This window comes from Psychrobacter luti (genome assembly GCF_014192115.1).
Lineage (GTDB): Bacteria > Pseudomonadota > Gammaproteobacteria > Pseudomonadales > Moraxellaceae > Psychrobacter > Psychrobacter luti.
The window spans coordinates 57,672-115,342 of the sequence record NZ_JACHXL010000004.1 but is presented as its reverse complement, the minus strand read 5'-3'; the positions used below and the strand labels follow the sequence as shown (position 1 = coordinate 115,342).

The window sequence follows — 57,671 nt, the reverse complement described above, 5'->3', positions numbered from 1 at the left end:
GTAGGTGATGCAAGTGTAGGACTGTCCGAGTATCAAACTGCGGTAAACAATCGCCGTACCGAGCTTTTAGACCAAGTTGATGATGCCAGTTTATTAAATGAAGATGTGCTACACGAGCAAGTCTTAAAGGGGCTGATTGATCGCACTTTACTAGAGCAGCAGGCTGGTAAGCTTGGTATGACGGTTTCTGATGACACCATCAATCGCTTGTTGCGCCAAGAAGAGATCTTTAAAGATGCGGAAGGTAACTTTTCTAACGATCAGTTTTCAAACTTTTTACGTCAGCGCAATATGACCAAAGACCAGCTGTTTGCAGAGTTCCGCAATCAGCTAAGCCTTGACCAGCTAAATGCCAGTATCGTAGGCACAGCGGTTTATCCAATGCAAGCCGTTAGTCAATTGATTGACTTGCAGTTAGAGTCGCGTAATATCTGGCTGCATCGTTTTAATTGGCAGGACTATGCTGAACAAGTAAAATTGAACAAGGGTGACATCCAAGCCTACTATGATGCCAATAAAGACAAGCTAAAAAGCGCTGCCATGGTTGATTTGGCTTATTTGCAACTAAGTCCGCAATTAATTGAGGTTAATGAGGTTAACAAAGAAGATGTGCAGCAGCAGTATGAAGCTTATAAGCAAGGTCTGGCTGTCGTTGACGAGCGTAAAATCAGCCAAATCTTGCTAACTGGTAAAGATGCCAAAGCGCGCGCTGACAAGGTTAAAGCCCGTCTTGCTAAAGGTGAGTCATTTGCTAAGCTGGCTAAAACAGAATCTGATGATCCATCAGGAGAAACAGGTGGCGATATCGGTAGCTTTAATCCATCAGTATTTGGTAATGATGCCCCAGCAGTTGAAAAAGCGCTTGAAGGCTTGAGCGTTGGTGATATAAGTGCGCCTGTAAAGACCAGCTTTGGCTATCAGATATTTACTGTGACCGAAGATAATGGTAGCAAAATACCAAGTCTAGACAGCATGCGTGCAGAGTTAACGGCTAAAGCCAAAGAATATAAGCGTCAGGAAATGTATGCTGATAAAGTGACGGCGATTAACGATTTGGCGGCAGATGGCTTTAGTATTGAAGATATTGCTCAGCAAGAAAACGTCGCATTAAAACGTATCAAAGATTATCGTAAAGAAAATAACCAATCTGCTTTGGCGCAGCCTGCAGTGATTAAGCAAGCGTTTGATGAGTTTACCATTCAAGACCAAGCAGTGACGGCAGGTATTGAGGTCGGTAATGGCACGGTATGGGTACAACCAAGTAACTATCGTCCAACGAAAACGCTATCTTTGACAGCAGCGACGCCAAGAATTATGCAGATATTGCGCCAACAAAAAGCGACGGCACTAGCACTAAAAGAGGCGAAGAAACTAGCCGCTAGGATTAAGACGCCTGCTGATATTGCAAAACAACCAGTTAAGCTACAAGCGTTAGGCGAAATAAACCGTCAGACCACGCAATTGACTGAAAAAGAGCGCGGCTTAGCCTTTAGTCAGCAAGCAGCAGCCAATGGTGTTGTGGCAGTAGCTAGCGAGACTGAAATGGGTGCGACGTTATTGGTCGGTGATCGCATCAAAACAGAACAACAATCGCCGTTATCTGATGCTCAAAGAGCACAAACCGCTGCCATTATTCGTGATAATTTAGGTCAAGATCAGCTGCAAGATTATCTGGATTATCTACGTATGGTATATAAAGTTGAGATTAATAAAGCCAATATGGCTAATGCGCAAGGACGTTAATCAATTTATAAGGTATTTGTTAAACCCTTTGTCTTAACTAGCTTTATCAAATCTTAAATATAAAAAAGCCACTATTGATAGTGGCTTTTTTTATGCAATACGGTTTTTATTTATTCTCAATGCTTTTGTCTTAACAGCATTATCTTAACTGCTGATTAATGGCGGAAATGACGCATACCAGTGAATACCATGGCGATACCATGCTCATTGGCGGCAGCAATTGTTTCATCATCACGCATAGAGCCACCCGGTTGAATAATAGCAGCAATACCGACTTCGGCAGCGTTATCGATACCATCACGGAACGGGAAGAAGGCATCTGATGCCATTACCGCGCCTTCAGTGGCAAGACCAGCGTGCTCAGCTTTGATAGCGGCGATACGTGCTGAGTTTACGCGGCTCATCTGACCTGCGCCAACACCGATAGTGCGTTGATTTTTGGCATAAACAATCGCATTTGATTTGACGTATTTAGCCACATTCCAGCTGAATAACAAATCAGCAATCTGCGCTTCCGTTGGCTGGACGTCAGTGACGATTTTTAAATCATTAGCGGTAATTAAACCCAAGTCTTGCTCTTGCACCAATAAGCCGCCATTAACGCGTTTATAATCAAGCTGGCTTTCGCGCTGCTCAGGTGTTGGTAATTCACCACAAACCAAGACGCGCACGTTTTTCTTGCTCGCAGTCGCCTCAAGAACGCCATCTTCGATACTTGGGGCAATGATAACTTCGACAAATTGATTGTCGATAATGGCTTTGGCAGCAGCGAGCGTTAGTGGGCGGTTAAAGGCGATAATACCACCAAAAGATGACTCAGGATCGGTACTAAAGGCTGTGCGATAAGCCGCTACTTGATCGCTATCTACGGCCACACCGCAAGGATTGGCGTGTTTCACGATCACACAAGCTGGTGCGCTAAAGGCTTTAACACATTCAAGCGCGGCATCGGTATCAGCGATATTGTTATAAGACAGCTCTTTACCTTGCAATTGCTGCGCGGTTGCAATAGACGCTTGCTTGCTTTTTAGCGCATGATTTTCGACATAAAAAGCGGCGTTTTGATGAGGGTTTTCACCGTAGCGAAGGTCTTGTACTTTTTCAAGTTGGACGTTAAAGGTACGGGAGAAATTCTCTGGCGTTTGAGTCTCATTCACTCGGCTGCCCAGGAAATTTGCAATCATACCGTCGTATTGCGCGGTATGCTCAAAGGCTTTAACCGCCAAATCGTAGCGTAGGGCATGGGTCAGTGTCGTACCTTCACCCAATGCTTCAAGTACGCGCGTATAATCAGCAGGATCAGTCACAATACCGACATGGGCGTGGTTTTTTGCTGCTGAACGCACCATGGTAGGGCCACCAATATCGATATTTTCGATCGCATCATTCATGGTCACGTCGTTACGCGCAATGGTTTCTGCAAACGGATAAAGGTTGACGACGACCAAATCAATGCGCTCAATAGCGTGCTCACTCATCACCGCATCATCAGTACCACGACGCCCTAAAATGCCGCCATGAATCTTAGGATGCAAGGTTTTAACACGGCCGTCCATCATTTCAGGAAAACCGGTGTAGTCTGATACTTCGGTCACAGCAACATTGTGCTCTGTCAGTAAGCGGTAAGTGCCGCCGGTTGATAGTAAGCTAAAACCTGCTTTTAGCAGACCTTGAGCGAATTCAACGATGTTAGATTTATCGGAGACCGAGAGTAGGGCAAGTGGGGTTGTACTCATAAAAAAAGTTCCATAAAAAAAAGCCTGACGTAAACGCCTGGCAAGGTAATAATGGCAAGTAGTGCAGAGTGTATCGTGATTGATAAGATCATAAACTCTAGCTTTGCCATAAATAATGACTGTAAAAAGTAGCTGTAAAAAATGATAATTAAAAGTGGCCGTTAAAAATTACTGAAAAATAGAGTTGGCGCGCATGGTTTTAGCATTATTAAGCAAAAGTATGGGTCATCTAAGCAAAATTAGAAGCATCAATGCTAAGCCGTCCTACATTAAACCATAGATTTTTAGCTTTTTGCGTAGCGTACCGCGATTAAGCCCCAAAATTTGCGCGCACTTGGTTTGATTGCCTCGGCTCTTTTCAAGTACCACAGACAACAGCGGCTGCTCAATCTCTTTTAAAATAAGATCATATAAGTCTGTTGGCATCTCATCATCTAACATCGCAAAATACTGCCGCACCACGCGTTCTACATGCACCCGCAAAGGTTCATGAAAATGAATGCTGTTGTCTAAAGAAGATTCTACCTCGTGAATTGAGCGATGGTAGTCCTCTTTATAGTAATCAGCAGGATTCTCAGCATTTTTGTCAAAACGATTGGCATTATACTGTGCATGTGGTGCCATAAGATAATGTCCTTGAGCGTAAAGAAAAACCATAAGGCGTTTGAATACTATTATAACAAAGTCATCGCCTATCGCAGCAATAGATTGGGCATTACGATAGCATTGAGGCTATTTATTTCTATTTAATAGACTGTTTTCGAGCGATTGGCTTTAAAGTTATTGGGTAGCATCGTATTTTTGATAAGCGATACATTTAATAAACCGGAGTGACACTCACTTTACTGATTTGAGCATTAGCAACCGGTACGGTGAACAAGAGCTGTTTGCGACTTTGCGCGCCTAATTGGCTTTGCGTACTCAATAAATAATCCTGTGGAGCCGCGATAAATTCTCCGATAAGCGCCTTGTTACCATGGACACTGACTTTTACATGAGGAAGTAATTGTGCTTGCGTGCTTTGATTGTTTAAAGTGATGCTGATATCGCTAAATGAGCTGGCAGTATTAATACGACTGGATTGATGCTTAATATCGCTTGTGCTCAAAGCCGCTAAATTAGCGCTGGGTAGGCTACAAGCCACAATGGCACATACTTTTTGTAAGCGCTCTGCATGAGCAGGATTTTTAACCAAGTTATCTAAATTAAAAATGACATACTGGGCAAATAGTAGTAGCGCTAATACCAGACAGCCAAGTGTCCATAATAACGAGGCAATCGACCGCCTAGCAGGCGTTGGTGAAAACTTTGCTTGGGTCTGCTGTTGTTTAAGACGTGCAGCCTTGCTATGGTCTTCCTCTTTGAGGGAGACGCCCATACTGGCAAGCAGCTCTGATAAATCAGTCTGGTCTTTTGGCGTATCTTCACTTTTATTTTGTTCTTTGAGTAGTTTTTCAAGCCATGATTCATCGGCACTGTCATCTATATTGGCATGAATGTCATTGGCTGCGGTTGAGCTGATGGCAACATGTGCGGCTGATGGTTGCTCTTTTAAAGCAGCGCTTCGTAAACTAGGGTTTACTATTGGATTAACTGAGGAATGCGTGCTTTTAGTCAATGATGTAGGCGTGTTTTTTGCATGTTGATTACCCATAATGGCGGCAGAGTTACTATTATTGCTATCTACTGCTTGAGTCAACCAGGCATCCATGCTATCTAATGAGTCATATTCTACATGTTCATTTTTATCTTTATCTTCAAAACCATCAATGTCCATGTCGTCATAAATCAAGCCGTCATGAATCACCTCATCCTCAATCATATCATCATGAATAAGAATATCTGCTTCTGCTGGCTCTGATGTGACGTTTGGCTTTGATTCTGTCTTTGATAAGACAGAAGGATTTTGCTTATGAATAGGGATATTAGGAGTAGCGACTGCGGCAGTTTTACGTTCACTTGCTATATCTTCACGCGTGCGTTCTGTGTCCGCGGTGACAATAAGATTATTATTGACCAAAAAACTGTGCTGACAATGTTCACAGCAGACATTTGCTGTTTTTTTATCTAACTGAGTTTTGTTGATATTAAGAATAGCATGACAATGAGGGCACTGGGTTTTTATTGGCGTAGTCATAGGGTCAGAATCCAAAAAGGTATAAGTATTAATACCGCATAGCCACTCACCAACCGCTGCCAATCATTCTAATGTCAATTTAGATATGCTAACCATCATAACCCACAGGCAACTATAGAGCAGCGTTAAATACACAACATTTAACTGCTCCTCTATCGTAACAGATGTAATTAAATGTTGCTAGCCTGTAAATGTACCAGATAAACGCTGCCAATGTTGATCTTCTTGCGCGGTAAAAGCGTGCTTAGGATCAAGGGCAAAGTAGGGCTGATACGCTTCGGTAACTTGCTCGGTTTGGGATTCAATCAAACCTGCTAATACGATACGACTTTTTGGTGCCATCAAGGTTGCAAAATAAGGCGCTAAGCCAATAAGCGGCTTGGCTAGAATATTGGCAACCATCACTTCTACGGGTTTAATATCATTTTGTTGCCAGTAGTTATTGAAGTCTTCTGGCAAAAATGCTTGCAGCCGATTATCAACCTGATTGCGCTCAGCATTTTGATTGGTCGCAAGCACGGCTTGTGGGTCAATATCAACGGCATAAACTTGGCGAGCGCCCAACAAAAGCGCGGCAATACCTAAAATGCCCGAACCACAGCCATAGTCGATGACGACTTTATCGGTCAGGTCTTGCTCTGTCAGCCAATCAAGGCATAAGCGGGTAGTGGCATGGTAGCCAGTACCAAAAGCCAAACCTGGATCCATAATAATATTAGTGGCTTCAGGATTTGGCGGTGTCAGCCAATTAGGCACAATCCATAGGTCATTAGCACATTCGATAGGCTGATAATTGGACATCCATTCACGTTCCCAATCCTTATCATCGACAGCACTGACCCACGTTCGGCTAGCTTGTACTTGTGCACCGATTTCATGACTTAGTTGCTCAATCGCTTGACGGCTTCCCGCATCGGTAGTGGCATCGAACAGCCCTGTGAGGATGACCTCGTCCCATAATGGTGATTCACCAGGAAGTGGTTCAAATAAAGGCTGGTCGCCGGCGTCATCTAAAGCAATTGATAGAGCGCCGGCCTCTAATAATAGTGCCTCAGCGAGATCGACGTTATCTTTTTCACATTGTAAGTGCAGTTGTTGCCATGCCATAAGGGTTACCTTAATGTTAAATTAAAAATGGATAATGAAAGGGGCGTAAGAAAGCAATCATTAAACGGGATAAAAAATTAACGACTAACTATATAAACCTATTTTAGCGCTTATATAGTCAGTCGTCATGGTAAATACGAGGGCGTGTGTTATTAGCGCAGTGCTTGTTTGGCTTCTTTTATTACACGGGCGTTGCCTTGAGCTTGTCCTGATTGCAAAATAATCTGCCACAGCGCGCGGCGGCGACTACTGTCTTGAGAGACCGTCAGACCACGGCGAGCCATTGCTTCAGCTTTACGTGGTTGGTTTTTCTTAAGGGCTACTTGTCCCAAATAAAAATAGACGGCTGATGACTTGGGTGCAAGTCGCTGCGCGCGCGTAAAGCTGCTTTCAGCACCATTTAAATTACCCGCTTTTAATTGCCCTGTACCTACTTGCATAAGGTTACGAAAGGCTGGCAAGTTACTGTTATTCGCTGTGCTTTGTTGACTGCGCTGCTGTGAGTTCTGCCGCGCCCGCTCCAATAGCTCATTATGAGAAGGTATCGATGGCTCAGATATCATGTAATCTTCACGAGAAGGCGTGAGGATTATGGCGTCATAGCTATCAGGCTGAGTGATTATCGGACTTTGCGCAGACGGTATGTAAACCGGGGTTGCTTCGGTTAATGGGTTTGTCGCTGTAGATTGTTCAGGCGGCGTATAAGGCTCGATAGGGTATTTATAACCCTCATCTTTATAGTCATTGCTTTCATAAGGGCTGGTTGCATTGTTGGCGCTTTCTTTAACAATAGGTGCTTGAGTCGCTACTGTTGGTTGCTTCGCCGTATTTTGCTTATTTATTGGTTGTGTGGTTGTTGATGGTAATGTTTGCACAGGAGAGGTTTTTATCATCGTTGGCGCCGTCTGGCAGGCACTTAAACTCAACATACCGATAAATGCGCTGACCGTAAAGATACTATTGATACGTTTCGTCTGTGTGGTAGCTTGGGCAGTGATAGTCTGCTTAGCGGCGACAGTTTGCTGTATAAATAATGCCATGTTAAAACCCTTTTTTAAGTTTTAAAAACTCTAGAACCATTCAACGGCACGATCATACCAAGTATCGGTACGATTGCTTGCCTCGCCTTCTTGCTCAGCATTGTTCTCATCGTTACCCGCATCAACAGCTTCGCCATTAGGTATGTCTAAGCCTTCACGGCGACGCTGCTGATTGATAGAGCCTTGCTGATTTTGCCACTGTGTCTGCTCGCGGGCACGATCTTGCTGATATAAGCTTAGCGCACAACTGCTGGCCTCTTCTGGTAGATGCGCTGACATAACGGGTAAGTAGCGTGCATCGGCACAGCGTTCATTAGACAGCTTGCCTGAGTTGTTCTCAAGCCACAACCATTCAATACCTTCAGGTTCTGGCAGGGCCACCGGTGTCAGTTTTAGGCGATTCATATAATCGACCCAGACTGGTAAAGCGCCACTACCGCCGCTCAAACCAATAGGTTTATTGTCATCACGACCGACCCAAACCACACTAACATAGTTGCCACTGTAGCCGGCAAACCAAGCATCACGGTAATCATTGGTGGTACCAGTTTTACCAGCAAGGTTCAAGTTGCTGCCAAGGGATTGCACGCGTTTAGCCGTGCCGTTTTTGACCACGTCTTGTAGCGCATAGTTAATCAGAAAATTGGTCTCAGGCGGGATACTACGCTGGGTATTTAGACCTGTACGCTGCAAGATACGCCCACGATCATCAATCACGCTACGAATACTATGGATAGGTGTGCGGAAACCGCCGGTAGCAAATACTTGGTAGACCCCAAGCATATCCATCGGGCTAAGATTGACCGAGCCTAATAAAGCCGAAGGATAAGGCGGAATTTTCTCTTTAATACCCATACGCTGCAATTGCTTGGCAAAAGTAGGAACGCCAAATTCCATGCCTAAACGTACCGCACTATGATTATAAGATTGCGACAAAGCGGTAGTAAATGGCACGTAACCATGATCACGGTTGTCGTAGTTTCTAGGATTCCACTCATTACCATCGCTGAGATTGACTGTAATCGGTGAATCATCAATCGAACTTGCCAAATTATAGCGCCCGCTTTCAAGCGCCGTCATATAGATAATCGGCTTTAATAATGAACCAACTTGGCGTTTGGCGTCGACAGCACGGTTGAAGCCCGTAAATTCACTGCCACTACCGACTACTGCCACCAGCTCGCCTGTTTCAGGGTTTGCACTGACTAAAGCGCCTTGTAAATCCTTGGTCTTACTACCTCGACGGCGCAGCTCACCAAGTTTTCTTTCAACCGCTTTATCGGCTGCTAACTGGGCAATAGGATCTAAGGTACTGATGATAATCAGACCTTCGTTTTTCAGATCATCTGAGTAATAAACTTTATTTAATTCACGCTTAACAATATCTAGAAAATCAGGGAACTGGCTTTTGCCTTCAACGGGTTTATCAACGACACCAAGTGGTTGCTCGATGGCTTTATCGTAATCTTCTTGACTGAGCGAGCCGACCGCCAACATATTGCTTAGTACTGTATTACGACGCGCTTTTGAATCGTTTGGATGGCGACGCGGATTATAAACGCTCGGTCCTTTTGCCATACCGACCAGCAGTGCTTGTTGGTCTAAACGCAGCTCTTTGAGTGGTTTATCAAAGTAAAATTGCGAGGCAAGGCCAAAACCATTGATAGAGCGGTTGCCGTTTTGACCCAAGTAAATCTCGTTTAAATACGTTTGTAGAATCTCATCTTTACTATAATGCAGCTCAAGTAGTACCGCCATCAAAGCTTCATTGGCTTTGCGTTTCATGGTACGGTCGGAATTTAGATAAAAGTTTTTAATTAACTGCTGGGTGATGGTCGAGCCGCCTTGCCGAGAACCACCGGTAAAGTTGTTTAATACGGCGCGGGCGATACCACGTATTGATACGCCTTTATGCTCATAAAATCCACGGTCTTCTGTAGCGATTAGAGCGTCAATCAGCGGTTGCGGTACTTGGTCTAGCGACACCACCATACGGTCTTCGTTGCTGTCTGGATAAATCCCGCCGATATTGACCGGCTCTAGACGAATAATGCCAGTTTTGGCCGGCTGGGTACTTTGTACCGATTCAATCTTATTGCCAGCAATGGTCATTTTGATGACTTGCTCTTTATCAACGTCATTGGCACTATAAGTAAAGCCGCGTGTATGGATAAAGTAGGTATTGCCAGATTTATGATACGTACCTGTACGATCATAAGACTTACTGCTTTGATAATTGAGCAGCTCAAGCCACTTTTTCATCGTGTCTGTATCGACGTTAGCGCCTTGATATAGCTCTAGCGGCTGCGAATAAACTTTAGCGGGAATATCCCAGCGTTTACCCTCAAACTTGTGAGTAATGGTGCGATCAAGTTTGACCAAATACAGCGCTAATAGCACCATTCCGGCGATAATCACAATTAATAAAATACTACTAAACACCATGCCGCGCTGCTGTGAAGGTAGCGTATTGATAGCAGGCTTAGAGGACTGTGGTTGCTTAGAATTAGATTTTTGCACTGATGACACACCATTCTGGGATAAAAAACTGCCTCATAATGACGCAAATTGACAATTTTTTCAATCTATCATCGTTAACGCGCGCATTCATTGGGCGTTCATTAGATATTCATTATACGTGGTTTTGATACATTGAGATGCGGCAATGAAGGGTTATGCTGCTTAGCGCACCTGCTTATAGTATAATAGTTATCTTAATACTTAATTGTATATTAATAGGTTTTTACGCAAGCTTTAGACTCTTTTAATAGAGCTTATTGATGCCATATAAATCTTATTACCAGTACTAACTAAGCCAGCAATTTACCATTTATGTTACTTATATCGTTTAAAGCAGTGGCATCATGCTTTTCCCACTATTTGTTTTATGATGCTTTTTATTAATGCTATTAATGCTGCCGAAGAGTCGTTATCGTTTTTGTTCGAGATTTTATTTATGCCAGTCATGCCAATATCTATGTAAAGCAGCTGTATCAAAACACAATGTTAAGAAGCAGTATTATTTAATCTAGCTATTTGAAATAAAGTTCATGCTAAGCAGCTTTTTTACATAGGGATTGATTCTAGTTAATCATGACAAGTTTACTAAAGGCCAGTCGGCTGTAAGTAAACTTGTCGAAAGGAAATAAGCGCGATTATGTCCAGTGTTCCTTCATCAATGCCATCAAGCAGCAACCGTCATTATCAAGATCGCTCGATTACTGAGGGTTTGGTGCTGCCGCTTGCTGGTCACTGTTTTCATTGCGGTGATCCTGTGCCGCAGCCGCCGTTTCATGCTGAAATATTAGGTCAGTCACGTGAGATGTGCTGTATGGGCTGCCAGTTGGCCGCGCAAAGTATTGTCGAAGCGGGACTTGAACAATATTACCTTGACCGCTCAGAGATTAACCGTACGGCAAGTTTGCCCACCCAGCTGACTCGCCTCGAAGCTTATGATCACGACGAGATAAAGGCACAGTTTGTCTATGCACAAGATGGCATGTCGGTAGCCGAACTGTCGGTCAATAATCTGCGCTGTGCTGCTTGTACTTGGCTGATTGAGTCGCGCTTACATGAGTTAGATGGCATCAGTCAATGTCAGGTGAATTTAACCAATCAGCGTATGCGGGTGATTTGGAACGAAGATAAGCTACCGATTAGTCGTATTCTTGCGGTTATCAACGAAATCGGCTACGAAGCCAAGCCTTATCGGCAAGATACGCACGAAGCCATGCTGGCACGTCATAACAGTCAGATGCTGTTGCGTCTAGGTATCGCTGCGCTCGGCTCGATGCAAGCGATGATGTATGCGGTCGCGATGTATTTTGGTGAATATAGCGACATGCTGATCTTCCAACGTGACTTTCTACGTTGGGTATCGTTGTTTGTGAGTACTCCGGTATTCTTTTATGCGGGCGTGCCGTTTTTTACTTCAGCTTGGTCAGCGATTCGTGCCCGTCAAGTTAATATGGATGTGCCCGTTAGTATTGCCTTAGTGGTGACGTTCTTTGCCAGTCTCTACGCCACTATTACTGGGCAAGGAGAGACATACTATGATTCGGTCAGTATGTTTATTTTCTTCTTATTGGCCGGGCGCTATATTGAGCATAATGCGCGCTTAAAAGCAGCCACCATGGCCAATGATTTGGTGGTAGTCGAGCCTGTCTTGGTAGAAAAAATTGCTGAAGATAAAAACGCAGCTGCGAGTATCTTGCAGCTTCTAGAGCATAATGCGCTTAATGAAACCCCTGATGATAATGACACTGAACAAGTTGCTAACCCAAATAACGATTTAGCGACTAATGACACAAGCGCTGTCGCAAAATCGATGCCCAACTTTATGCAAAGTATGGATGCCAATATCCAGCAGTTGACCTTGCGTATCGCTCAAGACTGGCAGCAGTCAACTCATACGCCCGCCAATCTCTCAAAAACCGAACATACGCCAAACAATAAGCAAAAAGACAAACAGATGGTAACCGCGCACAGTTTGCAAGTGGGTGACATCATTATGGTAGAGGCCGGTTCTGAGATTATTAGTGATGGTGTCTTGCTCAGCCCAACCGCCACGGTTTCTCAAAGCCTACTGACAGGCGAGGGCGATTTAATCATCAAAACCCAAGGCGATTATATCGTTGGCGGCGCACAAAACGACAGCCAACCGTTTGAGATGTTGGTCACAGCTTTACCAGAAGACAGCCAAATCGGGTTGATTGATAGGCTGATGAACCGGGCCATGAGTGAAAAGCCGAAAATTGCCCAGCAAGCAGATAAGCTGGCACGTTGGTTTGTGGCGCGGATTTTAGTATTGTCTGCTTTAGTATTTATCGGTTGGTATATCGTCGATCCAAGCCAAGCGATTTGGGCAACGGTGGCGGTATTGGTCGCGACTTGTCCTTGTGCGCTGTCTTTAGCGACACCAATTGCGCTTACTGTATCGACCAATCGACTAGCAAGTTATGGATTTTTAACCACGCGTGGACATACGCTGCAAACCCTTGCTGAGATTACCCATGTGGCGTTTGATAAGACCGGCACGCTGACTTATGGTAAGCCCAATTTATTAAATATCGAGTTAATAACTGCCAATGATGTGGTAACAGGCATAAACGATACTAGTGATAAAAAAGACAAGATATTAGCCATTGCAGCCGCGCTCGAAGTAGGTAGTCGCCATCCGATTGCTCACGCTCTGCTTACTGCTGCTTATCAATTGCACCTGCCAGCCACGCAAGCACTGCAGCATTATCCGGCAGGCGGAGTTGAAGCGATGATTGATGGGGTGTTATATCGCATTGGTCACGTAGACTTTGCCTTGGATAAAACAAATAACGATGCAAACGCCAATAATAATTTAACCATTGATTTGGTTGCTCATCGTGCCAGCTCGGCAGTAGTATTGTCTTGTCAAAATAGTCAGTCAAATGCATGGAAAGTGCTGGCATGTTTTTACTTTAACGATAAGGTGCGTGATAGTGCCCCGTCTATGCTTAAGACTCTTAAAGAGCTCGGTATTGAGCCTGTAATGCTCACTGGCGACCCAAGCCCGCAAGCCTTGGTAATGGCTGAGGACTTAGGCATGAAAGCTGCCCATAACGGTTTATCACCAACTGATAAAGTCAACCATATTCAAGCGCTGCAAGCAAAAGGCGCAGTCGTGTTAATGGTCGGCGATGGTATTAATGATGCGCCAGTATTGGCAGCAGCCGATGTTTCAACCTCGATTGCAGGCGCGGCAGACTTAGCGCAAGTATCGAGTGACAGTATCATATTGAACGGTCAAATTGAAGCCATCACTGCGGCGAAACGTATCGCTGATAAGACCAAACGTATTATTAAGCAAAACTTGCGCTGGGCGCTTATTTATAACAGTAGTGTCTTGATACCGGCGGCTTTGGGTTATGTACCACCTTGGCTTGCTGCCATTGGCATGTCATTAAGCTCATTGTTTGTGGTATTAAATGCGCTGCGTCTAAAGCGTGCTTAATGTAAACCAGCTTAAAACCATTTAAATAAACCTTTAAAACTTACCCATAAAAAAACCGCCTTTATAAAAGACGGTTTTTTAATTTAAATGACTACTAAATAGTGTTTAGATTAGTCTTGTAGGTAGCTTAGCAGACGCATAAATTCGATATACATCCATACCAGTGTTGCAAGGATACCGATACTAAACAACCATTCATAGTCTTCAGATACGCCCATCGCCACACCGCGATCGATATTATCAAAGTCTAACAACAGGGTAAAAGAGGCGATAATAATCACGAATAAACTAAAACCGATAGCGATAGCACCACCTTCAAACAAGAAAGGTAGGCTCGAGCCGAATGCTAAAGACAGTACCCACTGCGCCACATAAACCAGCATAATAGCAATCAATGCTGAGGTGACGATGGAGCGGAATTTTTCAGTCACTTTAACCAAACCTGAGCGATATAGACCTAACATCACGGCTGCTGTGACGAAGGTCGCACACATCGCAGTGACTGGCACGCTTGGGTACATGCGCATAAAGAACAGCGAGATACCGCCTAAAAAGATACCTTCTAATAAAGCATAAGGCACCGCAAAAGTCTTGGCTTTTTGTGGTTTAAAAGTGATAAAAATCGCAAGACCAAAAGCGGCAAACATACTACCAAAAGCTGCCATGGTGATAAAACCTTGTGAGAGGCCTGCCATTAACGCATAAAAGAAAAATCCAACACCAGTAATGGCCGATAGCCCAAGCAATAGACTGGTTTTTTGAATCACGCCCTTGACCGTCATTGGCGCGCCGCCAATAGCAAGCTCTGCGCGACTGACAATAGGATTGGCCATAAAAATGTCCTTAATAAAATATAAATAATTTAGATGTTAGCTACTTTAGCAAAACCGCTATTATTGTCAACTGTGTTTGCGTGACAGCATACAAGGCTCTCAGCGACTATGGAGCCGGTGATTCGCCAATGTATGTAGAAATAGGTTGCGATAGTGAGTAGCTAAAAAAGTACGCCTAAAAGTGGCATATGATAGAAGATATATGGGGGCGATTACGACAGTTAACAACGATAATTGATAAACATGCTAGTCTAAGCGCTGTTTTCTCGCTATCATTGCCCTGTACTTTACCGTTAAGCCGAGTCGTTTTATGGAAAACTCAGCGCAGTCCGCCCGATTGCCGCATTTACATGAGTCAGAGCTGTTCCACGCTATCAAAAATCCTGCTTTCAGGCGTATCGGTCTGATGGGCCGCGCGGGAAAACGTAGCGTTACCCAAAGTTTAGGACAGATTGCCCAAACCATCAATGATATGAATTTAACATTGATTATGGATGTACAAACGGCCAATTTACCAACGTTAAACCTTACCGAGATTGAGCGCGTCAAAATCGTCAAGCGTAGTTTAATTGGCGAGATTTGTGACTTGGTCATTGTCGTCGGTGGTGATGGCTCGATATTACATGCTGCTGAAGCACTGGCACGCTACCGTGTCCCTGTATTAGGGGTTAACCGTGGTCGCCTTGGTTTTTTAGCCGATGTGAAGCCTGATGAAGCCGCTTTTAAATTACGCCAAGTATTGATGGGTGATTATCAATTAGATCATAGATTTTTGCTCACCATGGAGATTCGTGAAGGTCGCAAGATTATTCATGAAGACATGGCGCTCAATGATGTGGTACTGCATGCGGGTAAATCTGTACACATGATCGATTTTCAGATGAAAATTGATGGCCATGATGTTTATCGTCAGCATAGTGATGGTCTTATTGTTGCAACGCCAACGGGTTCAACGGCTTATGCACTCTCTGGCGGTGGACCTATCATTCATCCGAGTATGGATGCGATTTGTTTGGTGCCGATGCACCCACACACCTTGTCTAGTCGCCCGATTGTGGTGAGTGGGACGAGTGAAATTTGTATTCGTATTCATGAAGACAATCGGACTCAGCCGATGGTCAGTGCCGATGGCAAGCCCAGCATACCACTCGACCAAGAGCAGCGTCTGTATATTCGCAAGCATCCTGATAAGCTTACCTTGTTACATCCACCTGGGTTTGATTTCTATGAAGCGTGCCGTACCAAGTTGCACTGGAACGTCCATGCCGAAGAATTCAGTATGGATGTTGATGATGATATTATAGAAGAATAAGCGCATCGATTATAAAAATCTTGTTCGATAAGGTCTTTTATATAAAATATAGTAGTGGAGAGTAGGTACGATGGACAAACAAACGATATTAGCAAGTGTCACGCCAGAAGTGGTCGATCAATTCCGTCTAGCGATTGAGATAGGTAAATGGCCCGATGGTCGTAAACTTACACCTGAGCAGCGCGAAACTTGTATGCAAGCAGTGATGGTTTGGGAGCATGAGCATCTTCCGCCAGCCGAGCGTACCGGTTATATCCATAAACCTGTAAAAGAAGATGGCTCTATTGTGGGCGCTGAATGTGATGTCGAACACGAGCATCATTATCCCAATATGCCCAATCCTAAAGGTGCAGTGCAGCCAGTTAAATTCCGCGATAAATAGGTTGATGGATAAATTTTATAATAAAAATTCATGCACATAAAAAAGCCACGCTATCATCATAGCGTGGCTTTTTTATGTATCAATATTGCATTACTACATAGCTACATCACTATAGCGCGCTGGTATCAACACTTGGACGCGGCGTTAATGGATTTTTTTCCATCAAAAACCCTTGCCAGCCCCAATGTAAAAAGTTGCGAATATTGGCATGGTCTGTACCCTTAGGGGTCGCTTGAACCTTGGCATAATGCTCACCGAACAGCTTTAGCGTGTCTAATTGATTTAAACCATGGTGCTTGGCAAAGCCAAAAATCTTGGCGCTGCCTTCGTTTTCGCCAGCCGCGTTATGCTGCATGCCATTCACAAAAGGCGCGGGCGCATAGCGATAAAAATCATCAATAAAGCTGATGACATCATTGAATCCAATGGCTTTTTTATTCAAACCATTAAGTAGAGCCGATACATCTGATTGGCGGATACTCATAAATACATGACCTCAGAGCAGATTAGAAAGCAAAAATAGGGTGCTTAATTTATGCCCAATAATTATTGATAGTTAGATAGTAAGCGAACCATTTAGCGATTGAAATAGTCTTCATCATCGAATGAAGGCGCAAAGCTACCTTGTTCAAGATGTTGCATTTGCGACTGTACCGTACGCTCATGCTGGATACGCTGATAAATCTCTTCACGGTGTACGGCAATATCTTTAGGTGCATTCACACCGATACGTACTTGATTGCCTTTGACACCTAGGACAGTCACACTGACCTCGTCGCCGATCATTAGCGTTTCGCCCACGCGGCGTGTCAAAATTAACATGCGTCACACTCCTTATGTCGCATCAACAGATTATTACTCATCAGATTGCGTCTCAATTACAGGACATCACCGCAGCACTAAATAGACAAGGTATTTATCATAAAAACAATGCCTAAGGTGGTGCCAATAGCGGTAATGATAGGTAGATTCATTTAGCCCAAATGAAAGCCCCATTATAGGGGGCATAACAGATACTGTCACGGGTTTTCACAAAACTATTAGGTATATACTTACCTTAGCAATAGTAATAAAAGAAAATAGAGCCTCATAAGACTCTATTTAATGAATAATTTGCTAAAAGTACTCAATCGCTATTTGCTTAATATGTATGAAACCAGCTTTGGTTTTTATTAAAGTGCTAGTGCTCATAATGTATAAACGCTAGCCATTAAATATTATAAACCAGCAATTTTGCTGTCACCGTCTTCACGGTCAAGCCCAAAAGCAGTGTGCAATGATTTGACCGCTTTTTCTAGATACTGTTCTTGGATAAGAACAGATACCTTGATTTCACTGGTCGATATCATTTGAATATTGATGTTATTTTCGGCTAAGGTTTGGAACATAAGGCTTGCAACACCAGCGTGCGAACGCATGCCAACACCAACTAATGACACTTTGACCACTTCATCATTGGCCAATATCTCTTTGGCACCAATCTCATCTTTGACTTCGTTTTCTAGCACTTTCATGGTTTTATCCATGTCAGTACGGTTGACGGTAAAGGTGAAGTCTGTAGTGCCATTAGTCGATAGGTTTTGTACGATCATATCGATTTCGATATTGGCGCGACCGATAGGGCTTAAGATAGCAGAGGCGATACCAGGGTGATCAGGCACGCCGCGTACGACGATTTTTGCTTCATCGCGATTAAAAGCGATACCTGAGATGATTGCCTGTTCCATGTTGTCTCCTTCGTCTATCGTAATTAGGGTGCCGACATTGTCTTGAAAATCTTGGTCGAAGCTACCATCGTTGTTTTCATCAAAGCTAGATAATACGCGTAGTGGCACGCCATATTTGCCAGCGAACTCTACTGAGCGAATCTGTAAAATCTTAGAACCAAGACTTGCCATCTCAAGCATTTCTTCAAAAGTGATTTTTTCAAGTTTTTTGGCTTTTGAGGTAACACGTGGGTCAGTGGTATAAACGCCATCGACATCGGTATAGATTTGGCATTCATCAGCGCCCAATGCTGCAGCAATCGCTACACCAGTAGTATCAGAACCGCCGCGACCTAATGTGGTTGCATTGCCTTCTTCATCGATACCTTGGAAGCCTGCGACGATAACGACGTTACCGGCATCTAGTTGCTCACGGATGTTTTTGTCATCGATGCTCTCGATACGCGCTTTATTATGGGCGTTATCGGTTTTAATCGCGACTTGTCGACCAGTAAACGAGCGTGCGCCAATACCCAGCTCTTTAATCGCCATGGCAAGTAAAGAGATAGAGACCTGCTCGCCGGTTGAGACCATTTGGTCGTATTCACGTGGGTCAGGCTGGCTGCTGATTTGGCGAGCCAAGTCGATAAGACGGTTGGTTTCGCCGCTCATGGCAGACACCACGACAATCACTTGATGACCGTTATCATGCCAGCGCTTGACTCGTTTGGCGACATTTTTGATGCGGTCGATACTGCCCATCGAGGTGCCGCCGTATTTTTGTACTATTAACGCCATAAAAATCTACCTATTATTCACCAATGGCCATCTGTTACTTATCGACATCAATCCATCATGGCGCTGTTTGCAACGACAGTGCTAGATTCATTTTAATAACGATAAAGCCGGATTATGAAAACTGCGCCCTTTGTTTTACTTTTTAATGGTTTACTATCTTCTTATGCTGATAGACTTTATATGCCTAAATTGCTCTTAGCCTCATGTTTTTATCAAACAGGCAGGTTTTATTGAGCGTTGACCTTTATATCATATTCGAGCCGGAACTTTAAGGGCTAGAAGACATTAGATGCATGGCGATTGGTTATAACACTTATAACCAATCGCGTATCTTATCTCTGATTTATTACAATGTTATTCAGCTTAAGGTATTAGCCAAGCTGGTCTGCAATCCAAGCAGGTAGGGCATTGATAACCGCGCTAGTATTGGCAGCTTTTGGTGCGCCGCCTTGAGCATAGTCAGGTTTACCGCCACCTTTACCACCAAGCTCACCTGCTAAATGACGAATGATATCACCAGCTTTTACTTTCGCAGTCACAGACTTTGCCACACTGGCAGCTAGTGCTAACTGCTCATCTTTATCACCAATCAATACAATAATGCTATCAGGCAGTTTTGATTTGATATCGTCCATCAACGTACGGATAGATTTGCCATCGATACCGCTTAATGTGCTGATAAGTACTGGCGTACCGGCGATGGTTTGCACCTCATCCAGCAAGTTAGCGGCTTGGGCGCTGGCAATTTTTTGCTCTAAACGTTCTAGCTGCTTCTCTAAATCACGCTGCTTATCCGCCATGGTACGCACGCGCTGTGCAACCTCTGGACGTTTGACTTTTAGCTGGCTGGCAAGCTCGCTGAGCTGTTGCTCACTTTGCTGCATGTTTTTAATCGCATTCATGCCAGTAACGGCTTCAATGCGGCGAATACCCGCAGCAATACCTGATTCGCTGGTGATTTTCAACACACCAATATCACCAGTACGCTGCACGTGTAAACCGCCGCATAGCTCAATAGAGAAAGGCTTACGCTGACCATCAACGATACTGTCGGTACCCATGGTAAGGACACGAACGTCATTACCATATTTTTCACCGAACAATGCCATCGCACCTTGTTTCATAGCTTCGTCGATAGACATGTTTTGGATACGGGCAGGCGTATTGGCTTGGATTTGCTCATTGACCAAGCGCTCGATACGCATAATTTCAGCGGCACTAACCGGTTTGTCATAGGAGAAGTCAAAACGCAAAACGTCGCTTGATACTAGCGAGCCTTTTTGCGTAACCTCATCACCCAATACTTCTCTTAATGCAGCATGTAAGAGATGCGTGGCAGAGTGATTTTTGGCACTGGCAGCACGGATGCTCGATAATACTTGCGCATCTGCTGTTTGCTGAGCGTTAATCTCGCCCATGGTGACCACGCCATAATGGATAATAGCTTGACCAGATTTTTTGGTGTCTTGCACTTCAAAAACACCGGTCGTAGTGCGGATTTCACCTAACTCACCAACTTGACCACCGCCTTCCGCATAAAATGGCGTACGGTCTAGCACAACTACACCTTCCATACCCTCAGCTAAGCTCTCGATTGGATTGCCGTCTTGATAAAGGGCATGAATAATCACGCCATCTTCTTCAAGCTGCTCATAACCGATAAAGGTAGTTGGATTTTCTACTTGAATAACACTACTATAATCGACGTCAAATTTGCCTGCATCACGCGCACGTTCACGCTGTGCTTGCATATGCTCATCGAACTCAGCTTCATCAATCACAATACCGCGCTCACGGGTGATATCAGCGGTCAAGTCAACAGGGAAGCCGTAAGTATCATAAAGCTTAAATGCTGCTTCGCCAGAGAGGGTGTCGCCATCTTGCAAGTCTTCAAGTTCACTAGCTAGTAAACGCAAACCTTGCGCTAGAGTTTTAGCGAACTGTGCTTCTTCTTTTTGAATGGCGTTTTCGATGACGCTTTGTTTGTCCTTTAGCTCAGGGTAAGCAGTGCCCATCTCAGCGACAAGCGGCGCGACCATTTTATAAAAGAAATCGCTATCTGCACCAAGTTTATTACCATGACGTACTGCACGGCGAATAACGCGGCGCAGTACATAACCGCGACCTTCATTACTTGGAGTAACACCATCAGCAATCAAAAATGCAACCGCACGGATATGGTCGGCGATCACTTTTAATGACGACTGTTGTTGATTTTCAATACCTAAAATCTCAGCCGCCGCATCCATTAGATGGACAAATAAATCTATCTCATAGTTACCATGTACGCCTTGCATAATGGCGCTGATACGCTCAAGACCCATGCCGGTATCGACACTTGGGGCTGGTAGCGGCAGCATAGTACCGTCTTTTTGACGGTTAAACTGCATAAAGACACAGTTCCAAATCTCAATATAGCGGTCGCCATCTTCTTCTGGCGTACCCGGCAGACCACCTTCGATATGAGCGCCATGGTCATAAAATACTTCGGTACAAGGACCACAAGGACCGGTATCGCCCATCGTCCAAAAGTTATCTGAGGCATAAGGTGCGCCCTTATTATCACCGATACGGATAATACGATCGCTAGGGATACCAATGTCTTTATGCCAAATATCAAAGGCTTCGTCATCAGTCTCATAAATGGTCACATACAAGCGGTCTTTATCAATCGCTAGCCATTCATCAGAGGTCAGAAACTCCCAGATATAGCCAATACCTGCTTGCTTAAAGTAATCACCAAAAGAGAAATTACCTAGCATTTCAAAAAACGTATGATGACGCGCCGTATAACCGACATTGTCCAAATCGTTGTGTTTACCACCAGCACGTACACACTTTTGCGAGGTTACTGCACGCGTATAGTCACGTGGCTCCATGCCCAAAAACGTTTCTTTAAATTGATTCATACCGGCATTGGTAAATAGCAATGTCGGGTCATTATGCGGAATCAAACTCGATGAGGCAACGGGGGTATGCTGTTTGCTTATGAAAAAATCGATAAAAGCTTGACGAATATCGGCTGAGCGAAATGGCTGGCTCACAGCGGCTCCTTACTGACGGATGTATTGAGTAGAATAAGTAAAATAATTTTGCAAGCGATTTTAGCACAAACGTGCCACGGGTGTTGAAGATTCATAAGCAAAGACCGGGTAAGTACCGCTTAAGTTCCATTGTTAAGCAGGTGCTTGCATTTAATATCTGCTCTTATTAAATCGCTTTATTTCAAATAAGTATTTTAGAATTTATACAAAGGTTATCGTTACTGGATTAAACGACTAAGATAAATTAATCAGTTAAATAAATAGCTAGTTAAATACATCAGTTGGTTAAAATAGTGACATCGGTTTTATCGAGCTTATCTTGAATGAGTGGATGCGACTCAATCACCTGTACAGGCATATAGCGCAGCTGCAAGCGAATCGGTAGATAGTTTGGAAAATTATCGGCAATATCTTGGCTGATAATCGCTTCGATTTGACGGACATCGTAGGAGCTCGGCGTTGTCTCGCCGCGAATCACCGCGCGCACGACTTGGTTGGTGTCGCTTTTATCAAACTGCGTATTGGTCAGTACATTGCCTTTATCACTAAAGTAGCTATTAATCGTCTCTTTGACGCTGCTTTCAAACACTTGCTGTTTGGCATTGGTTTGTAGATTAATGGTCAAATAGGTTCCTAAACCACCCAATAACAACAACGTCACCGCATTACGCTGCAAAAAAGTCAGATAGGTGTTGGATTTGTAATCGTCTTTAACCAAACGGCGAAAGCCCAAAACCCATAATACCAGCGCATTGGTAAATTGAATGGCAATGATATTGGTAACAGCCAGCAAGAGTGCGCCAAACCCAAGTTGAAGCTCACCATTGGCAAATAAAATGCCACTAGCAGCAAGGGGCGGTACTAATGCAGTGGCGACGGCGACACCAACCACTGCCACCGACAGATGCGGTGAAACCATGGCATAAGCACCAGCCGTACCACCAGCAAGGGCGATCATCAAATCCATCGAAGTCGGCTGCGTGCGTGACAATATCTCTGCCGTTAGCGGTTGGTCTTTGTGCAGCCAGCCAACGACAAAACCCACCAATACCACCAAAGAGATACCAAGAAACACGGTAACAAGTGACTTACGTAACAGCGGCATACGATGGTCGATAATCGCCAATGCCACCCCAGTGATAGGACCCAGCATCATAGCGACTAGCATCGCACCAATGACCACGGCGGCTGAGTTGGTGACGAGTCCATAGCTTGCGATAATAGCCGAGAGGATATTCATGATGAAATACATTTTACTTGGCAGCGCATTGGCCTCAATCCTAACGCGCACTTCTGGATAGTCTACTTTTTTATTACTAAATTGCTCGGCGACAAACTGCTTATAAGATTCAAGTTTGGCTTCCTTTTTCTCTTTTACCTCTTCGCCTTCTTCTTCATTGCCTTCATTGCTAACGTCATCTTCTTCTAAAACATTAACAGCGATTTGCTTACTGTTTTGCTCTTTATTAATTGGCGGCTCATTTTTGTTGATGTTTTTCTCATCGTTCATTGTTTGAGGCTTAGCGGCAGGAATAGTAGCTTGTTCCTGATTGAGAGCTTCTTTTTCGTCTGGTTTTTCGTTGTTTAAGCTTTCTTCATCCTTAAGATTATTAGCTTGTGTGTCGTTTGATTGCTGTTGATTAGAATCCGTTTTATCAGCTTCTACAGTCACTTCTGCATCTGAGTCGCCTTGAAAAAAATCTTCCTCAGTGCTTAGAAAATCCGACTCTGTATGATCATTCACGGCTTGAGATTCTGTGTCAGGGGTTTCTAACGAAGCAACCACCACATCAGGTGCCACGGTCTCCATCTTTATCTTTACTTCTGGTTCAGCAATGTCATCATCAATGTTATTGGCGATTTGAGGGTCAAAATCGTCTTGGGATTCATCGATAGGAAGTGAGCCGTTAGTAGTGTCAGTATTAGATGAGGTCATAGAAGCAAGCTTAGCTAATGAGTAAGGATGGAATAATGCAAACTAGCAAATGCAAGTGGCAGAGTGCATATAAGAATACAGGAAACCCACTATTGTAATGATAAATGCATCATAGTATATAAATTTTTTGCCCCTCAGAGATCAGAAATTTAGATAAGTTGAGCAGATAAAAACAGCCTATGATAGTGCTTTCGTCCTTATTAAAAATGCTTAGTACAAATCAATAATTATAATATGGCTTTTAATATGAATCACTTGCTATAAATGGGCTGCGGGTCTATAAGAAAACACTTACTTTTTGTGTGGATTTAGTGTATAAAGTAGTTATACCCACACAATAAATGAGGAATATATCATGAACTGGCCACTCTTCTCTGTCATCTATTCGATAGCCGCAACTGTTACCATCGGTATATTCATGATCGGCGCTTTGGTTACGGGTTTTAATCAAATTCCGCATATCCAAATGGCGGTAGCAGCAGGTTTCCTTGTGTCTATTCCTGCCGCACTCATCTTTACCAAAAAAGTCGGTAGCATTACTGGTAAAGAAGATGGCTATCAAGCGTAATTTTTCAAAAGCTATCAATTTCAAAAAGCTATCAATAATAAGAATAAATGATGCTTAGTTTTTGACTGTATGTTTTATCGTGTATAAAGTAGAAAACAGCCCTTAATAAAGAGGCTGTTTTTTTATGGGCTTATCATTTATATTAAGAATTTACATTGATTTAAACAAAAAAGACCTTGATACGTGTTCAAGGTCTTTTTTATTCTATTGCATTAATTGCTAATTATTTTAGCTCAACGGTTGCGCCATTTTCGATATTGGCATAAACCTCTAGCACATCCCAGTTAGTCAGACGTACACAGCCTGCTGAGGCTTGACGGCTAATACCTTCAGGCTTTGGTGAGCCATGAATACCATATGAGGGTTTAGATAAGCCCATCCATACGACACCGACAGGGCTATTTGGGCCTGGTGGTAGCATATGGATTTTTTTATCTGCGCCCTTACCAACGGTTGCTTTATACCAAGGCATTTTTACCTTGTTAATGATTTTAAACGAACCTTGCGGTGATGGTGTGGCGTCACTACCAATCGTAGTTGGGTAAGTGGCAACCAATTTATCATCGTTATAAGCATATAACGTCTTATCAGCTTTATTGGCAACCACACGGTTGATGCGCTGTTTAAGCGGGGCGCGGGTATTCAATACAGTGATGGTTTCGCCCGCTTTATATTGCTTGTTTTTATTCAGCTTATCTAAATAGCGCACATCCATATGGAATCGCTCACCAAACATCTCTTTGATGTCCTGATAGTATAAGCCTTTCATTTTTGACTTGGCTTCTGAGTCTGCAGGCATGGTAGCAAAGTTAGTATTCACATCATCTTCAGTGATGGTATAAGTTACTAGCACAGGCTTATTAGCTGGAATGTTCTTATTTAAAGCATCCCATGTTTTTTGATCCATTTTGCCCGTTGCTGGCAAGCCTTTCATAGTCTGGAAGTTAATGAGGGCTTTTTTACTGTTCATGCCCCAACCGCCATCGATAGCACCAGGAGAAGCGTGGTTCCAATCCAATAGCGCCTGCATTTTGATGGTCATTGCGGAGTTGACTTTCATATTCGGTGTCCATGTGGCACCGTTTACTTGTTTGGCATAATTAGATAAATTCAGTGTGGTATGCTTTTTACCATCGATATCTTCGATGCTCTTAATAGCAGGGTCATTTGCGCTATCAGCGGTCGATGCAGTTGGGGCAGCCACGACCTGACCTTCACTGATATCATCAGTGCTATCAGATTGCACATCTTTAAGAGACAGCTCTTCTACGGTCATATTATCAGCGCTGACAGCTGCTGAATTGGCTTCAGCTTCTTGCTTTGAGTCAATCAGCTGAGTCATACGGTCAACTGGCTTGGCTTTATTCGCTTGATTGACAGTTGGCTGCACAGTAGTACGAGCATCAATTGAGCTGCTACGGCTTTCTTGCACATCCAAGCTCACTTTCTTAGCGATACTAGGCATTGAGTCAGCTTTGCGTACCGGTAAGGTGCGTGTAGTGTCCGCAGGTGCAGCAACAGCGCTGACACTGGCACTAACGATAGCAATTGAGATAGCGGTAATAAGAGGTTTCATTTTCATCATATTGGGATACTTATGGTTATAACTAATGGGGCTATTATGCGCATAATTTGGATGCTTCGCAAACTTTTGACACATCTTTTTTCGTTTAGTGCTTGCTAAACGTCAACTGTTGACGTATTCACTACAGTTGGGAAATAATTTAGTCATGCTACATATAGGCTTGCCGTTAGTTATTACTAAAATGGCTAATTTTTTACTCAATATTCAAATGTTATCGCAATGCTTAATTTGGTTTTTCTAAACCCCTAAACTTGCTTAATCTAATTATATTCGTAGGTAAGCAGGTATATAGGTAAATTTTTTGCCGTAAAAACTCAGTCAGTAAAACACACAGTTATTGGCGCATCATGGCGTTTGCGTCTATAATGGGTGACGAGTTTTTATTTAATAAATCAGCTGCTAATTGAAAGCGATTTAACCCATCCGCATGTAGTTAGTGAGCATGTAAATCAGTAAGGTGCGATATGTCAGAAGACCAAACCATGAGCGCAGAAGAGTTTCAAAATCAGTACTTTGATGATGAGTCGCAAGGCTTAAATGATGAGTTGGAATACGATTTAGAGACAGGTCTGCTCGGTGAGCACGATGAGTTTGCCAACCTGCATGCAGAGCTTGAAGAGGCGCGTGAGCAACTGGTTACTATTCGTGATTTTATTCGTTTTTCAGTGACTCAATTACGCAACTATGATGTGGTAGTCGCTCAAGGCACCACCGATGAGTTCGCTGAAGCCTCTGCTATTGTGTTGCATTCATTATCTTTAGATTGGGCGGCCAACGAGCAGATTTTGGATTGTCGTTTGACCACTTCAGAGAAGCAATTGGTTCTAAGCTTGTTAGAAGAGCGTATCGCTGAGCGTAAGCCTTTAAGTTATTTGATTAATTTATCTTATTTCTGTGATTTACCTTTTTATGTCGATGAACGGGTTTTGATTCCGCGCTCGCCAATCGCTGAGCTGATTCGTCAGCAGTTCCATCCGTATTTTGAAGTGAGCGAGCTGGCAAAACCAATAGGCGTAAGTGTCAATAATCAAGCGCCGGCTTTTTATGATCATGGTTTAGAGATTAAACAGCTATCACAGCCCGAGCGGATTTTAGATTTATGTACCGGTTCTGGTTGTATTGCAATTGCACTGGCGACTCGTTTTGTCGATGCACTGGTTGATGCTGTAGATATTGATAAAGGTGCACTAGAAGTCGCGATGGTCAACGTCGATCATCATGACCTAGGTCATCAAGTGAATGTAATTGAATCTGACTTATTTGCTAAGATTCCTGCTGAGCATCAATACGAGTTGATTGTCACCAATCCTCCGTATGTCGATGCCGCTATCATGGCAGATTTGCCGCCAGAGTTTTTGTATGAACCTGAGCATGCGCTAGCTGCTGGTCAAGATGGTTTGGACTTAGTGCATCGGATTCTTTTTGAAGCGCCAGATTATCTAAGTCCTGAAGGTCTGCTGGTTTGTGAAGTGGGCGATAGTGAGTGGGCATTAAAACAGGCTTATCCTGAGATTCAGTTTGATTGGCTAAGGTTTGCTCATGGCGGTCATGGTATCTTTGCCATTACTTATGATGAGCTGATGAGCTATCGTGCACTATTCGCCAACTATGTACAAATATTGGATAGCAATCAATAAATCAAGATTAACACTATAATCAAAAAAATCAAAAATCGACTTCATTTGTTTAAGGATAACTATGGCAGGCAACAGTATTGGACAGGTCTTTACCGTCACCACCTGCGGTGAATCGCATGGTGCAGGTTTGTTGGCAATCGTCGATGGCGTGCCACCAGGTTTAGCCTTATCCGAAGCCGATTTACAAGTAGATTTGGATCGCCGCAAGCCTGGCACTTCTAAGTACTCGACCCAGCGCCGTGAGTCTGATGAAGTCGAAATTATCTCTGGTGTTTTTGAAGGTAAAACGACCGGCACATCTATCGGTCTGCTGATTCGCAATACTAACCAAAAATCTAAAGATTATAGCGAAATTAAAGACACCTTTCGCCCGGGTCATGCCGACTATACCTATAGTATGAAATACGGCTTTCGCGATTATCGCGGCGGCGGTCGTTCATCAGCGCGTGAAACGGCTATGCGTGTGGCAGCAGGTGCTATCGCTAAGAAATACTTGCATGAGCGCTTAGGCGTGCAAGTACGCGGCCATGTTACTCAAATTGGCTCGGAATACAGTCAAGTGCTAGACCCAAGTCAAATTGATTGGGATTTTGTTAATAGCAACCCATTCTTTTGTGCTGATAAAGATGCGGTGAGCCGCTTTGAAACCTTGATAGATAGCTTGCGCCGTGAAGGAACGAGCTGCGGAGCGCGTTTGGAGATTATCGCCAGTGGTGTGCCTGTCGGATTGGGTGAGCCGGTATTTGACCGCTTAGATGCGGATATTGCCCATGCCATGATGAGTATCAATGCTGTCAAAGGCGTTGAAGTAGGTGATGGTATGGCGGTAGCTGGACAGTTTGGTCATAGCTCACGTGATGAGATGACACCGGATGGTTTTACGGCCAATCATGCAGGTGGTATCTTGGGCGGTATCTCGTCAGGACAAGATATCCGTGTCAGTATTGCTCTTAAACCAACCTCTAGTATTACGACGGTTGGCAAGAGTATCAATACAGATGGGGACGCGATTGAGATGCTAACCAAAGGTCGCCATGACCCTTGTGTCGGTGTACGTGCAACACCTATCGCCGAAGCTATGTTAGCGATTGTTTTGCTGGATCATTATCTGCGTCATCGTGGTCAAAACGCGGATATTAAGCAACCAGTCCAATCGATTACTTAATGTCCTTATGTCTTTGCAATATGAGTAGGGTTGACCCTTGAGATTACTTTAAACCTTTACAGTTGGCATAGTAACTGACCGTTGCTGGCCAATCTGAGAAGATGCCTTTAACTCCAACTTCTTGCGCCAATACATCAATTACGTTCATGATGTCACCATCGTTGTTAATGGCGTCGCTAAGCCCACTATAATACCAGTCACCACCATTTTTTAATGGCCCTGAGCGTTCGAGCGACCACGTGAGAATATCGAGGCCATTGACTTTGGCTTGCAGGGCATATGCCGACGGTAGCAGCTTGCCATTACTATCGCTGGTGACCAATAGCCAAGTTGCGGGGGCAATGATATTAACGCCGCGCGCTTTCAGCTCAGCCAATGAATGCTTCCACGTCGATGGATCATTTTTATCAAATATTTTACCCGCCGCGCTCTCGTTGCTATCATCGATGAGGTAGACGGCATTGGTGGCATAGTTCGGTTCGTTATTAATCCAATAGTCAATATCTGCAAGATTGAACGACTGCGGGTATACATCGCTGGCGGGCACGCCTGCAACTTTATAAGTGGCAATTAGCTGTTGACGATAAGCATCTAAACTATATCCATTAAATGGCATAGTAACCACGGGTTCTTTGAGCTCAGGTGTATGCTTCATGCCCAAGCTACTGGCAAGTGCTATATGCTCTTTTAATGTCAATACCTCACCATTTTGCGAATACAAATCGGTTCGCCATGGTGCAGTCGCATTCATGTAGGCGCTAATACTGGTTGCTTTTGGATTAACGGCGTCCATTTTTCCCGTTAGGCTTTTAAAACCCCTGACGCTAATATCTGAGGTTCGACATTCGATATCAGCGGCATTGGTGAGAGCTCCATTAATATCTATGATGGGCGGTACACTACATTGATTCGCTAATGGCGTGGCGACAATATTGGTCGTGGTATGCAAATCGTTTTGGGCATGGCGACATATCAGCTCACCATCATTGGTAAAGGCCACATCACACTCTAATATGCCTGCACCCATCTGTGCTGAAGCCATATAACTGTCATAAGTATGCTCAGGAAACTGTAGAGGCGCGCCGCGATGGGCGATAGAGAAGTTTGTCTTACTGGGCGTTTGACCCTTACATGCCAATAATTCATCTTTTAGTGGGCTCTCATCCATATCGTTGACCAGATAAAATGGTCGAACGCCATAAGTAAAAGCTTGCGACTGTATAGGTTCAGTCGTTGGTGGTAGAGTAGGTGATATGACCGCCGATGAACCGTCATCTTCATTACAGCCTATTAATAAGAAAGTGCTGATAATAGCTAAAGGTAGAGTAAGACCTCGGCGTCTATCCAATACTGCATTTTGCAGTTGAGCCCGCTCATCCGCTGAACTTTTTGAAATTGTCATGTAAACTGTCCTCATAAATGTGCATAAATCATCATTATCAATTTTACGGTTACTGACCCAGTACCTAAACTAACGTGTTATGTTTAAGGAATGATGACAATCAAAGCAATTTTATAATTAAAGTAATTTTATAATATGAATCCTGTTTAAATTTTTGACTCTCATTAAGGATAGTTAATGAATAAGTATTTAGATGTCGTTATCGTTGAACATAATCCATCACAAAAAAAGATAGATAGAGCCGTGATTTGGCTGCATGGTTTGGGCGCGAGTGGTCATGACTTTGAGCCAGTAGTGCCACAGCTTGGCTTAGCGGATGGAATGGCAGTACGTTTTATCTTTCCGCATGCACCCAACCGCCCAGTGACGGTCAATGGCGGTATGGTCATGCCCGCATGGTATGACATCTTGGAGATGAGCCTTGAGCGCAAAGTTGATATTGCGCAGATTGAAGAGTCCTCACAGCAAATCCATGACTTGATTGCTCGTGAAATCGAGCGCGGTGTGAAACCTGCGCATATTGTGATTGCAGGATTTTCGCAGGGCGGGGCAGTGGCGTATCATGTGGCACTGAGCTATCCACAGCGCTTAGCAGGATTGATGGCACTGTCTACGTATCTAGCGACCAATGACAATATTGACTATAATGAGGCTAATAAAGACATGCCGATATTGATAGAGCATGGCACGCACGATCCAGTCGTTCCAGCGATTTTAGGCGAGCAAGCAAAACGGTTATTATCAGAAGAAGGATACAATGTCGCTTATCATACCTATCCGATGGCGCACCAAGTTTGCATGCCGCAGATTCAAAATATCGGTAAATGGATGAATAAAGTTTTGGCATAGCACTTTAAGCTGTAACTTAATGTAATACGGACTACTTATAGGTTGAAACTCTTTAGTTAAGTACTATATAATAGTCAGTCTTATTGGGGATGTTCTGGCTTCGACGCTGGTGATGAAACTCAATGATGCATGTCGAGAGTATATGTCCTCTCGTTAATCAAACATATATTGTTATAGTCGCAAACGACGAAAATTACGCTCTAGCAGCTTAAACCCTGTTTACTTGGTTGCTGATCATCTACAGTTGGTCAACTAAGTTGAAGCGTCCGCATGTAGAAGCGCCACAAGTGATTGTCTCAATTGCTTGGGTTTAAAAGTAGAGAATCGTCCTATCCATCCTGACTGTCGGATCGGTGCGGACTAAAACCAAAGACAGAAACTAAACATGTAGATTCATGAGCGTAATGCTGGCGGACGCGGGTTCAACTCCCGCCATCTCCACCAAACAACGATAAAGGGCTGACTGTCATAGACGGTTAGCCCTTTATTTTGGGCGTTTTTCAAGTGTTTAGGGTTATAGCGTCCTATATAGAATGTTGGTATTAGAGTTTATACACATGCTCAATACCAACAAAGGATAGCCAAATGCTCTTAACTCATACCGTTATCAATAAGCTACAGCCCAGTAGCACCTCAATTTATACAAAGCGACCTGACAAGCACAGCGATGGTAACGGACTGCAATTATGGGTGCGTTATACGGGCGTTAAGTCATGGATCAGCGCCTATCGCTGGCAACGTAAATAGCAATTACCTAAGCTACTAAAAGATATTAATGCTTAGCACCGCAAGCATTGGCAATCTCAGGGCGGATCAAAGAAATAATCTTTTCGGATCAGTATGTATTCTTTAACGCTTGAACCGGAAAAATTGCTAGAACGTTAATCCTCTTACGCTCTCAAAGCTTGCTAGCAAGTTAATTAATAAGCTAATAAAAAACATCTCGATAACGGGTTGGATTGTAGTGCTATACATAAGATTTATGGTTATAAGGGTAAGAAATTGTTCTCTTAACTAGAATTAGGAGTTCTCTTTACGTCAGTTTACCGAACGCAATATGCTATATACAATACGTGAACATTAGCAGACATAAAAACATATTATTAAAGTATAAGATTGAAATCTGAAATTAACGGTTAGAAATAAAGGTTGAGACATGAATAATAGACTATCAGGGAGTGATTTAACGAGAGCTATGCTAGAGCGCGGTGATGAGCAAGTGTGGTGTGCTGTGAGTCATAAGAGTGCTGAGCATGCTATGGAGGCTATTATCAATGTCAGCAGTGATTTCATAATGCATATTGTGGCATTTGAGGACGGTCATTTTCTTTGCAAAGAGGGTAGTACATGGAAATACGCGATACCAATTAAGAAGGCCGAAATTACTCAGGAAGAAGTTAAATTATAAAAAATCTCTAATTTAACTAATTGCTGTTGTCTTAAGAAACATTAGTTTTCTATTGTAGTGTGGTTAATTAATAATTAGACTATAAATTATATTCATTATTATGAATAAAGATATATACTATGGATTAAAAAATAGTATTAGGCACGTCTACTGTACCGTTTTGATTAAGAAATATAAAATCACAAATGCGAAAGTCTCAGAGATGGTCAAGGTATAGCTTTTATATACCCACTTGTTTGGCTTAATAATCGTAAGATATGATTAGGAGCTATAGGTATGGATGCAGCAATTACAGGAAGTGAACTAACTCGTGTAATGTTGGAAGAGGGTCATCAAGAGGTGTGGTGTGCGGTAGATGATAGTTGCGATCAGGATGCTATGGCCTATTTGGACAATAATGATTTTACAGCCCGTATAGTGTCTTTTAGTGATGGTGTGTTTTATTGTACAGCTGGCATGGCTTGGTCGTGTGCAGTACCAATTAAGATAGTAGCGATAACACAGGCCGAAGCAGGATTTTGATTCTCAGAACTATACGTGTTATGAAAGCATAGGTCATATATCACATTGTAAATGAATAATCTAATTAGGTGTTTTAAAATAGTAATAATAAAGAATGATTGTTGATATCATTAATATTTTAAAACTTTTAATATCAATGATTTGTGATTAATAGTTATTTTCTGCTATCTTCACCAAATATTAAGAATCTGATCAATTAATGTGGTCGGATTTTTTTTGGCTTAAATTTATGACTAAGTTTAGAATGTGAAATTCTAATTAGAATGATGATTCACCTATCTCATGGGTTTGCAAAGACAAGAAAAGTACTATTTTCTTAAAATATTTTTTATGAGAATGGATAAGGGAGTTAAGAATAAAAAACCCTAGGATAAGAAAAAGGCTTCCAATTGCTTGGAAGCCTTTTAATATAATGGTACCCGGAGCCGGAACGATAGTACGGACTTAAGTATTTGATATATATAGATAAATATTTAATAAAATAATTCAGTACACTTGTGAGTATACTTAAGACTTGGTTTTCAATTTTATAATTTAATAGTAACTAAATATTATTGTTTGAACGGGTTTTGGTATAACTCAAGCCGTGAACGTAATATGGTAAAGCAGAAGCTGCTGATAGACTTTCCACAAGTATAAAGTCAGCCTGAAGCATCGTCCTTACCTAATGTATCACTATTATTTGCAATCAGTTGATCATACATCTGTTCTATCGAATTATTAACCATCTGCTTTAATGTAAGCCCACTATAAGCCATAAGTGCTTCTAATTTAGGTATATTTGGCTTATAGATTTTTACACTATCATTTTCACTTGAAGGTCTTTCCTTAGCATACTGCTTTTGACTACGCCATGCCTTTTCCATACTAAATAATACGTAGGCTCTAAGCGAAAAGCCTTTTTTATTTTTGGTGCCTATGGATCGGTCATCTACGTTAGATAGTACATCCAGACTTGCAAGAATAAGCTCATATTTTTCCTGAGTGTTTTCTGGAAAAAATATCCCCTTTAGTATTATATATTCACGACCTTTTCCGCATAGGTATTTGTAACTCCAGTCAATCATTTGATCGTTTTTAGGGTCTATCCAGTCAAAATTTTCTGTGCGGTTTTTCAAGTATACAGATTTAACAGTCTCTATAGATGCTGTTCTTTGGTCTCCATATCTCTGCAATACTAATGAATAATGAGGAAGATTCCCCATATATTCATTATTAAAAAAATAAATGTTATAGCGTAGAAAGTCAGCTACTGCCTGAATCAGCTCTTGCCTACCTTTATAAGCTTCATGAACCATTAAGTGATTAATGAGATGGGCTAAAAATAATGAACAGCGTAGATCGTTTTTAAACCACTCTAAGTATGTCTCTGGCAATATATTATCAATCTTGTATCTAACAAGATTGTTAAATTCTTCTAAAGGGTTATCGCAATATTTTAAATGGAAAATGAGTTGGTTTGCATAATCATCACCATCAAATGATATATTTTCCCAACTTCTGCCTTGAAAATAGTTCTTGATATAGAGTAGTGATTTTGCGTCACTCTCTCCAATTTTTGATAATCCTTTGTGAAAATCTTCTATGCTTCTTTTCTGGTTTTTGACGTCTCTTATATATTCATCACCTACAAATCTTATGATTTTAGAGGAAATATATTGTTGTGTGGACTGATCAAAAACAGGATTAGGATTGTCAACAAATACTGGCTGCGCTGGATAAACGTTGTGGACTTGGGTTGATAATGCTGTATTCATGATATTTTCTTCCTTGAAAATAACTAGCCAAAATCTAGAAGATTTACGGTAAAAGCCTAATACATTCTTAGGAGAAATCTAGTAAATTTCTAGCAAGAATGTATTGCATACCTTGGTAATATTGGTCATCATACAAATATAACATAAGCGATATTATTTTTATTGTAAATATTAAAAAAAGCGTAACTCTATCCTTTTGCTATCTGCTGCTATAGCGAGATATTTTTATGATTGTTTATATATCTATCCAACCCTGACGGGTTATTTTTTTGGTGTGCTTAATGGGTTATTTATATTATATGAGAACATTTGCTACCAACTCCTATCATTAGCCTGAAAAATCAGAAACCATATTAAGTAATATTTTACTCATCAAGCTAACTATATGAACCATAAACTCATATAGGAACTGTAATGAATAACTATTATCAAACAGAGGGTGATATTCTGACAGATGTCGATAAAATCGTAATTATGATTTTGAGTGGCGAAGTCGATAGTGCCCAATTAGCTTTAGTATTAAATTACCTATATCCAGCATTAATGTATCACCATAAACCAGAACTTGAGTATACGGAAACAGTAAAGTGGTTTGTAGCTGTCGGACAGCTACTAAAAGGTGAGTACTACCCATCAGAGGTAATATGGGATCAGCAATCCACTAATGACTTTATCTGCAAAATTCAAAGTTATAGACTTTTATACGATATGAGTCGCAAAACGTTTTCATTACAAGAAGCTCTAAATACTGGCTCTTTTAAAGAGTATCTTACACAGCTATTTACACATTGCTCTCGTTTGCTTGTAGTAAGAGTTGATTTACACTATCAAATAGAACATAGAAGTGATGTCAGCGTAGGCGATTTTAATGATCACATGAGAGCGCTACGTGAACGTATGAGTAATCAAAAGGGCTGCTTTAAGGGACTTGAGGGATTTGCTTGGTCACTCGAGCAAGGATATAAGCAAACTGAAGATCACGACAATAAAGGTAGTTTGCATTGCCATTTATTACTCCTGTACAACGGTGCTAAAAAGAATAATGGTTACTACTCTGGTCGTAGTGTCGGTGAAAAATGGGTATCTATGACAGACGGACAAGGCAGTTACTTCAATTGCAATGATCCAAAATATTTCAATGCATTTAAAATGAAAGGTACACTTGGTATTGGAATGATAAATCGGAATAACGCTATTGAAGTACAAAACGCCGTTAGTTCAGGGTTATACTTGACTACTAAACAAGATAAGTACGAGCAGCGTCTCAAAGCAATGCTGCCAAACATGCGCACCTTTGGTCATGGCACCTACCGTACAAAGAAGCGTCGAGGACTACCACCCATAGCAAACTAATTTCAAATACATACTACATTCATGAGATCGAGCATTAGCGTCTTAATGCTCATCCTTAACATCAAAGGCCTGCCACGAGCAGGTCTTTTTTATGCGCGTAATAAGGAGCCCTTATGAAACCAGTATGTCCACGCTGTCAGTCATCTGCTGTTTATGTGATGACTGATAGTACTAACTGTCAGCTTGTTTATGAGCTGTTATCACCTGCTGCACTGATCGGTCTTGGTGTCAGTCTATGCAAATCATTCAAAGTCCATCCTGTGATCGGTGTGGTTGCAGGTACTGCGATTGCAACCGTCATCGAGATTGCAAAGCCTCATAGCGCTTTACCGTTGCTCATCAATAAGCAGCATTGCTGTGATGACTGTACGCACGTTTTCTCAACCATCAACTAATGAATAAACGCATTACTCAATGCATTTAACTTATCAATAAAAAGGAAATGAATCATGGCACATTTAATCGAAAATATGGCTTATGTCGGACAAACCCCTTGGCACGGTCTCGGCAGTCAGCTACCAAAGAATCAGCCTATTGAAGTCTGGGCACGTGAGGCCGGTATGGATTGGCGTATAGAATCCTCTGATGTCAGCTACATGGCAAACAATGAAAAAGGTCAAAGCCTGATCATGCCCTTTGATAGCAATAAGGTGCTGTATCGCTCAGATAACCTAGAGCCGTTATCGGTGGTCAGTCAACGCTACCAAGAAGTGCAGCCACGTGAGATTCTAGAGTTTTATCGTGATCTCACTGAGCAATCGCACTTTGAGCTTGAAACCGCAGGGGTGCTAAAGGGTGGTCGTAAGATGTGGGCACTCGCTCGTACCGGTCAGTCAATGACCCTCAAGGGCGGTGATGTGAGTAACGGCTATCTACTCCTTGCAACCGCTTGTGATGGCACGCTTGCGACCACCGCACAATTTACCAATATCCGTGTGGTGTGTAATAATACCTTAGCGATTAGCCTCGCTGACGGCTCAGGAGGCGTGGTGAAAGTACCGCATAGCACCTCCTTTGATGCGGACAAGGTCAAGCAGCAATTAGGCGTCTCTGTTAAGCAGTGGAATGAGCATGTGTATGAGATGAAGCAGCTCACCCAGCGCCGTGTCACTCAGGCAGAAGCCGCTAACTATCTAAACCGTGTCTTCAACGATCAGGACAATGACATCATTCTGTTTAACAGTGCCAAGAAAGAAAAGGATGCGGTGCCTAATGCCCGTGCCATGAATCAGGTGATGAACATGTTTAACGGCCAAGGTCGCGGTGCAGATTTGGATTCAGCGCGTGACACCGCTTATGGGCTGCTGTCAGCAATGACAGAGTATGTTGACCATGAGCGCCGTGCCATGTCTACCGATCATAGGCTCGATTCAGCATGGTTCGGTGCAGGCGCTAAGCTCAAAGACAAAAGCCTGGAGGAAGCCTTTGCACTGATTGCTTAAAGACGCTTAGTACGTTCAACGATTAAACCACGCTTTCGAGCGTGGTTTTTTTATGCCGTTAATAAAACAAATCACATTACTCAGTAATAAACCTATTAAGGAATTTATCATGAACATGATCGCATTAAACACCCATACTCAGCCAAGACAGGTTAAGCGTATCACCGTGAAGCATAAACCAGCAGTGGTGAAAGCCAAGCAAATGGATAGCACTGATAAACCTACCCAACTGAACACATCAACGACTGCTAAGCGTTTGGTTAATACCAAAGACTTAAGCCGTGAGGACTGGCTACAAGTACGCAGACAAGGCATTGGCAGCTCTGATGCCGCAGCTGCTTGTGGTATTCATCCATACTTGTCGATGCTGGAATTATGGATGATTAAGACCGGTCGTATGAGCTCAGACATTGATGAGAGCATCGAGGGGTATTCGCCCCTGTACTGGGGCAATACCTTGGAACCAATGGTCGCTAAATACTACCAAGAGCATACCGGCAATAAAGTCAGGCGCGTAAACGCCATCTTGCAGCATCCTGATCCTGACAAGCACTTTATGCTGGCTAATTTAGACTATGCCATTACTGGTAGTAATGAAGTACAGGTACTCGAGTGTAAAACGGCAGGTGAGCATGGGGCTAAGCTCTGGAAGCATGGCGTGCCGTTATACGTCACTTGCCAAGTACAACATCAATTAGCGGTCACAGGTAAAATTGCAGCTCATATCTGCGTGCTGCTTTGTGGACATGAAGCTAAGATTTATAAGGTTGAGCGTGATGAGCGTTTGATTGCATCCATCATGGAACATGAGCGTCTGTTCTGGCAATACGTGGAAACCGATACACCGCCAACGCCTGATCATAGTGAATCCGCAGCGAGAGCCTTAAAACAGCTGTATCCAACGCCTAAGCCCTCAAGCAAGGTTGATCTGCGAGATGACGATGGTGCCAATAAGTTATTTGAGCAGTTACTGAGCTACCGTGACTATATGCAAGAGCTAGAGCAGCGCCATGATCAGGTGAAGCATCAGCTGCAAAGCTTAATTCAAGATAATGAGGTGGCCGTATTCGAAAAAGGCGCTATTTCTTGGAAGCGCTCGAAAGACAGTGTCGGTCTTGATAGCAAGGCTGTCATTAAAGCCCATCCCGAGCTATTAGCTAAATTCAGTAAAACCCGTCAAGGTAGCAGACGCTTTGTTGTCTTAAACGATTAAGCCGCTATCTATTCTCAACAAACCAACAAACAAACCAACAAACCAAAGCAAGCGCATAACTGCCCACCTGTGATAGGTGGGCTTTTTTATGGCTAAACAAAACACACAAGGAATATCACCATGATTAAAGGTCTAACGATAACCCCGCCCGTACTTGGTCGTATCAGCATTGGACGTGTCATTGTCAAAGATGGCAAACGTCTCCCTGCTAAGGACGACCAATTCACCATTACTAGCCAAATCCAAAACAAGGAGGGCTGGATCAACCACCCACTTGATGAAAAGCTACGCAAGAATAATGACGGCAAGCTTCGGCAAATACCGGTACGTATGCTGTTTAATGATCCGACGCTAAACCTGAGAGCTGAATACACCTTGTTCGATCGACAAACTGGCAGACCGCTCTGCGTCGGTGACGGTGAGCAATGTCAGCGTCGCACAAGCAAGGGCGTTGAGCAACTGCCATGCCCATCGCCAGATCGTTGTCCATTAGCGCAAGGCGGTGCTTGTAAGCCATACGGTCGTCTGTACGTGAATTTGTCTGAGGACGATGAGCTGGGTACGTTTATCTTTCGCACCACGGGATTTAATAGTATTAGGACGCTTTCGGCACGCTTAAGCTACTTCGCTGCGGTATCAGGCAACAAGCTGTCGTGTTTGCCCCTGCAACTAACTTTGCGAGGGAAAAGCACGACGCAAAGCTATCGTACGCCGATTTACTTTGTAGATTTAACGCTGCGTGATGGGGTGACACTCAAAGATGCGGTGTCTAATGCCAAAGCAATTGATGCGGAGCTTAGCGAACACGGCTTTGACCAAGCAGCGCTAGAGGTAGCAGCAAAGCTTGGCTACGTCAACTCAGCCTTTGAGATTGATAATCATGAGGCGTTTGCAGTGGTGGAAGAGTTTTATGCAGTCGAGACAGACGATTCTGGTCAACACCAAGATGAGCATGGGCAATTGAATCATGGCTTAGCCAATCATGACCTGACCAGCATTGAGCAGGGATTACGGCAAAGCGTGACAGCGGTTAGTTAGTAAAGCGAACCAGGCATAAAAAAGGAGCTGTTACATGCAGCTCCTTTTTTTTACTAGCTGCGTCAAAAGCTAATCGTTGGATGGCATGGGATGCAGTAAAAAATTATAGGACTCGGTAAGTATATGAGGGGAAACGCTCTCATACACTTATAAGGAGCAAATCATGGAAAATTTGAATGCAACACAACCAGTAGTCGAGCAATGTAATCATATACCACAACTACTGAGTATCAAAGATGTTGGCCATTACACCGGTCTTAGTCGTTCTACAATTTACGAGATGGTGAATGAAACGTCTGATCGTTACGACCCAACGTTCCCTAAGAAGGTACAACTGACACAGGTGAGGGTGGTGTGGGTAGCGAGTGAGATTGCAGAGTGGATTAATACTAAGATTGCTGAGCGTTCAGCTTAGTTGGTAGCTCAGCCATTTCACTTCAAAGTGAGGTGGCTATTTTTTTTCATATTTAGATGTTCTATGAATCGCACTAGATAGACTTTAGCAGACGTTTATATATCTCTTATTTTAAGTTATCAGAATATATTAGATACGACTAATGACTAAACCTTTTCGCGTCATAAAACGTCTCATAACTTGGTAAATATTCACCATATAATTCGTTTAAGTAATATTCATTAATTTAAATATAGTAACTTTATTTCAAATAGTAATATACTGATCGAAGGAAGCTAATTGATAGCCTACAAGGATGAGGGGTATTGTTATGAATCATATTTACCGTATTGTATTTAATCACTCCTTAGGAGTTTACCAATGTGTGTCTGAGCTGGCTAAAGCTGGCGGTAAGTCATCTGGACGTTCGGCTATTAGCCATAGACAAGCAGGAGTGGTCTTATCTACCTTATCAATAACTGTATTGGGTATGCTTTCGATAAGCAGCGTACAGGCAACTAATTATAACAACGGTCAGACAACAGTAATAACTACAAACCCTTATCTAGTGACTAATGATGTTGTAGAAAATACAAACACGGTCTTACAGACTTCTGATGCAATTGTTGGTCAAACAAGCTCAGGTACATTGATTATCCGCAATCAAGGTAAAGTTGATTCGGATAATATGATTGTTGGAAACCAACTCGGGGCGGATGGCAAGCTGACAGTTACAGGCAATGGTTCATCATTGCTTATTAGTGATAACTTAACAATTGGAAGTGCAGGTAAAGGTAGTGCCACTATTGCTGATGGTGCATCAGTCATTGCTGAAGGCACATCAGCCGCAGGGGATATTTTTATGAGCCTTGGTCGCCAAGTCTCTGGCGAAGGTGATTTGACTGTCACTGGCACCAACTCGACACTGTTTACTGAGGAATTGTTGATTGGACATAACGGTAAAGGAATCGCAAAGATTGAAGATGGGGGATCAATACAAGCGACGGCTATGTCTATTGGTAACAAAAAAGGTAGCGAAGGTAAGTTAACCGTCACTGGTACCAAATCGAAACTGAGTGTCGATGATTATTTGGAGATCGGATATGAAGGTAAAGCAAGTGCCACTATTACTAATGGGGGGGCAGTACAAACGGATGTTATGTCTATTGGTTCAGAAGTAGGCAGCGAAGGTGATTTGACCGTTACCGGTAACAACTCCAAGCTGGATGTTACTTATTTTCTGGAAGTCGGAAATGCAGGTAAGGGCAGTGCTACTATTGCCAACGGGGGCTCAGTACAAGCAAACGTTATTACTGTGGGTAGAGAGAAAAATAGCGAAGGTGATTTAACAATCACCGGTGCTAACTCGACACTGTTTGCTAATGCTTCTTTGTCTATTGGAAATGCAGGTAAAGGAAGTGTAACGATTGCCGACGGTGCATCTATCCAAGCGGATGGAGTTTCTGTTGGTGAAGTCAATGGCGAAGGTCATTTGACTATTACGGGTGTCAACTCGCAATTGAAGAATGATAATAGTACTGATAGTTATTTGATTGTTGGAATTTATGGTAAAGGAAGTGTAACGATTGCCGATGGTGGATCTATCCAAGCCTATAATGTTAATGTTGGTAGTGGAGACACCGGCGAAGGTGATTTAACGGTTACGGGTACCAACTCGCAAATGAGTGCTAATGCTTTATATATTGGAACTGAAGGTAAGGGAAGTGTAATCATTGCCGACGGTGGATCTATCCAAGCCGATAAGGTTTCTGTTGGTGATTATGAAAATGGCGAAGGCGTTTTGACCGTTACTGGTATCGACTCACAACTGAATACTAATTCTTTGCGAATGGGGCTTTATAGTAAAGGTACTTTAAACATTGTTAATAACGGACGAGTAACAGCTGGATATGTTGGTAACTATAACAAGTATGCGTTATCAGAGCTTAACTTTGATAATGGTACCTTAGTGTTAGCCGCAGATCAGGACGCATTATTTGATAAATTCAATAACACAAACATTATTAATCTTGCTACTGGTGGCGGTACCATTGACACCAATGCTTTTAATATCAATATATTCAACGATGCCAAAATTACCGGCATTGGTAACTTCACTAAAGCCGGCACTGGTCAATTGTCAATGAACAGTACGACAAAAGCATGGACTGGTAATACCAATGTTAATCAAGGAATCTTACAATTGAATGGTGACTACATCATGCGCAATGGTGAAGTCTTAGGCATAGGGCTAAACAGCCTGACGGACTATGGTCAACTAAAGGTTGTTGGTAATGCCGATATTAGTAAAGGCACATTAATGGTTAATGCCTCAAATGCAGTACAAAACCTAACTGGTGCTTCAATATGGAATAATGTCGTCTCCGCTAGTAACCTCAACAGTGAATTTTCTGCAGTTAATGATAATAGTCCATTAGTAGGTTTTGTAGCTGACTATAGCGATGCTGATACTGTACATTTAAGAATGGTATCGCCACCAGTAGTCGTGCCTCCGGTTGTACCACCAGTAGTCGTGCCTCCGGTTGTTGTACCGCCAGTAGTCGTGCCTCCGGTTGTTGTACCGCCAGTAGTCGTGCCTCCGGTTGTTGTACCGCCAGTAGTCGTGCCTCCGGTTGTTGTACCACCAGTAGTCGTGCCTCCGGTTGTACCACCAATAGTCGTGCCTCCAGTTGTTGTACCGCCAGTAGTCGTGCCTCCGGTCGTTCTTGATACTACCTTTGTTCAAGCAGTGCAGAGCCAAACCAATCAAACTGCATTAGATCTTGCTAGCACCTTAGACCAAGCTATTCAAGATAGAGTCAACAATAGTAACAATGCGCTCGCAGATGCGCTCATTAGTAATACGCTTAACTTTAATAATTTGAAGCTCGCTGCTGCTGCGAATGAATTGCAACCGCTATTGATGGGTGCAACTAATCGTATCATCACAGATACCAATTACGCTGCCACTGAAGCCGTCATTGAACGCAGCCTAACCACTCCTAATCGCGGTGTATGGGCGAAGATTATTGGTAGTGAAAGCAGTCATGATGAACAAGGTGGTATTACCGGTTATGATGCAGACAGCTATGGTGCCATCGTTGGTATTGATACGTTTATCAATGACAATCTAAACCTTGGTGTTGCTTTCTCTTATATCGACAGTGATGTTGATAGTAATAGCCGTACCCTCAATCACGAAATGACGGCCAAGAACTGGCAAGTATTGGGCTATGGAAACTATGCAGCGAGCGCCGCCACTCAGGTGAACTTCCATGCCGGTGCCGGTAGCAGCGATGTCGAAGGTCAGCGTCATATCACTGTATTGACCAATGCTACAGCTAAATCTGACTATTCTGTTGATACCCTGCAAGCAGGATTTGGTATTGGTCATCGCATCGGTAATGAGCTACGTAATTTCACTCCATTCGCACAGATGAATTATGCACGTGCCGAGAGTGATGGTTATCGTGAAACCGGTGCTGGGGTTTACAACCTAGATGTGGATGAGAATACTTACGAATCGTTACGCTGGACGGCTGGTGTGAAAATGTCACAAGCAGTGACGCCTAAATTAGCGCTCACAGGTCAGTTGGCAGCAGCGATAGAGAACGGTGATCGTCGCTCTGATATTACCGCCAGCTTCATCGGTATGCCTAATGCGAACTTTACTACTATCGGCCAAGAAATTGGACGTGAGATTGGTATTGCTGGCATCGGACTTAGCTATACAGCGTCGCCTAATATGAAAATATCAGCGGGCTATCGCGGAGAATGGCGTGACAATTACGATGATCAAGGCGCTAGCATCGCGCTACAAACCAGGTTCTAAATGGTAGAGCTTTACGTTTTATAGACTTACAAAATAATCAAGCTTGAATTTAGTTACTCTAGGTTCAAGTTTTTTTATGGGGATATATTACAAGATCAAAATTGATTATTAAGAGCCTATAGTTCAATTAAGCTAGTCTGTTTAGAATGGTCTGTAGATAGGTTTGAAAAATAAGCAATACGTATAAAAAGTACCCATTAGCCTAAGAAAAAAAGACTATCAATTTAATAGCATATAACCCTATTATAGGAAAGGATATTGGCAGTATGCATTTTTCAGCATATTAAGTCCTTAGACATCTGAGTTATAAAAGCATTTTTATCATTGTTGAGTCAATCTAGGTCTTTAAGCTACGGAAAGCTAACTTAAACTAAAGGAGTACCGCCATGAACATAATTAAGCTGTCACTATTAAGCCTAGCTATAGCTGTACCGTCATTGACGTTAGCCGCAGGAGGTAGTGACCCAATAGGTGGCATTGATATTATTATTCTAAAAGACCCCAGCTCACAGCCCATTGCTGATTTTTCATTCTCTGAAACAGAAATCAGCAAATACAATGCCCTACAAGGTGAGAGTCGCTCTGCATACCTCAGTAAAGTTCTAATTTCAGATTTAGAGCAGGTAAACAAAAAGCAAAGCTTAGCCATCAATTGGGATAATGTCATCCGTAAAGGTATTGAGCAGCAGTGGTGTATAACTGTACCTTGCGATGGCAAAAGCCGCATGGTTATTCAACTCAATATTCCAGAGAATTTACGCGAATCGGATATTAAGTTTACTTTAGCCAGCAAACAGGACAGAGTGATTGAAAGACGTATTGTAAAGCGGGTAGCACAATTAGAAAGGCGCTAATGCTGTGACATAAACATAGCAGGGTTAGCGTAACTACCTAAACAAGCTAGAGTATTGAAAATAAGTGAAGTGGTCACCGCTACTGATAATCCATCTTATAGCGATGTCGAAGTAGATCCTTGGTTGTTTGTTAGAGGTACTCGCGGTTCACTTAGGTTTTATTAGCGAATGACACCTATAGCATATTACAGTCTGTTATAAGCGGTTCCATGACTATAGTCTATTTTGAGTGGTCTATTAATTGATTTATGAGCCTAATTAGCTGGTTCCCTTGGGGTATACTTTATTTTACTACCGCTAATAAGCTCATCTATCCTAATAGGAATTCTTATGTCAATTTCAGCTAGTCTGGATATTCATTTACTGGACACTGACAGGGATGCAATAGATGTATTGAAATGTTTATTACATCATGGATGGACTATTTACGATAACGGCGAAAAGGTTTTCTTACCAGAAAATGATAACGGTATGTTTGATTGGAAGTAACAAGTTAATATTACAGATAGTGAGATTTTTAGTATATTGACAATACAACATAAAGCTAAAGAAACACTAGGGATCTCACTATCATGGCTAGATACCAATATAGGTGGGGAGTTTCTTATATATCCAGATTTATCAGTTAGCATATGTTGTATTAATAATAGGCAGACTAATAACTACAATATAACAGATTTTGACTGGTATTTATCTAAGTTGATACCCATTTTCATTAAAGAAAATTTCTACATCGAATCGTTAAATTTTTCGCATTATGAGTAAAGAGTTAATTGCTAACATACAATTATGAACAGGTTCCATAGTTTTACTTTTTTTAATATGCGTACGTTTTTGGAGTACGTTCGGCTCCTGTATAGCGCATCGAACTACCAGCTATATAGTAAAAAAGCCTTACCGCTAACGAGAGAAAGACATGAAAAAGGATAATAAAGGTTTTTTTAGTCAGCGCACTGAACCTAATATTTATCCGAAAGCAGCAATCAAGGCTGCAACGACAAGAAAGCCCATTAAAATTTTAATGGGCTTTCTTGTCGTTGCATAAGTCCACGATTAAGTGTGCTTATGATTTCGGCTCTACTATTAATCCGCTATTATCACTACGTCATCATAATATGATAGGTCTTCATCTACTCGATTTCTACTGAGTCCCTAGCATATGATCGGTACCTATTGGAATTACTTTCATAATTATTCTCTTGTCTCTTAACTTCATCTGCCAGTTTACGAGCTGCTGACCAAAACTCTTCTTCTGAAGAGTATGATGCTGTTAGTCTACCTGTGATACCAAAGGTTGGTTTACAATATACTTCAGCGTCTTTAAGCATGTATTGAAAATATGCTGTTAAGCGATTAGGATTAAATGTTCTACCATCTATTTTATAACCAGAATCTTTACCCGCTTTAGCTCTAATTATTTCCTTTTCTTTAATAAACTGACGAGCAACTTCTTCCAAAGGCTTACCTTTAGAATAAGCTAATAAATTCATTCCACTAAGACCAATATATGATTCAAGAGCATCCTGAGGAATCAAGTTTTTTCCTGTTATAGCTGCCGAAGCTGCAATATCACGAGCAGCAACATCCATATAAGCAGCACACTTTAAGTGGTTATTCATCATTTTTGTATCTGCTTTGGCAGCTCCACTAATAATTAGACTAGATAAACCTAGACTAATTATCAAACTCCATTTATGTATTAATTTCATACAGCAAGCCTCATTTTTAAAGGTTGTTATTAATATTTAGAGTTACTTGACTACAATGCTCAAGGCAACTGATAAAAGTGATAGTGACTAGATATAATACTTAGTATTTATATTATAATCGAATTTAGTTTTCTAGATATATAGTTCTGCCTTTAAGTTTAAATAAATTCAGTTGCTTTTCTATTAGCCTACAATCTAACTCAGTACGTTTTATTTGCTTATAACTCAACTACATAAATTCAATAAATTAGATTATGACAAATGATTTTAGTGGTAAAAAGTCGTTGGGTAGAGTGCTCGAAAATAGTTCTGCTATCATAGCAATAACGCACAAATGTAAATCCAAAAATCACTTAGTAGAGACATGCTATGCCAATATTCAAAGCCTCAGTTATTCGCAAAACCGCCATTTTTTTAGCAGCAGCGATGCTGTCTTTCTCAGCTGTGGCTGCTAATTTTAACGAAAATTAAAGGTTAGCTAACCAAGGCAATGCTTCTGCTCAATATAATCTTGGAGTGATGTACTATAAGGGCGAAGGGGTACTTCGGGACAATACTAAAGCGTTTGAATGGTTTCAAAAAGCAGCTAGTCAAGGTAACACTAAAGCTCAGTTTAATATCGAGGCAATGCTTAACAATGGTACTGCTACTCGCCAAGATAATATCAAAGTAGCTAGTCAAGATTTTGCTGAAGAACAATACCTTCAGGGGATCATTTACTACGACGGCTTAGGTGTTAAACAAGATTACGCTAAAGCCGCTGAGTTTTTTCGTAAAGCTGCTAACCAAGGTCATGATGAGTCTCAATACAATCTTGGGGTGATGTACAATAAAGGTCAAAGTGTTAAGCAAGACTATGCTAAATCTGCTGAATGGTATGAAAAAGCAGCTAACCAAGGTCATAATTCTGCTCGGTCAAATCTTGGGATAATGTATGCTAAAGGCGAAGGAGTTAAGAAGGACTATGCTAAAGCCGCTGAGTTGTTTCGTAAAGCTGCTAACCAAGGTCATGATGAGTCTCAATACAATCTTGGGGTGATGTATGCTAAAGGCGAAGGAGTTAGACAAGACTATGCTCAAGCCGCTCAATGGTATGAAAAAGCAGCTAGTCAGGGACATATAAAGGCTCAATATTTTCTTGGGATACTGTACTTTAAAGGCGAAGGGGTTAAGCAAGACTATGCTAAAGCTGCTGAATGGTATCAAAAAGCTGCTGATCAAGACAATGCTGATGCTCAGTTTCACCTTGGTGGAATGTATGCGAATGGCTTGGGTGTTCGAAAAGATAGTACGATTGCTAAAAGCTGGCAACAAAGATCAGCCAATCAAGGGCATCCAGGAGCACAATATATTCTAGGTTTGATTTACCACAGCGGTGAAAGTGTTAGACAAGATCATGCTGAAGCCGCTAAATGGTATGAAAAATCTAGCAACCAAGGGTTTGCTGATGCTCAGTTCAGTCTTGGAAAGATGCACCATAAAGGCGAAGGGGCTAGGCAAGATATTATTAAAGCCGTTGAATGGTATCGAAAAGCTGCCAACCAAGGCCATGCCGATGCTCAACTGATGCTTGGAGCTTTGTACATGAAAGGTGAAGGGGTTGGTAAAAATCGCGTGACTGCAAAAGAGTGGTTGGGAAAAGCGTGTGATAACGGGCTTAAAAAAGGTTGTGAAGGTTATCGAATGTTAAATTAAAGATAGAGTGCTGAGAATTAGGTAGTTTTTGGGACTAATGAGCTTGTTTGTAACATTGACCCCATGAAGGGGAGTAGCAATAATAAAAATCGATTGTTGGTATTATTGTTGGTATAGATAATATTTATAATCAAGAAAGACCGTAATCACTTGGGCTGAAGCGTGTAGTTTATTTCTTAGTATAGGAGTTGAACTTAAAAACCTGATTAAAATTATGAATTTAAAGTCCATACAATCTTTGCTGTGCCAGAAGGTATATTTACCCATCTCCTACCTTGTTGGGATTTCCAAAAGATACGGTATTCATCTTGCCAAGAATCATCTTTATGCTTTAAAAAATGATTTCGGTGATGGTCTTCTGTGTATTCACACTTATTCATCTCACTTCTAATTCCTAATCTCTTATCAAGTTGTTTCTTAGTTTTGGCAATGTTAGTTAATTCAACACATATCACCTTACCAAGTTTAAGAGCAGTATCAGGTGAAAGATGATTACAGAAAGATAAGATTAATCCATCTTCTTTGTAATAACTGCCATTTGTTATGTCGGGAACGTGTGTCGCTTCCTCAATGCCATTTATATTGCTAATTATACTATTGCCAGACATATTTAAATTTTGGACACTTCTAAAATCAAACCCAAATTGACGTAAACTTGGTATGGGTACTTCACCCTTGTGGATTAGGTTTTCATCAGGAGTCATAATACCATCACGGTCATCTGCTAAATATGCACTTGCAGGTGTAATCGGTATTTCTCCACCATTTACCCAAGCGTCTGCCCATTCTTCTTTTTCTAAATACAAATATACCTTCAAAATAAAACTCCTAAAATATAGTCTATCTTTTAATTTGAGGGTAACTATACCAGTAACTCTTAAAAATAATCGAGTACGTCTATCGAATGTTAATTAAATAATCTCGAAACATTAATCACAAGTACACTATCAAGTACACTGAAATAATAAAGTTACTTAATATATCGACACAAGCGTTGGTATTGTTAGGCGTTAAGATTAGACCATGGTACCCACTACAGGAATCGACTGCCATTTAAATTGGTATATGGATATTAAGTTAGTTAATAATTAAGTTAAATATTCTCCAACCATACTACCAACTTTAAAACTCTCACGACAACTGTCGTCGCATGAATCACATCTGCCCTTGAATTGTTCAAGCCGCTGTCTCTACAATCAAAGTCATCTTGTCCAAACATGGATACTCACGCTTGGATATACCTTTTCTTTTATGCCGAGTCTGCCATGTACGCGCTCATCGACTGCAATAGCTTTTATGCCAACTGTGAAAAGCTCTTTCGTCCTGATCTTAAGGACAAGCCTGTGGTCGTGCTCTCTAACAATGATGGCTGCGTCGTCGCTCGCTCATCTGAGGCGAAGCTACTCGGTATCAAGATGGGTGTGCCTTACTTTCAAGTCAAAGACTTCTGTGATCAGAACAACGTCACCGTCTTCAGCTCCAACTACACTCTCTACGCTGATATCTCCCAACGTGTCATGATGACCCTCGAGACCCTTTGTCCAACGGTTGAAGTCTATTCCATTGATGAAGCCTTTTTATACTTAGCTGACTATCCTGTTGCCATGCAAGATTTAAGTGCTTATGGACATAAGCTTAAAGCCATTGTCGAGATGCATACTGGCATTCCAGTGAGTGTCGGCATTGGCACTACCAAGACCATGGCAAAGCTTGCCAATCACGCGGCTAAGAAGTACCCAGCAACCAAAGGGGTTTGTGTATTAGAGAATATCAGATGGATACGCCGCATCATGCAGATAACCGATGTCGGTGAGCTATGGGGTGTGGGTCGTCGTTATAAGCTCAGACTCAATGAGATGGGCATTCATACCGTTTACCAGCTTGCTATCTGCGAGCCTGGCAAGATAAGGCAGCACTTTGGCGTGGTACTCGAGCGCACCTGCTTAGAGCTCAACGGTCAGTCCTGTCTGGGTATTGAAAGCATAGCGCCTAAAAAGCAAATCATCTCCTCACGGTCTTTCTCCGAGCGCATCACCGACCAGCAGGCTCTTAGTGAGTCTATCTGTGCTCATGTGGCTAAGGCCGCCAGTAAGCTACGTAAACAAGACAGCGTGTGTGCCTATATCACTGTCTTTGCTAAGAACAGCCCCTTTAGTAAGAACGAGCCCTATGTCTTAATCTCTGGTGACTATCACTTCATAACGCCCACCGCAGACAGCAGAGTGATGGTCACCGCTGCCAGACAAGTACTAAAGGTGATTTATAAAGAAGAGGTACGCTATGCGAAAGCGGGTGTGATGCTGCTTGGAATCTGCCAGCATGATGAGGTGCAGCTTGATTTGTTTGCAGAAGGTCAGAGCAACCAAAATGATAGCGGTCAGGAGGAACGAGCTAAAAAAAGCACCAACAAAAGAGTTGAAGTCACTGCCATCATGGATGAGCTCAATCAAAAGTACGGGCAGAACAGCAATCAGCAAGCAGCGGTATTTATTGCCAGTGAAGGTATCAAAGCAAATCAATCATGGCAGATGAGCCGTAATATGCTATCGCCTTGCTATACCACCAACATCAATCAATTGCCTAAGGTGCATTAGATGACTGTCAAAATAATCGGTAAGCTGACCAATGAAGGTGAAACGATATTGCTGTCTTTATACAGCGATAAAATTAAGGCTGGTTTTCCAAGCCCAGCGACCGACTATGTGCAAAACCGTATTGATTTAAACACGCTACTCATACGCCATCCTGCATCGACGTATCTGGTTGAGGTGGAAGGGGACAGTATGGTCAATATTGGTATCTATCCCAATGACATTCTAATCGTTGATCGCTCACTGACAGCCTGTCACAAAGACATTGTGATTGCGCTGATAGACGATGGATTCACGGCTAAGCAATTGATACTGGGTGAGCACATCATACTGCGAGCGCACAATGAGAATTATGCCGATATTGTGGTTAAAGGATCGCTTGAGCTGTTCGGGGTGGTGGCGAGTAGTATTAGACGGTTTAAGCGTTGAAGGTAGAGTGATAAGAGTAGTCAGGTTTGTAGCAGAAAGTAGAATAGTAGTAACGAGCATTATTAACGTAGGAAAAGGGAGCAAAGCAATGACTGATAAAAAAGAGCAAAGTGAGTCTAATGATTTAGTACAAGGATGGATAGACAGGTCAGCACTGAACGCCATACAAATGAGCGAGGACGAAAACTACCGTCAGCTGGTGTCTGCAAGAGCAACGAACTGGGGCAGAGATATTCAAGCTAAGTCAGATCAGCGGATCAGACAGTCACAAGCACCACATTTAGAGATATAGCTATAAGCGAGTTTTTTAATCTCGGGTTTTTTTGAGTGTCAATGTTGTTAAAAACCTCATGTTTACGGGAGTAAGTTGTTTTTCTCCCAACATATCGCAGGATGTAAAAAATAATCGTGTCTGCTTATATTATGTTACGGCGTGGCGTAACGTATAAAAAGCGAAGTTTATATAAGAGCGAAGCGATTGTATAAACGACATCGTAATCCCAATCATCTGTAATCAAACATTTGACTACAAGACGAATTCGTTGTCAACAAAGACAACGACATCAGTATCCAATGGTTGTTATTGTATTTGTAAATAAAACTACAATAGTTGAATTTGATAATCAATCTTGTAATGCATACTAAAATGTAATCAATATTATTGTCTAACGAGTGTTGGAGATATACCGGGTATATATCGATTGAAAGTAACATCTATGACAGAGCGTAAGCAATAATAAGCCACCTTAAAAAGGTGGCTTGTTTTTTACTAGAATTATTACCTACTATTCATTAGGTACAGTTGTTCATATACTGCGCCTCGGTTAAGTCTGGGTTACGACAATCTTCCAATCCATCATAACCATCGTCATAACCTGAACGTTCGATAATGAATTTACGTAAATCAGACTCTGAACCACCACCAAGTGTAAAATCGTTTAATAGCTCTATTATGTCTTGCGATACCTCAATATCATTATCAACGAGATAATCAATGTGTGCCGCTTGGGCAGGTGTTAGTGGTCCGGTGATTTCTACAGCGTTAGCACCTGTTCCGTTATTGTAGTCGTCGTCACTCAAAGAATCATAAGCACTCTCACTTACGTCTGATGTAGTATCAGTATCCTGCTGTTCACCTAGATCTTGGAATACATCATCATAGGCTTCACTTGCATTATCTTCATTATCCCAGTCTAAGTCAGCGACAGAGGATTCTTTGATTTTCTTATCTTTTGAATCTAAAGAAAAGTTAATCCTTGTCACCTTCCAGCTAAGCCAGTCTCTATGCATGATCACATCTATGGACTCATTCGGATCATCTGCATCAATTACCTGAACTTTGAATCGATTAAAGGATAGGTAGCCAGCTTTATAATCGATATCTTCATTTTTGCCTTTAGGCTTATCTTCAGGCGTGTCATTATTTAAATCGAAATCTAGTTTTTGTCCTTGGAGCATTAATGCCACACCATCTGGCGTTACTAAACCATCAATGAGTGGATCTATCATTGCAGTGCCTAACATGGTGCCTAAAGCTTCAAAGCCATTTTGCTCCTTACTGGAAGCAAGCTCTTTAACCATAACGGCTTTGACTTGATCTTTCATACTCTGCTTAACGCTAGGAAAGTCGATGTAACCTGAAAGCTTATCTGCATCTCCTTGTTCAGCGGCATTTTTAATATTATTTAGAACGAGATAGGGTGATGCATAAAGATAAATTGCAAATATAACCAATAACCCAACTAACCAAGGTAAAAACTTTTTCAAAAAATCTCTCCTGAATCCCTAATAAGGTTAGGGCTTAATAAAACGATACGGTATGACACTGAGCTCAAAGTCATTAGCTACTATTCTTGCATAAGCATAAATATAGACTTTTTTAAAAGTTTTATGTGTTCGAAGGCATTTACATAACAGTAATAATTAGCAACTAATGCTAACATAAGTTGACATAGAAAACAATTCGATAAACTTTTATTGGCTAAATTTATTCGTAACATCTTTATGTGACTATGGTTTCTTTAACTGGCATAAGCATCTTTCTAGTTGTCTACAACCTCAGGTTAAATGAGCTTTAATCTCTATTTTCAATCTATAACAATCATCAAGTAATAAGTCACTCCAAAAATTAGTTGGCACATAAGCTTGCTTAAAAATATAATCTCGCTAAAATCGTTACTACATACTAAATTCCTTTCTTGTACGGCTAATCATTCACTCGTTGCGTGATTCAGTATCAAAATATAAGCACATCGTCTTTAGCTTAATTTCATTAAAATTCATCAGTGCTACTTTTGAATAGCGGAAAAATTTATTAATTCTTATAAAGTATTTTTTATGTAGTATATCGCTAGTATATTAAGTTGTGATTTTGAAGAATTGGAATACAGGCAATGTTGCCTATTACAAATAGATTAATCTTTAAAAAATAAAAATAGTTATCTTTCTTAGTCTGTTGGTTGTTCATAATAATATAATTTTCTATTTTAGCTTTCAAGGAACAGTAATGATTTCTCAAAATCAATCTAATTATATTAATAAGAATAATGTAGATATATCTGTAATGATATACGAAGTAAAAAGCCCTCCAGTTGTTCAAGCAAACTATCAAAAGTTATTTTCATCTGATCATAAGCATTTTTACTGGAATAGAGATAAGTTTGCGAAGCTTAAGGAAGGAGATAGAGTCTTTGTTGTAAATGTAACAACGAGAACAATATTGAACTGCTTTGTAGAAAAACTATCTATTCCAACAGAATATGACGATCAACTAGACCAAAGCTCTTTCTCAGATAAAGGCGAAGTCTATAAAGTAGCTGGTCAGTGGAATGAGTTTATTTGCTTAGCTATTAAAGATGAAAAGTTAGTGGATGAGGAGTGGTCATGGAAAACTTTAGGGTCTGGAGAGCATACCTATATACTTGGAGCTCATGTCAGCTTTAGCTCAGCAGTAAATAAAGTTCAACGTATTGAGCAGTTGCTAGAGGTTTTTAAAGACGACTCTAAAGAAGAGGAGTTGCTTCAGCATTGTCTTGAAATTTTTAAAGAACAAGTGGATATTCCATTGGCAAAAGATAACTCGGAACAGCCAGATAATGATGGTCAACAGCATGATTTAACGCTATTTTCTAAGCAAACTCAAGAGGCTAGTAGTAGTTGGTTACCAAAGGTTCAGTCCTATATTGCTAGTAGAGGTTTTGACTATAGCTTAGCTGATATTGCGAATTTCTACCTATCAATGCGTACGAAGCCACTGGTAATCTTAGCTGGTATTTCAGGAACTGGTAAAACGCAACTAGTTAGACAGTTTGCCAAAGCAATCGGGTATGGTGATGAACGCCACTGCGTACTTATTCCAGTACGTCCTGACTGGGCCGATAACTCTGACTTAATTGGATATAAAAATATTCAGGGAAGGTTTGAGCAGCAAAAATTATTGAAAGTATTGCAAGACGCTTTAGCTCATCCAGAAGAGATATTTTTTGTCATTCTAGATGAGATGAATTTAGCGCGAGTTGAGCACTATTTTTCTGATTTTTTAAGTGTGTTAGAGACTCGAGAGCGTAATAATGAAGGCGTAATTGTCACGAATGCCATACTGACCGACGATACGGTCAACCAAGGCATACCAGTATCTATTCCACAGAATCTAATGATTGTAGGTACGGTCAATATGGATGAGACTACACACCCATTTAGCAGAAAAGTTTTGGATCGTGCAAACGCTATCGAAATGAATCACATTAACCTACATTGGGATTTAAATGAAATAAAGCGCACCAACCCAGTTACTGAAGTTTATGCAGACGCTTTTGTATCGCCTTATTTAAACTCAATTGAATTGGATAGTAACCAGAAAGTAGAGCTGGAACCTATAATTGATTTGTTGGAGAGTATTAATGAAGTTTTAGAACCAGCGGGTCTACATTTTGGCTATCGAGTTCGCGATGAATTAGCATTTTATCTCTGTCAACATAAGCAAATGAAGCTACACGATAAGCTGATTATGACGGATGACCAAGCATTAGATTATCAATTGATGCAAAAGGTTTTGCCTCGGATTCAGGGAAGCTCTATTTCAGTATTAACTGCTTTACTTAAATTACTAAATCAATTAAGCGGCGCCAAAATTGAAGAAAATATGGAGTTGCCAGCCGTAGAAAAAGCCATAAAAGAAGTTAGTGGAAAATTGAGATTCCCGTTGAGTATTAATAAGCTCTTATTTATGCTGCGCCGTTTCAATGATGATGGCTTTACATCTTTCTGGTTATAGGTAGTCAAAGATGCCCGTACTTTATTTTAATTCAGAAGATGGCACCTTTTGCCAAATCGAGCTGTCGGAAGCAAAGTTACCTAAAGTAATTGCTAATCAAATGCACCTTTGTAAAGAGGTTTGGTCTAATGTCACTGGCCTTAAATTTAATCAGCAGTATTCTGATATTACTGACTTAAGCAAACAGCCTTTGTTTTTTGAATGGCAGCAACTCAACTTTTTGTTTGAATGTGAAAATAATGAGCTCTTTCCAGCTCCTTATGCTTTATATATAAATGACGTACTTGAGCCATCCATCCGATGTAAAAAGTTTGGTGGTAAATATAGGTTAATGGGGTTTACTAAACTAGGTAATGCGGTAGGAAGGACAAAATTCTCTATTAGAGACAGTCGTAATAAAACAGTATTTGAATTAGGTGCAGAAGTTTTTCCTGAAAAGCTAGACTATAAAGATGATTTTTCAGCCATGTTGGATGAAATTACTGAAATCATTTACTCATTAGCTTTTGATGTCTTCAAAAAAACCTATGCTAGTACTAAAGTACATACGACTTATCATCAAACACTTTCAGAATGGTTGAATCTATATAAGGTACTAGCGACCAGTTTTGAGCAGAGTATTGACACTATCCTACGAACTCCAAAGTCCGAAATTAAACGAAGTTTAGAAGTCAAGCCAATCGATTTAGTTAGGAAAGTATCACGTAAATCCCTTTTGTCTGCATTAAGAAAACCTGATAGGTACTGCCGTGGTGGGGGCTTAAGCTTAACTAATGATATAAAAATATCGCATTTGCAGGAGCAGAAAAGAGAGATAAGTTACGATACTCAAGAAAACCGCTTTGTTGTATGGGCTATTAAAGATGTCATAAAAACTTTAACATTTTTAATTTCACAAGTAGGCAGTAAGCCTGAATCTAAAAAGCTAGAAATTGAAATACAGTTATTAAAACTACATCAAAGGAAATTACGTCATCGGCTACAAGCACCAGTATTTTCATCAGTAGCAAATTTCAATAATCAACAGCAGTTTTCTACAACGTTAACTATGGCGCCGGGGTATAAAGAGTTTTATCACCGTTATTTATTATTGCGTAAAGGATTAACCTTAGCAGATAACGCTATTTTTAATATGGACTATAAAGATATTGCGACTTTATATGAGTACTGGTGCTTTTTAAAGACAGTAAAGTTATTACGTGATAATCCTAAGTATGATTTAACTGGTAGTGACATTGTTAAAATAGAGCATTATCGTTTTAATGTCACCCTGAAAAAGGGTGAGGAGTCAGCAGTTCACTTTAGGCAACGTTCAAGTAATGATGAAATTTCTCTCTATTTTAACCGTACCTTTAAGAGAGATAAGCATACTTATACATTTGATCAAAGACCTGATAACTTCATAGAGTTTTCGCGTGCAGGTTATGGAAGCAATAAAGATAAGAAAAAGTTTAAGGTAGTATTAGATGCAAAATATAGGTTTGAGCGAGGGCAAAGTCAGGATAACAAAACGAAAAATCCTTACGGCCCACCTGTTGATACTATTGCACAGCTACACCGATATCGAGATGCATTACTATGGGAAGAGGATTTTGACGATAGTGTGAGAATTGCCAATAAGAGTATAGGAGGGGTTATATTGTTTCCTTATCCTAATGCTGAGGAAGAGTTTAAAGATCATCCTTACTATAAAAGTATCGATAGGGTAAATATTGGAGCAGTGCCGCTGCAGCCTGGACATAATAGACAGAATGTACTTTATCAGAGGTATCTAGAGTCACTTTTTGAGCAATCAGGAGAGTCTATTCATGAGCGCAGAGTTCACTTTGATACACGTGAGTACGATACAAAGAAGCAGGCGCAGAGTGATTTAGTTATGGTTGGTATGGTGCCAGCTCAAAATCGAGATGGTAGAAGAAAGTATCATGCCACAGCTAAAGTCTATTATACAGAGTGGGCTAAAAATCCTACTTTCCCTTTAGAAAAAGCGAAAATTATCGCGTTATATGATCAAGTAGACAAGAAAATATACGCAACAGCAAAAGTATTAAAAGTTGAGTTTTTACTAGGTAAAGAGCTCAAAGAAACAGGTACAACATGGCCACCAAGCTATGAAGACAAAAAGTATTGTGTTTATCATCTTGATGAGCTAACTGAGGTAGAGCTATATGCAGGACTACAGATGCAAGGACATA

At 41.6% G+C, this 57,671-nt stretch carries 44 protein-coding genes, 1 other RNA gene and 2 pseudogenes (2 of these 47 cut by a window edge); 29 read left to right on the top strand and 18 right to left on the bottom strand.

What is annotated here, in order from left to right:
- A protein-coding gene (locus tag FHS24_RS09550) for a SurA N-terminal domain-containing protein (RefSeq protein ID WP_183620923.1) crosses the window boundary here: on the top strand, positions 1-1,743 show its 3' portion. The gene continues 132 nt to the left of window position 1, outside the view; only the last 1,743 of its 1,875 coding nucleotides appear in the window; the start codon falls outside the window, past its left edge; its stop codon occupies positions 1,741-1,743.
- Between the two features lie 155 nt (positions 1,744-1,898).
- On the opposite strand, the gene purH is transcribed toward FHS24_RS09550, so the two are convergent.
- From purH to mrcB, 6 genes are all read right to left on the bottom strand, one after another.
- Positions 1,899-3,479: a bifunctional phosphoribosylaminoimidazolecarboxamide formyltransferase/IMP cyclohydrolase gene (purH, locus tag FHS24_RS09545; protein WP_183620922.1), complete on the bottom strand. Its 1,581-nt coding sequence runs from the start codon at positions 3,477-3,479 to the stop codon at positions 1,899-1,901.
- A 264-nt stretch (positions 3,480-3,743) separates the two neighbouring features.
- Complete coding sequence (gene fis / locus FHS24_RS12465; protein ID WP_183620921.1) at positions 3,744-4,103, bottom strand: DNA-binding transcriptional regulator Fis; 360 nt, start codon at positions 4,101-4,103, stop codon at positions 3,744-3,746.
- A gap of 193 nt (positions 4,104-4,296) precedes the next feature.
- Positions 4,297-5,616 (bottom strand): DUF3426 domain-containing protein, encoded by a 1,320-nt coding sequence (locus FHS24_RS09535; RefSeq protein WP_183620920.1) that lies wholly within the window; start codon positions 5,614-5,616, stop codon positions 4,297-4,299.
- A gap of 180 nt (positions 5,617-5,796) precedes the next feature.
- On the bottom strand, positions 5,797-6,723 hold the full coding sequence (gene prmA / locus FHS24_RS09530; protein ID WP_183620919.1) for a 50S ribosomal protein L11 methyltransferase: 927 nt from the start codon (positions 6,721-6,723) through the stop codon (positions 5,797-5,799).
- A gap of 152 nt (positions 6,724-6,875) precedes the next feature.
- Positions 6,876-7,763, bottom strand: a complete 888-nt coding sequence (locus FHS24_RS09525; RefSeq protein ID WP_183620918.1) for a tetratricopeptide repeat protein — start codon at positions 7,761-7,763, stop codon at positions 6,876-6,878.
- A 30-nt stretch (positions 7,764-7,793) separates the two neighbouring features.
- Positions 7,794-10,283 carry a penicillin-binding protein 1B gene (mrcB, locus tag FHS24_RS09520; protein WP_183620917.1) on the bottom strand — a complete coding sequence of 830 codons (2,490 nt, stop codon included), beginning with the start codon at positions 10,281-10,283 and terminating at the stop codon, positions 7,794-7,796.
- Positions 10,284-10,920: 637 nt separating this feature from the next.
- On the opposite strand from mrcB, the gene FHS24_RS09515 reads away from it, so the two are divergent.
- Entirely contained in the window at positions 10,921-13,749 is a 2,829-nt protein-coding gene (locus FHS24_RS09515) for a heavy metal translocating P-type ATPase (RefSeq protein ID WP_183620916.1), read from the top strand.
- 110 nt (positions 13,750-13,859) lie between these two features.
- On the opposite strand, the gene FHS24_RS09510 is transcribed toward FHS24_RS09515, so the two are convergent.
- Positions 13,860-14,582 (bottom strand): Bax inhibitor-1/YccA family protein, encoded by a 723-nt coding sequence (locus tag FHS24_RS09510; protein WP_183620915.1) that lies wholly within the window; start codon positions 14,580-14,582, stop codon positions 13,860-13,862.
- A gap of 310 nt (positions 14,583-14,892) precedes the next feature.
- Between FHS24_RS09510 and FHS24_RS09505 the strand changes: the two genes are divergently transcribed.
- Positions 14,893-15,894 (top strand): NAD(+) kinase, encoded by a 1,002-nt coding sequence (locus FHS24_RS09505; RefSeq protein WP_183620914.1) that lies wholly within the window; start codon positions 14,893-14,895, stop codon positions 15,892-15,894.
- A 70-nt stretch (positions 15,895-15,964) separates the two neighbouring features.
- Positions 15,965-16,276 (top strand): YeaC family protein, encoded by a 312-nt coding sequence (locus tag FHS24_RS09500; protein WP_183620913.1) that lies wholly within the window; start codon positions 15,965-15,967, stop codon positions 16,274-16,276.
- 109 nt (positions 16,277-16,385) lie between these two features.
- Here FHS24_RS09500 and FHS24_RS09495 read toward each other — a convergent pair whose 3' ends face one another.
- The 5 genes and pseudogenes from FHS24_RS09495 to FHS24_RS09475 all read right to left on the bottom strand — a co-directional run bounded on the left by FHS24_RS09495 (position 16,386) and on the right by FHS24_RS09475 (position 23,760).
- Positions 16,386-16,760 carry a HopJ type III effector protein gene (locus FHS24_RS09495; protein ID WP_149489785.1) on the bottom strand — a complete coding sequence of 125 codons (375 nt, stop codon included), beginning with the start codon at positions 16,758-16,760 and terminating at the stop codon, positions 16,386-16,388.
- 170 nt (positions 16,761-16,930) lie between these two features.
- Positions 16,931-17,098: pseudogene (csrA, locus tag FHS24_RS09490) on the bottom strand (carbon storage regulator CsrA); the annotation flags it as partial.
- A gap of 395 nt (positions 17,099-17,493) precedes the next feature.
- The gene (locus tag FHS24_RS09485) at positions 17,494-18,780 is read right to left on the bottom strand and encodes an aspartate kinase (protein ID WP_183620912.1); all 1,287 of its coding nucleotides are present in this window, start codon (positions 18,778-18,780) and stop codon (positions 17,494-17,496) included.
- Positions 18,781-19,151: 371 nt separating this feature from the next.
- Positions 19,152-21,824 (bottom strand): alanine--tRNA ligase, encoded by a 2,673-nt coding sequence (gene alaS / locus FHS24_RS09480; RefSeq protein ID WP_183620911.1) that lies wholly within the window; start codon positions 21,822-21,824, stop codon positions 19,152-19,154.
- 277 nt (positions 21,825-22,101) lie between these two features.
- The gene (locus FHS24_RS09475) at positions 22,102-23,760 is read right to left on the bottom strand and encodes a DUF389 domain-containing protein (protein WP_227671781.1); all 1,659 of its coding nucleotides are present in this window, start codon (positions 23,758-23,760) and stop codon (positions 22,102-22,104) included.
- 355 nt (positions 23,761-24,115) lie between these two features.
- Between FHS24_RS09475 and FHS24_RS09470 the strand changes: the two genes are divergently transcribed.
- A complete protein-coding gene (locus FHS24_RS09470) occupies positions 24,116-24,328 on the top strand; it encodes a hypothetical protein (RefSeq protein WP_183620910.1) in 213 nt (70 codons plus the stop codon).
- A gap of 223 nt (positions 24,329-24,551) precedes the next feature.
- Here the strand turns inward: FHS24_RS09470 and FHS24_RS09465 are convergent, their stop codons facing one another.
- Positions 24,552-25,988 (bottom strand): L,D-transpeptidase family protein, encoded by a 1,437-nt coding sequence (locus FHS24_RS09465; RefSeq protein ID WP_183620909.1) that lies wholly within the window; start codon positions 25,986-25,988, stop codon positions 24,552-24,554.
- 389 nt (positions 25,989-26,377) lie between these two features.
- Here FHS24_RS09465 and prmB point away from each other — a divergent pair, with 389 nt between their 5' ends.
- The gene (prmB, locus tag FHS24_RS09460; RefSeq protein ID WP_183620908.1) at positions 26,378-27,550 is read left to right on the top strand and encodes a 50S ribosomal protein L3 N(5)-glutamine methyltransferase; all 1,173 of its coding nucleotides are present in this window, start codon (positions 26,378-26,380) and stop codon (positions 27,548-27,550) included.
- Positions 27,551-27,611: 61 nt separating this feature from the next.
- Positions 27,612-28,715 (top strand): chorismate synthase, encoded by a 1,104-nt coding sequence (aroC, locus tag FHS24_RS09455; protein ID WP_183620907.1) that lies wholly within the window; start codon positions 27,612-27,614, stop codon positions 28,713-28,715.
- Between the two features lie 43 nt (positions 28,716-28,758).
- Here aroC and FHS24_RS09450 read toward each other — a convergent pair whose 3' ends face one another.
- Positions 28,759-30,117: a glycerophosphodiester phosphodiesterase family protein gene (locus FHS24_RS09450; protein ID WP_183620906.1), complete on the bottom strand. Its 1,359-nt coding sequence runs from the start codon at positions 30,115-30,117 to the stop codon at positions 28,759-28,761.
- 177 nt (positions 30,118-30,294) lie between these two features.
- On the opposite strand from FHS24_RS09450, the gene FHS24_RS09445 reads away from it, so the two are divergent.
- From FHS24_RS09445 to FHS24_RS09425, 5 genes are all read left to right on the top strand, one after another.
- Complete coding sequence (locus FHS24_RS09445) at positions 30,295-30,966, top strand: alpha/beta hydrolase (protein ID WP_183620905.1); 672 nt, start codon at positions 30,295-30,297, stop codon at positions 30,964-30,966.
- 85 nt (positions 30,967-31,051) lie between these two features.
- Positions 31,052-31,410: a transfer-messenger RNA gene (ssrA, locus tag FHS24_RS09440) on the top strand.
- A gap of 141 nt (positions 31,411-31,551) precedes the next feature.
- The gene (locus FHS24_RS09435; protein ID WP_183620904.1) at positions 31,552-31,713 is read left to right on the top strand and encodes an Arm DNA-binding domain-containing protein; all 162 of its coding nucleotides are present in this window, start codon (positions 31,552-31,554) and stop codon (positions 31,711-31,713) included.
- Positions 31,714-32,122: 409 nt separating this feature from the next.
- Positions 32,123-32,374, top strand: coding sequence for a hypothetical protein (locus FHS24_RS09430; protein WP_183620903.1), 252 nt, complete (start codon positions 32,123-32,125; stop codon positions 32,372-32,374).
- 276 nt (positions 32,375-32,650) lie between these two features.
- Complete coding sequence (locus tag FHS24_RS09425; protein ID WP_183620902.1) at positions 32,651-32,896, top strand: hypothetical protein; 246 nt, start codon at positions 32,651-32,653, stop codon at positions 32,894-32,896.
- Positions 32,897-33,537: 641 nt separating this feature from the next.
- Here FHS24_RS09425 and FHS24_RS09420 read toward each other — a convergent pair.
- Complete coding sequence (locus FHS24_RS09420) at positions 33,538-34,653, bottom strand: hypothetical protein (protein WP_183620901.1); 1,116 nt, start codon at positions 34,651-34,653, stop codon at positions 33,538-33,540.
- A gap of 414 nt (positions 34,654-35,067) precedes the next feature.
- Here FHS24_RS09420 and FHS24_RS09415 point away from each other — a divergent pair, with 414 nt between their 5' ends.
- The 10 genes from FHS24_RS09415 (at position 35,068) to FHS24_RS12525 (ending at position 45,824) form a co-directional block, all read left to right on the top strand.
- Entirely contained in the window at positions 35,068-36,006 is a 939-nt protein-coding gene (locus tag FHS24_RS09415; RefSeq protein WP_183620900.1) for a YagK/YfjJ domain-containing protein, read from the top strand.
- A gap of 113 nt (positions 36,007-36,119) precedes the next feature.
- A complete protein-coding gene (locus FHS24_RS09410) occupies positions 36,120-36,401 on the top strand; it encodes a hypothetical protein (RefSeq protein ID WP_183620899.1) in 282 nt (93 codons plus the stop codon).
- Positions 36,402-36,455: 54 nt separating this feature from the next.
- Positions 36,456-37,448 (top strand): DUF932 domain-containing protein, encoded by a 993-nt coding sequence (locus FHS24_RS09405; RefSeq protein ID WP_183620898.1) that lies wholly within the window; start codon positions 36,456-36,458, stop codon positions 37,446-37,448.
- A gap of 202 nt (positions 37,449-37,650) precedes the next feature.
- Complete coding sequence (locus tag FHS24_RS09400; RefSeq protein ID WP_227671785.1) at positions 37,651-38,661, top strand: YqaJ viral recombinase family nuclease; 1,011 nt, start codon at positions 37,651-37,653, stop codon at positions 38,659-38,661.
- A 120-nt stretch (positions 38,662-38,781) separates the two neighbouring features.
- Positions 38,782-39,699: a recombination directionality factor gene (locus tag FHS24_RS09395; protein ID WP_183620896.1), complete on the top strand. Its 918-nt coding sequence runs from the start codon at positions 38,782-38,784 to the stop codon at positions 39,697-39,699.
- A gap of 163 nt (positions 39,700-39,862) precedes the next feature.
- Entirely contained in the window at positions 39,863-40,114 is a 252-nt protein-coding gene (locus tag FHS24_RS09390) for a helix-turn-helix transcriptional regulator (protein WP_183620895.1), read from the top strand.
- Positions 40,115-40,424: 310 nt separating this feature from the next.
- Positions 40,425-43,925 carry an autotransporter domain-containing protein gene (locus FHS24_RS09385; protein ID WP_183620894.1) on the top strand — a complete coding sequence of 1,167 codons (3,501 nt, stop codon included), beginning with the start codon at positions 40,425-40,427 and terminating at the stop codon, positions 43,923-43,925.
- Positions 43,926-44,311: 386 nt separating this feature from the next.
- The gene (locus FHS24_RS09380) at positions 44,312-44,779 is read left to right on the top strand and encodes a hypothetical protein (RefSeq protein WP_183620893.1); all 468 of its coding nucleotides are present in this window, start codon (positions 44,312-44,314) and stop codon (positions 44,777-44,779) included.
- A 330-nt stretch (positions 44,780-45,109) separates the two neighbouring features.
- Positions 45,110-45,268: a hypothetical protein gene (locus FHS24_RS09375; protein WP_183620892.1), complete on the top strand. Its 159-nt coding sequence runs from the start codon at positions 45,110-45,112 to the stop codon at positions 45,266-45,268.
- Between the two features lie 427 nt (positions 45,269-45,695).
- Positions 45,696-45,824: a hypothetical protein gene (locus tag FHS24_RS12525; RefSeq protein ID WP_265088162.1), complete on the top strand. Its 129-nt coding sequence runs from the start codon at positions 45,696-45,698 to the stop codon at positions 45,822-45,824.
- Positions 45,825-45,909: 85 nt separating this feature from the next.
- Here the strand turns inward: FHS24_RS12525 and FHS24_RS09370 are convergent, their stop codons facing one another.
- Positions 45,910-46,488 (bottom strand): hypothetical protein, encoded by a 579-nt coding sequence (locus tag FHS24_RS09370; RefSeq protein WP_183620891.1) that lies wholly within the window; start codon positions 46,486-46,488, stop codon positions 45,910-45,912.
- 504 nt (positions 46,489-46,992) lie between these two features.
- On the opposite strand from FHS24_RS09370, the pseudogene FHS24_RS12520 reads away from it, so the two are divergent.
- Both FHS24_RS12520 and FHS24_RS09365 read left to right on the top strand, forming a co-directional pair.
- Positions 46,993-47,076, top strand: a pseudogene (locus tag FHS24_RS12520) (SEL1-like repeat protein); the annotation flags it as partial.
- A gap of 39 nt (positions 47,077-47,115) precedes the next feature.
- A complete protein-coding gene (locus FHS24_RS09365) occupies positions 47,116-48,183 on the top strand; it encodes a tetratricopeptide repeat protein (protein WP_265088164.1) in 1,068 nt (355 codons plus the stop codon).
- 212 nt (positions 48,184-48,395) lie between these two features.
- On the opposite strand, the gene FHS24_RS09360 is transcribed toward FHS24_RS09365, so the two are convergent.
- The gene (locus FHS24_RS09360; protein WP_183620889.1) at positions 48,396-49,001 is read right to left on the bottom strand and encodes a hypothetical protein; all 606 of its coding nucleotides are present in this window, start codon (positions 48,999-49,001) and stop codon (positions 48,396-48,398) included.
- A 399-nt stretch (positions 49,002-49,400) separates the two neighbouring features.
- On the opposite strand from FHS24_RS09360, the gene FHS24_RS09355 reads away from it, so the two are divergent.
- The 3 genes from FHS24_RS09355 to FHS24_RS09345 all read left to right on the top strand — a co-directional run bounded on the left by FHS24_RS09355 (position 49,401) and on the right by FHS24_RS09345 (position 51,495).
- Entirely contained in the window at positions 49,401-50,777 is a 1,377-nt protein-coding gene (locus FHS24_RS09355; RefSeq protein WP_233449113.1) for a Y-family DNA polymerase, read from the top strand.
- Positions 50,778-51,203 (top strand): translesion error-prone DNA polymerase V autoproteolytic subunit, encoded by a 426-nt coding sequence (gene umuD, locus FHS24_RS09350; RefSeq protein WP_183620888.1) that lies wholly within the window; start codon positions 50,778-50,780, stop codon positions 51,201-51,203.
- An 88-nt stretch (positions 51,204-51,291) separates the two neighbouring features.
- Positions 51,292-51,495 (top strand): hypothetical protein, encoded by a 204-nt coding sequence (locus FHS24_RS09345; RefSeq protein WP_183620887.1) that lies wholly within the window; start codon positions 51,292-51,294, stop codon positions 51,493-51,495.
- Between the two features lie 500 nt (positions 51,496-51,995).
- Here the strand turns inward: FHS24_RS09345 and FHS24_RS09340 are convergent, their stop codons facing one another.
- Positions 51,996-52,970 (bottom strand): DUF2939 domain-containing protein, encoded by a 975-nt coding sequence (locus tag FHS24_RS09340; RefSeq protein ID WP_183620886.1) that lies wholly within the window; start codon positions 52,968-52,970, stop codon positions 51,996-51,998.
- 739 nt (positions 52,971-53,709) lie between these two features.
- Between FHS24_RS09340 and FHS24_RS09335 the strand changes: the two genes are divergently transcribed.
- Together FHS24_RS09335 and FHS24_RS09330 are read left to right on the top strand one after the other, a co-directional pair.
- Positions 53,710-55,476 (top strand): McrB family protein, encoded by a 1,767-nt coding sequence (locus tag FHS24_RS09335; RefSeq protein WP_183620885.1) that lies wholly within the window; start codon positions 53,710-53,712, stop codon positions 55,474-55,476.
- A gap of 10 nt (positions 55,477-55,486) precedes the next feature.
- Positions 55,487-57,671: the 5' portion of a DUF2357 domain-containing protein gene (locus FHS24_RS09330; protein ID WP_183620884.1), read on the top strand. 215 nt of this gene lie beyond the right edge of the window; 2,185 of the gene's 2,400 nt are visible here — the first part of the coding sequence; its start codon is at positions 55,487-55,489; its stop codon lies off the right edge, out of view.

Excerpts from the sequence above, each read along its gene's own strand:
- FHS24_RS09435 (WP_183620904.1), top strand. The coding sequence starts at position 31,552 with ATGCTCTTAACTCATACCGTTATCAATAAGCTACAGCCCAGTAGCACC.
- FHS24_RS09505 (WP_183620914.1), top strand. The coding sequence starts at position 14,893 with ATGGAAAACTCAGCGCAGTCCGCCCGATTGCCGCATTTACATGAGTCA.
- FHS24_RS09345 (WP_183620887.1), top strand. The coding sequence starts at position 51,292 with ATGACTGATAAAAAAGAGCAAAGTGAGTCTAATGATTTAGTACAAGGA.
- prmB (WP_183620908.1), top strand. The coding sequence starts at position 26,378 with ATGTCAGAAGACCAAACCATGAGCGCAGAAGAGTTTCAAAATCAGTAC.
- FHS24_RS09445 (WP_183620905.1), top strand. The coding sequence starts at position 30,295 with ATGAATAAGTATTTAGATGTCGTTATCGTTGAACATAATCCATCACAA.
- FHS24_RS09410 (WP_183620899.1), top strand. The coding sequence starts at position 36,120 with ATGAAACCAGTATGTCCACGCTGTCAGTCATCTGCTGTTTATGTGATG.
- FHS24_RS09395 (WP_183620896.1), top strand. The coding sequence starts at position 38,782 with ATGATTAAAGGTCTAACGATAACCCCGCCCGTACTTGGTCGTATCAGC.
- FHS24_RS12525 (WP_265088162.1), top strand. The coding sequence starts at position 45,696 with ATGAAAAAGGATAATAAAGGTTTTTTTAGTCAGCGCACTGAACCTAAT.
- FHS24_RS09485 (WP_183620912.1), bottom strand. The coding sequence starts at position 18,780 with ATGGCGTTAATAGTACAAAAATACGGCGGCACCTCGATGGGCAGTATC.
- FHS24_RS09420 (WP_183620901.1), bottom strand. The coding sequence starts at position 34,653 with ATGAATACAGCATTATCAACCCAAGTCCACAACGTTTATCCAGCGCAG.
- umuD (WP_183620888.1), top strand. The coding sequence starts at position 50,778 with ATGACTGTCAAAATAATCGGTAAGCTGACCAATGAAGGTGAAACGATA.
- aroC (WP_183620907.1), top strand. The coding sequence starts at position 27,612 with ATGGCAGGCAACAGTATTGGACAGGTCTTTACCGTCACCACCTGCGGT.
- FHS24_RS09385 (WP_183620894.1), top strand. The coding sequence starts at position 40,425 with ATGAATCATATTTACCGTATTGTATTTAATCACTCCTTAGGAGTTTAC.
- FHS24_RS09405 (WP_183620898.1), top strand. The coding sequence starts at position 36,456 with ATGGCACATTTAATCGAAAATATGGCTTATGTCGGACAAACCCCTTGG.
- FHS24_RS09475 (WP_227671781.1), bottom strand. The coding sequence starts at position 23,760 with ATGACCTCATCTAATACTGACACTACTAACGGCTCACTTCCTATCGAT.
- FHS24_RS09375 (WP_183620892.1), top strand. The coding sequence starts at position 45,110 with ATGTCAATTTCAGCTAGTCTGGATATTCATTTACTGGACACTGACAGG.
- FHS24_RS09495 (WP_149489785.1), bottom strand. The coding sequence starts at position 16,760 with ATGAGTATCCGCCAATCAGATGTATCGGCTCTACTTAATGGTTTGAAT.
- FHS24_RS09535 (WP_183620920.1), bottom strand. The coding sequence starts at position 5,616 with ATGACTACGCCAATAAAAACCCAGTGCCCTCATTGTCATGCTATTCTT.
- FHS24_RS09465 (WP_183620909.1), bottom strand. The coding sequence starts at position 25,988 with ATGTGTCAAAAGTTTGCGAAGCATCCAAATTATGCGCATAATAGCCCC.
- FHS24_RS09525 (WP_183620918.1), bottom strand. The coding sequence starts at position 7,763 with ATGGCATTATTTATACAGCAAACTGTCGCCGCTAAGCAGACTATCACT.
- FHS24_RS09515 (WP_183620916.1), top strand. The coding sequence starts at position 10,921 with ATGTCCAGTGTTCCTTCATCAATGCCATCAAGCAGCAACCGTCATTAT.
- prmA (WP_183620919.1), bottom strand. The coding sequence starts at position 6,723 with ATGGCATGGCAACAACTGCACTTACAATGTGAAAAAGATAACGTCGAT.
- FHS24_RS09425 (WP_183620902.1), top strand. The coding sequence starts at position 32,651 with ATGGATGCAGCAATTACAGGAAGTGAACTAACTCGTGTAATGTTGGAA.
- FHS24_RS09370 (WP_183620891.1), bottom strand. The coding sequence starts at position 46,488 with ATGAAATTAATACATAAATGGAGTTTGATAATTAGTCTAGGTTTATCT.
- FHS24_RS09450 (WP_183620906.1), bottom strand. The coding sequence starts at position 30,117 with ATGACAATTTCAAAAAGTTCAGCGGATGAGCGGGCTCAACTGCAAAAT.
- purH (WP_183620922.1), bottom strand. The coding sequence starts at position 3,479 with ATGAGTACAACCCCACTTGCCCTACTCTCGGTCTCCGATAAATCTAAC.
- FHS24_RS09500 (WP_183620913.1), top strand. The coding sequence starts at position 15,965 with ATGGACAAACAAACGATATTAGCAAGTGTCACGCCAGAAGTGGTCGAT.
- FHS24_RS09470 (WP_183620910.1), top strand. The coding sequence starts at position 24,116 with ATGAACTGGCCACTCTTCTCTGTCATCTATTCGATAGCCGCAACTGTT.
- FHS24_RS09415 (WP_183620900.1), top strand. The coding sequence starts at position 35,068 with ATGAATAACTATTATCAAACAGAGGGTGATATTCTGACAGATGTCGAT.
- FHS24_RS09430 (WP_183620903.1), top strand. The coding sequence starts at position 32,123 with ATGAATAATAGACTATCAGGGAGTGATTTAACGAGAGCTATGCTAGAG.
- FHS24_RS09510 (WP_183620915.1), bottom strand. The coding sequence starts at position 14,582 with ATGGCCAATCCTATTGTCAGTCGCGCAGAGCTTGCTATTGGCGGCGCG.
- FHS24_RS09390 (WP_183620895.1), top strand. The coding sequence starts at position 39,863 with ATGGAAAATTTGAATGCAACACAACCAGTAGTCGAGCAATGTAATCAT.
- FHS24_RS09400 (WP_227671785.1), top strand. The coding sequence starts at position 37,651 with ATGGATAGCACTGATAAACCTACCCAACTGAACACATCAACGACTGCT.
- FHS24_RS09380 (WP_183620893.1), top strand. The coding sequence starts at position 44,312 with ATGAACATAATTAAGCTGTCACTATTAAGCCTAGCTATAGCTGTACCG.
- FHS24_RS09355 (WP_233449113.1), top strand. The coding sequence starts at position 49,401 with ATGGATACTCACGCTTGGATATACCTTTTCTTTTATGCCGAGTCTGCC.
- FHS24_RS09365 (WP_265088164.1), top strand. The coding sequence starts at position 47,116 with ATGCTTAACAATGGTACTGCTACTCGCCAAGATAATATCAAAGTAGCT.
- FHS24_RS09335 (WP_183620885.1), top strand. The coding sequence starts at position 53,710 with ATGATTTCTCAAAATCAATCTAATTATATTAATAAGAATAATGTAGAT.
- fis (WP_183620921.1), bottom strand. The coding sequence starts at position 4,103 with ATGGCACCACATGCACAGTATAATGCCAATCGTTTTGACAAAAATGCT.